Here is a 57,019-nt window from a genome sequence, read left to right on the forward strand (position 1 = left end):
TCGGGCAGCGCGCCGATCTCGGGCGTGATCTCGCCGGGCGAGAAGGTGCGCCAGAAGGGCCTGATCTACGCGGCGACGCCGGCCAGCGATTTCATCTGCGGCACGCTGCAATTGGCAGCGGGCATCAACCTGCATGTGTTCACGACCGGCCGCGGCACACCGTACGGACTGGCCGAAGTGCCGGTCATCAAGGTCGCCACGCGCAGCGACCTCGCACGCCGCTGGCACGACCTGATGGACGTCAACGCGGGCCGCATCGCCGACGGTGAGGTGACCATCGAGGACGTAGGCTGGGAACTGTTCCGACTCATGCTCGACGTGGCGAGCGGCAAGAAGAAGACCTGGGCGGAGCAGTGGAAGCTGCACAACGCACTGGTGCTCTTCAATCCCGCGCCCGTGACCTGAACTCAAGTTTGACTCATCGAAAGCCCGCAACCTCCAACAATCGGAACCGCGGCATTCCAACCCCTGGAGACAACATGCAACGCCGCACCCTCATCCAAACCGCCCTCGCCTCGCTCGGCGGGGCCCTTCCGCAACTGCCTGCCTTCGCGCAGGCCCAATGGCCAACCGGGAAGACGATCACCTACCTCGTCCCCTTCCCGGCCGGTGGCACGACCGATGTACTGGGCCGCCTGATCGCACAGAAGCTCGGCCCGGTGCTCGGCACCAACGTCATCGTCGACAACAAGGGCGGCGCCGGCGGCAGTGTCGGCTCCGAGGTCGCCTCGCGCGCCGCGCCCGACGGCTACATGCTGCTGGGCGGCACCATCAGTTCGCACGCCATCAACGTGAGCCTGTATCCGAGGATCGGCTACGACCCGTTGAAGTCCTTCGCGCCGGTGACGCTGATCGGCACCAATCCTGTTGTGCTGGTCGTCAACCAGGCCAGTCCATTCAAGACGCTCAAGGACGTGCTGGCGGCCAGCAAGGCCAAGCCCGGTGGCCTGTCCTCGGCTTCAGCCGGGACGGGCACCTCGCAGCACCTGGCGCTCGAACTCCTGGCGTACAAGTCCGGCGTCAGGTTCACGCACATCCCTTACAAGGGAAGCGGCCCGGCCATCCAGGACGTGATCGGCGGACAGGTCGACATGATGTTCGACACCACGGTGGTCGCCGGCCCACACATCCAGAGCGGCAAGCTGCGCGCGATCGCGGTCACCTCGGCCAAGCGCCTGCCTTCGATGCCGGACGTGCCCACGATCGCCGAATCGGGCATACCCGGGCTCACGGATTTCGAAGTGGTGTCGTGGCAGGCGATCTTCGTGCCGGCCGGCACGCCCGCGCCGATCATCGATCGCCTGCACACCGAGATCCGCAAGATCCTCGCGCAGCCCGACATGCAGGAGAAGCTCAAGAGCTTCGGCATGGAGCCAGCCGACATGACGACTGCGCAGATCGCGGCCTTCCAGAAGGCCGAGGTCGAGAAGTGGGCGCAGGTGATCAAGGCGGCGAATATCAAGGCGGAGTGAACTGCCCCCGAGGGGGCCGCAGGCCGCGTTGGGGGGGCCGGCGCCCGCCTGAGCGCTCGTTAGAATCGCCCACCCATTCGCCAAAAAAGCAGCCTTGTCCGATCGCCTTGCCGTCCTGTCGCAGTATCTGCTCCCCAAGCAAGCGCTGACCACTTTCGCCGGCTGGGTCGCGGGCAACGAACGCGGCGCCGTCACGACCTGGATCATCCGCCGCTTCGTCGCGAAGTACGGCGTCGACATGGGCGAGGCACTCGACAGCGACATCGCGAGCTACCCGAGCTTCAACGACTTCTTCACGCGCGCGCTGAAACCCGGCGCGCGTCCTATCGCGCGGGCCGACCTGGTGTCGCCCGTCGACGGCGCCATCAGCCAGTTCGGCCCGATCGAAGGCGACCAGATCTTCCAGGCCAAAGGCCACAGCTACTCGACCACCGCGCTGGTCGGCGGCGACAAGGCGCTCGCCGCGCAGTTCACGCAGGGCAGTTTCTCCACGCTGTACTTGAGCCCCAAGGACTACCACCGGATCCACATGCCCTGCGACGGCCGCCTGCTGCGGATGATCCATGTGCCTGGCGACCTCTTCTCGGTCAATCCGACCACGGCGCGCGGCGTGCCGGGCCTCTTCGCGCGCAACGAGCGCGTGGTGTGCGTCTTCGAGACGGCACGCGGCCCCTTCGTGCTGGTGCTGGTGGGCGCGACCATCGTCGGCAGCATGGCGACCGCGTGGCACGGCGTGGTGAATCCGCCGCGCAGCGGCGAGGTGCGCGAATGGCACTACGCCGACCAGCAAATCACGCTCCGGCAAGGCGAAGAGATGGGCCGCTTCCTCCTGGGCTCGACCGTCGTGATGCTGTTTCCCGCACCGCCGGTGGTCTTCAATCCGGCATGGGCGCCCGCGCGCCCGATCCGCCTGGGCGAGGCGATGGCCACCTATTCAGATCACGTCGCCTGATGTAGCGAACGGGCCACAGCCCGCATCCGGCTTGCATTCACAGCTATAAAACTTGTAGCAATCGACCTTTCGGGATATAGTCGCCGGCCATTTTGAGTGGTCACGCACCTGTCATAAGAAAAACAGGCGGACATCAGGCCGTCGCGCCCCGAGGAGATGAAGTCGATGAGCAGCAAGGAAAACGCAGCCGTCAGCCAATTGCTCGCGCTGCTGGAAGCTCGCTATGCGCTGCGCGTCCTCTGGGCCCTCCGGGACGGCCATGCGCAGACCTTCCGCCTCTTGCAGGACAGCGTCGGCAGCATCACGCCCAACACGCTCAACACCCGCATCAAGGAATTGCGTGAAGCAGGCCTCGTCAACCACGGCCGCGAGGGCTACAGCCTGACGCTCAGTGGGCAGGATCTGCTCAAGCGGCTTTCCGACCTGCAGGCCTTCGCCGGGAAATGGCAGCAGGGCCAGGTCAAGAAAGTGCCCCCGCCCACCCCCTGAAGGCCCGACCTGCCATCGAGCCCCGGCGGGGGCGGTCCCGGCCTCGTTAAACTGCGCGGTTTCCTTCCACATTCCAAGGAGCGAACCATGCCCACCACCCCCTCCGGCCTCCAGTACGAAGACACCACGGTCGGCGACGGCGCCGAAGCCAAGGCTGGCCATCACGTGCACGTGCACTACACCGGCTGGCTCTACAACGACGGCGTGCAAGGCGCCAAATTCGACTCCAGCCGCGACCGCAACGACCCCTTTGCCTTCTCGCTCGGCGCCGGCCAGGTCATCAAGGGCTGGGACGAAGGCGTCGCCGGTATGAAAATCGGCGGCAAGCGCACGCTGATCATCCCGGCCTCCCTGGGCTACGGTGCGCGCGGCGCAGGCGGCGTCATCCCACCGAACGCCACCCTGAAGTTCGACGTCGAGCTGCTCGACGCGCATTGAGCTGTTTCAGCTCCCCGAAATGCGCCCTCACCGGCGCATTTTTTTGCCTTGAAAACCTTGGCGCCTGGCCCCAGATGCCTGCCTATTGTTTGTTTTCGTTGATTTCCGGCCTGGCCGCCGGCTTTTTTGAGCATGTCAGACCCGCAAAACCCCCAACTGAACCCTGATTCCTTGCAAGGCGAGCCCAGCCCAGAAGAACTGGAAGCCGCGCAAGCTGCGAACGAGGCCGACGCGCTCGCCTCCGCCCAGGCCGAGATCGCCGAGCTCAAGGCAAAGAACGCCGAACTGGCCGACCAGTTCCTGCGCGCCCAAGCCGACGTGCAGAACGCGCGCCGCCGTGCGGACGAAGAAGTCAGCAAGGGCCGCAAGTTCGCGATCGAAGGATTCGCCGAAAGCCTCCTGCCCGTGCTGGACAGCCTTGAAGCCGGACTGACAGTGCAGGACGCGACGATCGAGCATCTGCGCGAAGGCACCGAAGCCACGCTGCGGCAACTCAAGAGCGCGCTGGAGCGCAACAAGGTCATCGAAATCGCCCCCGCGTCCGGCAGCAAGTTCGATCCGCACCTGCACCAGGCGATCTCCGTGGTGCCGGCGCCGGAACAAGCGCCCAACACCATCGTCGGCGTTCTCCAAAAGGGCTACACGATCGCGGACCGCATCCTGCGCCCCGCCCTCGTGACCGTCAGCAGCCCGAGCTGAAAACCCACAAGAAACCCACAGGAAACCCCCGCTTCATCCCTTGAATCGCACCCGGTTATCCACAAGTTCACAACAACCTCATTTCAGATTCCCAGGAGCAACAACATGGCCAAAATCATCGGCATCGACCTCGGCACCACGAACTCGTGCGTGTCGATCATGGAAGGCAACGCCACGCGCGTGATCGAGAACTCTGAAGGCGCCCGTACGACGCCTTCGATCGTGGCCTACCAGGAGGACGGCGAAGTGCTGGTCGGCGCCTCGGCCAAGCGTCAGGCGGTCACCAACCCCAAGAACACCATCTACGCGGTCAAGCGCCTCATCGGCCGCAAGTTCGAAGAAAAAGAAGTCCAGAAGGACATCGACTTGATGCCTTACAGCATCACCAAGGCCGACAACGGCGACGCCTGGGTCGAAGTGCGCGGCAAGAAGCTCGCTCCCCAGCAGATCAGCGCCGAAATCCTGCGCAAGATGAAGAAGACGGCCGAAGACTATCTCGGCGAGACGGTGACCGAAGCGGTCATCACCGTGCCGGCCTACTTCAACGACAGCCAGCGCCAGGCCACCAAGGACGCCGGCCGCATCGCGGGCCTGGACGTCAAGCGCATCATCAACGAGCCAACCGCTGCAGCGCTGGCCTTCGGCCTCGACAAGCACGACAAGGCCGACCGCAAGATTGCCGTGTATGACCTCGGCGGCGGTACCTTCGACATCTCGATCATCGAGATCGCGGACGTTGACGGCGAAAAGCAGTTCGAAGTGCTGTCGACCAACGGCGACACCTTCCTCGGCGGCGAGGACTTCGATCAGCGCATCATCGACTACATCATTTCCGAGTTCAAGAAGGAACAAGGCGTCGACCTGAGCAAGGACGTGCTCGCGCTGCAACGCCTGAAGGAAGCGGCCGAAAAGGCCAAGATCGAACTGTCGAACAGCGCCGCGACGGACATCAACCTGCCCTACATCACGGCCGATGCCTCGGGTCCGAAGCACCTGAACATCAAGCTGACGCGCGCCAAGCTCGAAAGCCTGGTCGACGAACTGATCGAACGCACCATCGCCCCCTGCCGCACCGCCATCAAGGATGCCGGCGTCAGCGTCTCCGACATCAGCGACGTGATCCTGGTCGGCGGCATGACCCGCATGCCCAAGGTGCAGGACAAGGTCAAGGAGTTCTTCGGCAAGGACCCGCGCAAGGACGTGAACCCCGATGAAGCCGTGGCCGTCGGCGCCGCCATCCAGGGCCAGGTGCTCTCGGGCGACCGCAAGGACGTGCTGCTGCTGGACGTGACCCCGCTGTCGCTCGGCATCGAGACCATGGGCGGCGTGATGACCAAGATGATCACGAAGAACACCACGATCCCGACGAAATTCGCGCAGACCTTCTCGACCGCCGAGGACAACCAGCCGGCCGTGACGATCAAGGTGTTCCAGGGCGAGCGTGAGATCGCCTCGGGCAACAAGCTGCTCGGCGAATTCAACCTCGAAGGCATTCCGCCGGCCTCGCGCGGCACGCCGCAGATCGAGGTGAGCTTTGACATCGACGCCAACGGCATCCTGCACGTCGGCGCCAAGGACAAGGGCACCGGCAAGGAAAACAAGATCACCATCAAGGCGAACTCGGGCCTGTCGGAAGACGAGATCCAGAAGATGGTGAAGGACGCCGAACTCAACGCGGCCGAGGACAAGAAGAAGGTCGAACTGGCCCAGGCTCGCAACCAGGGCGAAGCCATGGTTCACAGCGTGAAGAAGTCGCTCGGCGAACACGGCGCAAGCCTGGATGCCGGCGAAAAGGAAAAGATCGAAGCTGCGATCAAGGACGTCGAGGAAGCCCTGAAGGGTGAAGACAAGTCCGCCATCGAGGACAAGACCAACACGCTGATGACCGCCAGCCAGAAACTCGGCGAGAAGATGTACGCTGACGCGCAGGCAGCGGCCGGTGCGGCCGGCGGCGCGGCCGGCGCTGGCCCGGAAGCTGCAAGTGCCCCGGCGGACGACAACGTGGTCGACGCCGAAGTCAAGGAAGTCAAGAAGGGCTGATCTTCATGCCCTGAACCAAGGCTGGACCCGCTGCAAGGTGGGCCAGCCTTTTCCGCTTCCTGACCCTGCTTCCTGACGACGACTCCGCCCGACCCCGATCATGGCCAACAAACGCGACTACTACGAAACCCTCGGCGTTCCCAAGAACGCAAGCGAGGAAGAAATCAAGAAGGCTTATCGCAAGCTTGCGATGAAGCACCACCCTGACCGCAACCACGGGGACTCCAAGGACGCCGAGAACAAGTTCAAGGAGGTCAAGGAAGCCTACGAAATGCTGTCGGACTCGCAGAAGCGCGCCGCCTACGACCAGTACGGCCATGCGGGCGTCGACCCCAACATGCGCGGCGGTCCGGGCGCGGAAGGCTTCGGCGGCTTCGCGGAAGCCTTCGGCGACATCTTCGGGGACGTCTTCGGCCAGCGCGGTGGCCGCCAGGGTGGGCGACAGGTGTACCGTGGGAGCGACCTGAGCTACGCGATGGAAGTCACGCTCGAGGAGGCGGCCGACGGCAAGGACGCCCAGATCCGCATACCCAGCTGGGACGACTGCGGCACCTGCAAGGGCACGGGCGCGAAACCCGGTACCAAGCCGATCACCTGCACGACCTGTCACGGCCAAGGCGCCGTCCAGATGCGCCAGGGCTTCTTCAGCGTGCAGCAGACCTGCCCGACCTGCCATGGCTCGGGCAAGATCATCCCGGAACCGTGCATCACCTGTCACGGCCAGGGAAAGATCAAGAACAACAAGACGCTGGAAGTGAAGATCCCGGCCGGCATCGACGACGGCATGCGCATCCGCAGCACCGGCAACGGCGAACCCGGCACCAACGGCGGCCCGCCCGGCGACCTCTATATAGAGATACGTCTCAAGAAGCACGACCTGTTCGAGCGCGACGGCGACGACCTGCACTGCGTGGTGCCGGTCAGCATCACCACGGCCGCGCTCGGCGGCGAGATCAGCGTGCCGACGCTCAAGGGCCCGGCGGCGATCGATATTCCTGACGGCACGCAAAGCGGCAAGCAGTTCCGCCTGCGCGGCAAGGGCATCAAGGGCGTGCGGTCGAGCTACCCCGGCGACCTGTATTGCCACGTCCGCGTCGAAACCCCAGTCAAGCTCACCGAGCACCAGCGCAAATTGCTGAAGGAACTGGACGAGTCGCTCAAGAAGGGCGGCGAAAAGCACAGCCCGACCGACAAGGGTTGGTTCGACAAGGCCAAGGAATTCTTTAGCTGAATGTGGCTCGCCCCCAGGTTGGCTCACTTCGTGTAGCCGCCCACCCCCTACCGGGGGCAACACCAGCGGCCCGGCGGAGCCGGTTCCGCGGTGTTTCACGAAAGGGGCCGGGCTTCGCTGGGCGGCAACTACGGCGGAGGTGGGGTGAATTCGAAGCCTCCTTGCGCACGGAGACAGCGTGATCTTGGGCCTGCGATCAGTTCGACGAAGCGGCGTGCAAGGTCTGGCTGGCGCGTGTTCGTGCTGACGGCGGCGGTGTAGATCGTGGTCAGCTCGAAAGCCGCGGGCAGTGGGCCCACGAGCGCGATACCGGGCGTGTAGTTGATCTCCGTGATCTGCGTGCAGCCGATGGCGCCGGGCGTCGGGTCGGCCGCCATTTCCCTCATGGCGGTGGCGCCGTTCGGGAAGGTGCGCAGGCGCGACGCCACCGCCGCAGCAATCTCGAGCTTTTCCAGGATGGCTGCGAAATGGATGCCGGCGGTCGAACGCAGCGCATCCGGAAAATAGATCGCCCTTGCGGCAAGCAAGCTGGCCCTGAGCGCTTCGGGCGTCGCGATATCCGGCCGCGGCTCACCCTCACGGACTGCGATCCCGGTGCGAACGCGGCCCAGCGAAGACTCCGAACTCCGCACGAGGCGCCCTTCGGCCTGCAAATCGGCAATCATGGCGGCGGTGACGACCATGACGTCGCAAGGCTCGCCCGCGAGGAGCGCTTCCTTCATCGCGCCGACAGCGCCGAAACGGCCCTCGATCTTGGCGCCGGTCAGTTCCAGGAACACCCCTTGCAAAGCCTTCACCAGACCTTGCGCGGCGCCCGCGCACAGAATGTTCATTGGTCCGCCTTGGCGCCCGAGATCTTGACGATCCGCGCCCATTTGTCGATGTCCTGGCTCACGTAACGCGTGAAGTCGGCGACGTTCATCGGCATGGGTGTAGCGCCTTGCGCTTTCCAGGCGCGAATCACTTCGGGATTCGACGCGATCTTCTGCACTTCGGCGTTCAATCGGTCGACGATGGCCGTAGGCGTGCCCTTCGGCGCCATCAGGCCGAGCCAGATCGTGGCTTCATATTTGGGCACGCCGGCTTCGTCCACCGTCGGAACATCGGGCATGACCGCCGAACGCGCCAAGCCGGTGGTCGCCATTGCCTTGACCCGGCCGCCCCGCACGTGCTCCGTCATGGTCGGCACGGCGTCGAACATCATGTCGACCTGACCACCCAGGATGTCGGTGCGCGCGCCGGCGCTGCCCCGGTAGGGGATGTGGAGGATCGACACGCCCGCCATCGCCTTGAAGAGTTCGCCCGCCAGGTGATAGGGCGTGCCCGGGCCGGAGGACGCATAGGTCAGCGCACCGGGCTTCGCCTTGGCGAGCTTGATCAACTCACCCAGGTTGTTCACCGGCAAGCCGCTGCGCGTCACAAGCACGAGGTCGGAGGAATTGATGGCGGCGATCGGCACGAAGTCGCGCATCAATTGGTAAGGCTTGTTCGGAATGAGCGACTCGTTGACCGTATGCGCATTCGACATCAGGAGCAGCGTGTAGCCGTCCGGCGCGCTCTTGGCAACCACGTCGGTGCCGATGACGGATCCGGCACCGGGCCGGTCATCCACCACGAAACCCTGACCCAGCGCCTCCCCCAGCCGCACTGCGACGAAGCGCGCATAGACATCGGCCGGGCCGCCGGCGGCGAACGGCACGATGATCCGCACCGGCCGCGACGGGTAGTCCTGGGCATGGGCCGCCACACACGGCACCGCCGCAATCAGCGCCGCAGCCCACCAACGCGCCTTCAGACGCAGACATCGGGTCCACAGTGTCTTCACGGTTGTCTCCAGGTGGAGGGCGATCCGCCGTTTCGGTCACTCTCGGATTTGGTATTGATTGGTATGCTGCCACGCCAATGCAAACCAATATACCGATGGGGCCGCGTCGGGTCAATGCGAGGGCGGGTTTTCCGCAACGCCCGCCGGCGCGCGCTCAGTAGCCGAGCAGGTTGCGCCGCACGTGGACCAGGTGGCCGAGGCACAGTTCGCTGGCACGCGTGGCGTCACGGTCCTTCAAGGCCGCGACCAGATCGCGGTGCTCACGCTGATAGGCCAGCCGGCGTTCGGGCGTGGCGCTGCGGCGCTTTAACATGCCCCATTCGCTTTGCGCGCGGACTTCGTTCATGCGCTGGAAGACGGTGGAGATGAAGGCGTTGTGCGCGGCGTCGGCGATCGCCTCGTGCAGCTTGCCGTCCCACAATTCGAACTCCTCGATGGTCGCTGCCGCCTCGCCTCTTTCGCAGCAGTTGTCCATTCTGTCGAAGTCGGCCACGGTCGCGTTGCCGATCACCATCGCGATGATGGCGGGTTCGAGCACCAGGCGGGCGCTCATCAGTTCGGCCGGACTGGTTGCCAGCGGTGACTCGCCACTGGTGATCTCGGCCAAGGCGCGTCCCACTTCGTCGCTGACATAGGTCCCGCTGCCCACCGTCTGCGTGATCAGGCCCCTGCCTTTCAGGTCCGCCAGAACCCGGCGCACGGTCGAACGACTGAGCCCGTACTGGCCGCTGAACTCCCGCTCGGTCGGCAGGCGATGGCCGGCCCGCCACGTCCGTGACTTCAGGTTCTCGAGAATCGCTTCCCGGAGGGTCAGGGCACTGTGCACGATCGCGAATTCGTTGGGTTGATGGGGGCGCTCCGATCGTAACAACCTCGGCGCGGGCCGGGCTCTATTGTGAACTTGGTATTCGATTGGTAGCATTTGGTCGCCATCGAGGAGTTCATTTTGCGCATTGCCACCTACCAATATCAAGGCCAACGGCACGTCGGCCTCGTTTCGGACGATCAAATGACGATCGCACCGCTTCAACTCGACGCCTCCCAGGTCCATCGCGGCGCGCTGTCGCTTATCGAAGCGCAGGCGTCAGGCGGTTCCGGATTGCCACCGACCGGCAAAGCAATACCGCTGCGCGAGGTCAAGCTGGAAGCGCCGCTGCCGATGCCGCGCCGCAACATCTTTTGCGTGGGCCGCAACTACCACGCGCATGCCAAGGAGTTGTCGGGCTCGGTTTTCAAGAACAGCGCGGCCAGCGTCGACGCCTGGCCCATCGTCTTCACCAAGGTGCCCGAGTGCGTGATCGGACCCAATGACGAGGTGCAGTTGCCCGGCGAGGCCATTTCCGCGCAGATCGACTACGAAGCCGAACTTGCCGTGGTGATCGGCAAGAGCGGCCGCAACATCTCACGGGACGCGGCGATGTCGCACGTGTTCGGCTACACCATCGTCAACGACGTCACGGCGCGCGATGTGCAGATGCGGCACCAGCAGTGGGACCTGGGCAAGTCGTTCGACACCTTCTGCCCGATGGGGCCCTGGATTGTGACTACCGACGAACTCGACGGCACTCGCACCCGCGTGCGTTGCTGGGTCAACGGCGAAATGCGGCAGGACGGACAGACCACCGACCTGATCTTCGACATCCCCACGCTGATCGAAACCTGCTCGCGCGGCATCACGTTGCACGCGGGCGACGTGATCGCGACCGGGACCCCGGCCGGCGTCGGCATGGGTTTGACGCCGCCGAAGTACCTCAAGTCCGGCGACGTCGTCCGCATCGAAATCGACGGCCTGGGCGTGCTGGAGAACCGGTTCGCCTGAAATCGCACAGATCGCACACCAAGAACACGATGGAGACAACAACCATGTACCCCTCACGACGCGCGCTGCTGGGCGCCGCGCTGATCACCGTCGCCACGGGCGCGCTCGCGCAAGGCGCGTGGCCCGAAAAGCCGATCACGATGATCGTGCCCTTTCCGCCGGGCGGCGTTGCCGACACTGTGGCGCGGCCGGTGGCCGAAGCCATGTCCCGCGAACTCAAGCAACCGGTCATCGTCGAGAACAGGGCGGGCGCCGGAGGCGCCGTCGGCATCGGCTTCGTGGCGCGCGCGCCGGCCGACGGTTACACCGTGCTGATGAGCCTTTCGTCGATCTCCATCCTTCCGGAGGCCGACGCGATTCTGGACCGCAAGCCCGCGTATCAGATGAACCAGTTCAAGCCGATCGCCCGCTTCACGGCCGATCCGACGGTGCTGGTCGTGCGCGCGGATGCGCCGTGGAAGACGCTGGCCGACTTCGTTGCCGACGCGCGCGCCAAGCCCGGCACTTACAACTACGGGAGTTCAGGCAACTACGGCACCATGCATGTGCCCATGGAGATGCTGAAGAACGCAGCGGGCTTTCGCATGACGCACATTCCTTACACCGGTGCGGGCCCGGCGGTCGTTGCGCTTCTCGGAGGTCAGGTTGATGCGGTTGCGAGCGGGCCGTCGACCGTGGTGCAGCAGATCAAGGGCGGCAGGCTGCGCGCCCTGGCGCACTGGGGCGATCGGCCGCTGGCCGCGCTTCCCGAGGTGCCGAGCCTCGAACAGGCCGGATACAAGGTGAAGTTCGCGCAGTGGTCGGGGCTCTTCGTTCCTGCGGGAACGCCCGACGACATCGTCCGCAGGCTCCGTGCCGTGTCGGCCAAAGTCGCGGCAGACCCTGCCGTGGCGCAGGTGATCGAGAAGGCAGGCAGCCCCCTGGCCTATCTTGATGCACCGGAGTTCCAGGCCTACTGGAACGCGGACGCAAGCGCCATGACCGAAGCCGTCCGAAAAATCGGCAAGGTCGAATGACCCGCGCGAAATCGATGCAAAAAGGCGGCCCGACGGCCGCCTTTTTGTTGTGCGCCGGCCGTCTTTCGAATATTGATGAGCGATTGTCGCCACTTCGGCGTTTATTCGTACGCCAGCAGCACGGCCCGAACGTTGCTAATGAAAATAGATCTTCAAGAAATATGGAAAGCACCGACAGACGCACGCGACGAAACCGGACAGGTTACGCTGCTGATCGTGCGTCAACATGTTGTGCGACACGACCATCACGTGCACTCGGATTTGTGATTGATCGAGCGTCGCGCAACTTTTCCGCTGAACTTTCGAACTTCGTTGTGGTTCTTATCCGAAAAGCAATTTGCTGGACGCGTTCTTTGTTCTATGCTTTGAGCAAGTTCCTGCTTGAGGAGTTAATCCAAAGCGTGCACACATCACCTGGCACCATTCCTGCGAACGATGCAACGTGTGCAGCACGGAGACTCCGGGCAGCGCCCCGCTGACTCGATGGAGGTGTCTATGGATGTCATCAGTAACTTCGCCGCTCGTTACGAGCGTACGCGCGAAGAGGTCCTGTCCCTGCAGGAATATCTTGAGATCTGCAAGCGGGAGCCCATGGCGTATGCCACTGCGGCCGAGCGCATGCTCGAAGCCATCGGCGAGCCCGAACTGGTGGACACGCGAAACGACCCTCGCCTGTCGCGAATCTTCGCGAACAAGGTCATCAAGATATACCCGGCGTTCCGCGAGTTCTACGGCATGGAAGACTCTATCGAACAGGTGGTGTCGTACTTCCGGCACGGCGCGCAGGGCCTCGAGGAAAAGAAGCAGATCCTCTATCTGCTCGGCCCGGTCGGTGGCGGCAAGAGCTCCATCGCCGAGCGCCTCAAGCAGCTCATGGAGCACGTGCCCTTCTATTCGATCAAGGGTTCGCCGGTGAACGAATCGCCGCTCGGTCTCTTCGACGCGACGGAAGACGGCGAGATCCTCGAGAAGGAATACGGCATCCCTCGCCGCTACCTGCAGCGCATCCTCTCGCCCTGGGCTGTGAAACGCCTCGAAGAGTACGGCGGCGATATCCGCAAGTTCCAGGTGGTCAAGCGCTACCCGTCGGTGCTGCGGCAGATCGCGGTTGCCAAGACCGAGCCCGGCGACGAGAACAACCAGGACATCTCGTCACTGGTCGGCAAGATCGACATCCGCAAACTCGAGGACTACGCGCAGGACGATCCTGACGCCTACGCCTACTCCGGCGGCCTGTGCCTCGCCAACCAGGGCCTGCTCGAGTTCGTCGAAATGTTCAAGGCGCCCATCAAGGTGCTGCATCCGCTGCTGACGGCCACCCAGGAAGGCAACTTCAAGGGCACCGAAGGCTTCGGCGCGATTCCTTTCGACGGCATCGTGCTCGCGCACAGCAACGAGAGCGAGTGGAAGGCGTTCCGAAACAACAAGAACAACGAGGCTTTCCTCGACCGCATCTACATCGTCAAGGTGCCGTACTGCCTGCGCGTGTCCGAGGAAATCAAGATCTACGAGAAGCTGGTGCGCAACTCGTCGCTGGCACATGCGCCATGCGCCCCCGGAACGCTGCGCATGATGGCCCAGTTCTCGGTGCTGACGCGTCTCAAGGAGCCCGAGAACTCCAGCATCTTCAGCAAGATGCAGGTCTACGACGGCGACAATCTGAAGGACACCGACCCCAAGGCCAAGTCCATCCAGGAGTACCGCGACTACGCCGGTGTCGACGAAGGCATGAGCGGCACCTCGACGCGCTTCGCGTTCAAGATCATCTCCAAGGTCTTCAACTTCGACAGCAGCGAGGTGGCCGCCAATCCGGTGCATCTGATGTATGTGCTGGAGCAGCAGATCGAACGCGAGCAGTTCGCGCCCGAGACCGAGCAGAAGTACCTGTCCTACATCAAGGAGCTGATGGCCCCGCGCTACGCGGAATTCATCGGCAAGGAGATCCAGACGGCGTACCTCGAAAGCTACTCGGAGTACGGCCAGAACATCTTCGATCGCTACGTCACTTACGCCGACTACTGGATCCAGGACCAGGAGTACCGCGACCAGGACACCGGCGAAGTCTTCGACCGAGGTTCGCTCAACGCCGAGCTGGAAAAGATCGAGAAGCCCGCGGGCATCAGCAACCCGAAGGACTTCCGAAACGAAATCGTCAACTTCGTGCTGCGCGCGCGCGCCGGCAATGCAGGCAAGAACCCGCTGTGGACCAGCTACGAGAAGCTTCGCACCGTGATCGAGAAGAAGATGTTCTCGAACACCGAAGAGCTTCTGCCGGTCATCAGCTTCAATGCCAAGAGCAGCGCCGACGAGCTCAAGAAGCACGAGGATTTCGTCAATCGCATGGTGCAGAAGGGCTACACCGCCAAGCAGGTGCGTCTGCTGTGCGAATGGTATTTGCGCGTACGCAAGAGTTCATGATGAGTTGAAGAAGGAGGTCAGGCCGTGGCCATGCTGCAGCAGATCATCGACCGCCGGTTGTCGGGCAAGAACAAGTCCATTGGCAACCGCGAGCGTTTCCTGCGGCGCTATCGCGAGCAGATCGGCGAAGCCGTGCGTCGCGCGGTCAGCGGCCGTGGCATCCGGGACCTCGAACAGGGCGAGGACATCACGCTGCCCAAGCGCGACGTGTCGGAGCCCGTGTTCGGACACGGCCAGGGCGGCGACCGCGAGTACGTGCATCCAGGCAATCGCGAGTACGTGAAGGGTGACCGCATCGAACGCCCGCAGGGCGGCGGTGGCTCGGGCAGCGGCTCGCAAGCCGGCGACGGCGAGGGTGGCGAGGACGATTTCGTCTTCCGCCTGACGAAGGAAGAGTTCATGCGGGTCTTCTTCGAGGACCTCGCCCTGCCCCACCTGATCCGCACGCAACTGGCCGAAGTGCCCGAGTGGAAGAGCCACCGCGCCGGCTTCGTCAGTGACGGCAACCCGAGCAACCTGCACGTCGTGCGTTCGATGCGCGGCGCCCTTGCGCGGCGCATCGCGCTCGGCGGCGACTCGCGGCGCGAGATTCGCGAACTCGAGGCCCACCTGCTGCATCTGCAACGCAGCCCGCGCGTTTCGGACGCGCTGATACAGCGTGAGATCCGCGAAACCGAGGCCAAGCTCGAAGAGTTGCGCAGCAAGGCCAAGCACGTGCCCTTCCTCGATCCGATCGACCTGCGCTACCGCAATCGAGTGCGTGTGCCGGTTCCTTCCGCCAAGGCGGTGATGTTCTGCCTGATGGACGTCTCGGGTTCGATGGACGAGGCGCGCAAGGACATGTCCAAGCGCTTCTTCATGCTGCTCTACATGTTCCTGACGCGGCACTACGAGAAGATCGACCTCGTCTTCATCCGCCACCACACGCAGGCCGCCGAAGTCACGGAGGAAGAGTTCTTCCATGCCACCGAAACCGGCGGCACGGTGGTCTCGAGCGCGCTGACCCTGATGCTCGATATCGTGCGCGCGCGCTATCCCAGCACCGAATGGAACATCTATGGCGCACAGGCAAGCGACGGCGACAACTGGCACCAGGACAGCGGCCGTTGCCGCGAACTGCTGAGCGAGCACCTGCTGCCGCTCGTGCGCTACTACGCTTATGTTCAGGTGGCCGAGGCCGAGCAGAACATGTGGGAGGAATACACCCAGCTGCTCGAATCCCACAAGAACTTCGCGATGCGCAAGGTGGCCGACGCGCAAGACATCTATCCGGTGTTCCGCGAACTGTTCAAGAAAGAGAGAGGAACGGCGTGAACGACAAGACACGAACGCCCTTGCCCAGCCCGTCGGACTGGACTTTCGAGCTGATCGAGCAATACCACGGCGAGATCGCCCGGATCGCTCGCGGCTACAAGCTGGACACCTACCCCAACCAGCTCGAGATCATCACGGCCGAGCAGATGATGGACGCCTACGCCTCGGTCGGCATGCCGGTCATCTACCGCCACTGGTCGTACGGCAAGCAGTTCATCGCGACCGAAAAGAACTACCGCCGCGGCCACATGGGCCTGGCCTACGAGATCGTCATCAATTCGGACCCCTGCATCGCCTACCTGATGGAAGAAAACACCATGGCGATGCAGGCCCTGGTGATCGCCCACGCCGCCTACGGCCACAACAGCTTCTTCAAGGGCAACTACCTCTTCAAGATGTGGACGGATGCCTCGTCCATCATCGACTACCTCGTCTACGCCCGCAAGTTCATCAGCGAGTGCGAGGAGCGCCACGGCGTGTCGTCCGTCGAAGACCTGCTCGACTCCTGCCACGCCCTGATGAATCACGGCGTCGACCGCTACCGCCGCCCGCAAAGACTGTCGCTCAGCCAGGAACAGGTGCGCCGCGAGGAGCGCGAGCATCACCTCCAGCAACAAGTCAACGACCTGTGGCGCACGCTGCCCAAGCGCGCCGGCCGCAGCGCCGAGGAAGATGAAGCGGCCAAGCGCTTTCCCGCCGAGCCGCAGGAGAATCTGCTCTATTTCATCGAGAAAAATGCACCATTGTTGGAACCCTGGCAACGCGAAGTGGTGCGTATCGTGCGCAAAATCGGGCAGTACTTCTATCCGCAGCGCCAGACACAGGTGATGAACGAGGGCTGGGCGACCTTCTGGCACTACACCCTGCTCAACACCCTCTACGACGAAGGCCTGCTGGCCGACGGCTTCATGATCGAATGGCTGCAGTCGCACACCAACGTCGTGTTCCAGCCGCCGATCGGCCATCGCGCCTACAGCGGCATCAATCCTTACGCGCTTGGATTCGCGATGTATACGGATTTGCGGCGCATCTGCGAAAAGCCGACCGAGGAGGACAAGCGCTGGTTCCCCGACCTCGCGGGTTCCGACTGGMAGACCTCGCTCGACTACGCGATGCGCAATTTCAAGGACGAGAGTTTCATCGGCCAATTCCTGTCGCCCAAGCTGATGCGGGATTTCCGCTTTTTCGCGGTGAGCGACAAGGAAAGCGAATCCGAACTCGAAGTCTCGGCCATCCACGACGACAGCGGCTACCGGCAACTGCGCGAATCGCTGTCACGGCAGTACGACCTGAATCACCGCGAGCCCAACATCCAGGTGTGGAGCGTCAACCTGCGCGGTGACCGTTCCCTCACGCTTCGCCACACGCAGCACAACAACCGCCCGCTCCACGATGACTCGCAAGAGGTGCTCAAGCATGTCGCGCGGCTGTGGGGCTTCGATGTGCACCTCGAAAGCGTGGACACCCAGGGGCGCATCAGCCACCGGAAGGTGTCGGGACCGCAGGCGTCCTAGCTGGCGGCGGCATTATTCGGGAGACACCGCGGAACCGGCTCTGCCGGGCCGCTGGTGTTGCCCCCGGCAGGGGGTGGGTGGCTACACGAAGTGAGCAAGCCTGGGGGGGAGCCCCATTTCTGCGCGGGCTTTCAGGGCCAGTTCGCGCGCGTGGCAACCCTCGATGTGGTCGTTCACCAGCCCCATCGCCTGCATGAAGGCATAGACGGTCGTCGGGCCGACAAAGCTCCAGCCTCGCTTCTTCAGATCCTTGGACATGGCCACCGATTCGGGCGAAGTCGTCATCGCTCGCAGCGCCTCGTGCGTGATGCGCTTCGGCCGCGTCGCGACTTCGGGTTCGAAACGCCACGCATAGGCCGCGAGCGAGCCGAATTCCTCCCGCAGTTCGATCACGCGCTTGGCATTGTTGATGGCAGATTCGATCTTGCCCCGATGCCGCACGATGCCCGCGTCGGCGAGCAGGCGTTCAATGTCCTTCGCGCCGAAGCGCGCCACGCGCTCGGCATCGAACTGCGCGAAGCCGCGCCTGAAGGCCTCGCGCTTGTTGAGGATCGTCAGCCAGCTCAGCCCCGCCTGGAAGCCTTCGAGACACAGCTTCTCGAAAAGCCGCCGGTCGTCCGTGACCGGAAAACCCCATTCGCTGTCGTGGTAGTCCTGGTAGGCCTGCGTCGATTCGCACCAACGGCAGCGCAAGGTGCCGTCGGAGGCTTCGAAAAGCCCTGCGTGCCCCGTCATCAGGCGGCCGGGCTCACACGCAGCAACGCCTCGATCGCGAGCGGGTAGCCCTTCACGCCGAACCCGACGATGATCCCGCGCGCCGCCGGCGAGATGTAGGAGTGATGCCGGAATTCCTCGCGCGCATGCACGTTCGAGATGTGCAGTTCGACGAGCGGCACGCTCGCGCCCTTGATCGCATCGTGCAACGCGACCGAAGTGTGCGTGTAGGCGCCCGGGTTCATCACGACGCCGAGCATGCGACCGGCCGCGACCTCGCGTCCGGCCTCGTGGATCCAGTCGATCAGCATGCCTTCGTGGTTGGACTGGCGGCACTCGATTTCCACACCGAGCTTCGCGCCTGCCTCCTGGCACATCCGCTCGACGTCGGCGAGCGTCTCGTACCCGTACTGGGCGGGCTCACGTGTTCCGAGCAGGTTGAGATTGGGACCGTTGAGGACAAGGATCTTTTTCATGGTCCGTTTTTATCAGGTGTCGCACCGCACTACCACTGGCTCCGGCCCTTGGATCCGCGGTAAAACACGCCATGCTGAAAACAATGGATCCGCTGCTCGGCCCCGATTTGCTGCATGCGCTGGCCGCGATGGGCCACGGCGACGAGATCGCCATTGTCGACGCCAACTTTCCCGCGGCGGCTTGCGCGCGAAGGTTGGTGCGCATGGACGGCTGCGCCGCGGTGCCGGTGGTGGAGGCGGTGCTGAGCGTGTTGCCGGTGGACGACTTCGTCGACGCGCCGATCGCCACCATGGCGGTGGTCGGATCGCCGGAGGAAGTGCCGGAGATCGTGTGGGAGTTTCAGGCGTCGGCGGAGCGGGCCGAAGGCCGCACCCTTCGCGCCGAAGCGTTGCCGCGCGAAACTTTCTACGCCCGCGCCCGCGAAGCCTTCGTGATCGTGCAGACGGGTGAAACACGCTTATACGGCAACGTGCTGTTACGCAAGGGCGTCGTGCGCCCGGAGCTGTCCACATGACAAGCAATCCCGTTCTGGACCGGTTGCAGGGCCCGCTGCGGCTCGGCCTCGGCGGCGCACCGCTGGGCAATCTGTATGCGCCGCTCGCCGACGACGAGGCCCAACGCACGATCGAGCAGGCCTGGCAACTCGGCGTACGCTACTTCGATACCGCGCCGCTCTACGGTCACGGATTGAGCGAAGTGCGACTCGGCTGTTTCCTGCAACACCAGCCGCGCGAGAGCTTCGTGCTGTCGACCAAGGTGGGACGGCTGCTCCAGGCCGATCCCGACTCGCCCGCGGAGCGCGACGGCTATGTGCGCGGCCTGCCCTTCGCGCCGCGCTTCGACTACGGATTCGACGGCGCCATGCGGTCGATCGAAGACAGCCTGCAACGGCTGCATCTCGACCGGATCGACATCGCTTTCATCCACGATATCGACCGGCACACGCATGGCGACGCACAGCCCGCGCGATTCCGGGAAGCCATGGACGGCGCGTACCGCGCGTTGCACCGACTGCGCAGCGAAGGCGTGCTCGGCGCGATCGGCATCGGCGTCAACGAATGGGAAGCCTGCCGCGACGCGCTGGCCGAAGGCGATTTCGACTGCCTGATGCTCGCAGGCCGCTACACGCTGCTCGACACCTCCGCCGCCCGCGAACTGATCCCGCTGTGCACCGCGAAGGGCGTCAAGCTGATCCTCGCGGGCGTCTTCAATTCGGGCATTCTCGCCAGTGGTGCGACACCGCAAGCCCACTACGACTACCGGCCCGCGGCGTCCGAGATTCGCGAACGGGTCGTGCGCATGTCGCAGATCTGCGACGGCTTCGGCGTGCCCCTGGCTGCTGCAGCCTTGCAATTCGCGCTTGCCTGCCCCTGCGCGGCAGCGGTCGTCGTGGGCGCGCGCAGCCCGGGCGAGATCACGCAAAGTGTTCAATACCGCGACATACCGATCCCCACCCCGCTGTGGGAAGCCCTTGTGCGCGAGGGCCTGCTGGACGCGGCACGGCCTTGAGCGCCATGCGCATCGACGCACACCAGCATTACTGGTCACCGGCCTACAGCGACTACGGGTGGCTGGAAGACACGCCTGCGCTGCACGCGATCCATCGCGACTTCGCACCGGCCGACCTGTTGCCGCTCCTCGATCGCGCGGGCATCGACGGCACGGTGCTGGTGCAGGCAGCGCCGACCGAGGCCGAAACGTGGCGCCTCCTCACGCTGGCAGCGGACCCGGCCAGCCGTGTGCGCGCGGTCGTGGGCTGGACCGATCTTGCGGCACCCGACGCGCCCCTGCGCATCCGCCGGCTTGCGCAAGCCCCCTTGCTCAAGGGACTGCGCCCGATGCTCCAGGACCTGCCGGACACGCAATGGATTCTCGACACGCGACTCGAACCCGCGATCGGGACGATGACCGAGCTTGGCTTGCGTCTCGATCTGCTGATCAAGGCGCAGCAGATCGAAACCGCGCTGACGTTCGCGCAACGGCATCCCGAGTTGCCCATGGTGATCGACCACGCCGCCAAGCCCGATATCGCGCACGGACAGTTCGAGCCGTGGGCCAGCAGGATGGCGGAATTCGCGCGTTCCACCAACGTGCACTGCAAGCTCTCGGGCCTCGCCACCGAGGCTGCGCCTGGCTGGGACGCGGCCGCCTTGCGACCGTACGTCGATCACCTGTTTCAGCATTTCGGCCCCTCACGTCTGATGTGGGGCAGCGACTGGCCCGTGTTGAATCTCGCCGGCACCTACGAACAATGGGTGAGCGCCGGCCGAGAGTTGGTGAACGCGCTTTCGCCTTCCGAGCAGGATGCGATCATGGGCGCGAATGCGGCCAGGTTCTATGGCATAAAGTGACGCATCGGGGCGTTCCCCGCATCCTTCACTTTCCTCTCTTGCCATGAAAACCAAAGCCGCTGTCGCGTGGAAATCCGCCGCGCCCCTGACCATCGAAACCGTCGACCTCGAAGGCCCGCGCTTCGGCGAAGTGCTCGTGGAAATCAAGGCCACCGGCATCTGCCACACCGACTACTACACGCTCTCGGGCGCCGACCCCGAAGGCATCTTCCCGGCAATCCTCGGCCATGAAGGCGCAGGCATCGTGGTCGACGTCGGCCCCGGCGTCACGACCCTCAAGAAGGGCGACCACGTCATTCCGCTCTACACGCCCGAGTGCCGTCAGTGCAAGTTCTGCCTCTCGCGCAAGACCAACCTGTGCCAGCTCATCCGCGGCGCGCAAGGCAAGGGCCTGATGCCCGACGGTAGCAGCCGCTTCAGCCTCGACGGCAAGCAGATCTTTCATTACATGGGCACCAGCACCTTCAGCAACTACACGGTGGCGCCGGAGATTTCGCTGGCAAAGATCCGCGAGGACGCGCCCTTCGACAAGGTCTGCTACATCGGCTGCGGCGTGACCACCGGCATTGGCGCCGTGATCTTCACGGCCAAGGTGGAAGCCGGCGCGAACGTGGTCGTCTTCGGTCTCGGCGGCATCGGCCTGAACGTGATCCAGGGCGCCAGGATGGTCGGCGCCGACAAGATCATCGGCGTGGACCTGAACCCGGCGCGCGAGGCGATGGCGCGCAAGTTCGGCATGACGCACTTCATCAACCTCAAGGACACGCCGAACGTGGTCGATGCCATCGTGCAGCTCACCGACGGCGGCGCCGACTACAGCTTCGAGTGCATCGGCAACACGCAGGTCATGCGCCAGGCGCTCGAGTGCACGCACAAGGGCTGGGGCCGCAGCATCATCATCGGCGTGGCCGAGGCGGGTGCGGAGATCAGCACGCGGCCGTTCCAGCTGGTCACCGGCCGCAAGTGGGAAGGCTCGGCCTTCGGTGGCGCGCGCGGACGCACCGACGTCCCGAAGATCGTCGACTGGTACATGGAAAACAAGATCAACATCGACGACCTCATCACCCACACGATGCCGCTGGAGGACATCAACAAGGGCTTCGACCTGATGAAGAGCGGCGAATCGATCCGTGGAGTTGTTCTCTACTGATCGCCAATAGGAGAAGGGCCATGACGCGCATGGAGGCACTGCGCACGATCCGAGCCGGGGTGCTGGAGATCGGCTACTTCGAAGCAGGGCCCGCCGAGGGCCCACCGGTGCTGCTCATGCATGGCTTTCCGTACGACATCCACAGCTACGTGGATGTCGCGCCCATGCTGGCCGACGCGGGTTGCAGGGTGATCGTTCCGTACCTGCGCGGTTATGGCGCGACGCGATTCCTGAGCGATGCGACGCCGCGCTCGGGCGAGCAGGCGGCGCTGGGGGCCGACTTGATGGCACTGCTCGATGCGCTGCAGATCCCGCGCGCGGTGCTGGCCGGCTACGACTGGGGCGGCCGCGCCGCTTGCGTGGTGGCCGCGCTGTGGCCGGATCGCTGCGCGGGACTGGTCTCCTTCAACAGCTACAACATCCAGAACATTGCCAAGGCGATGGAGCCGGATGCCGCGGAGAACGAATACCGGCTCTGGTATCAGTATTACTTCCACAGCGAGCGCGGACGCGCCGGGCTCACGGCCGACCGCCGCGCCGTCACCCGACTTCTATGGCAGCTCTGGTCGCCGACCTGGAAGTTCGACGATGCGACTTTCGAGCGCAGCGCCGCGGCCTTCGATCATCCCGACTTTGTCGACGTCGTGATTCATTCGTATCGCCACCGTTTCGGGCTCGTTGCGGGCGATCCGGCGTATGCCGACATCGAGGCGCAACTTGCGGCTCAGCCGCCGATCGGCGTGCCGACCATCACCTTCGATGGCGCCGACGATGGCGTTCGCCCGGCGGCCGATGCGTCGGCGCACGCCCGCAACTTCACCGGGCCTCGCTCGCACCGGATCGTGCCTGGCCTCGGTCACAACATGCCGCAGGAGGCGCCGCGCATCTTTGCCGACGCAGTGCTCGAACTCGTACCCCATCTCGAAAAATGACAGACAGCCTGAAGACTCTCTCGGAACATCGCTGCTTCGGCGGCGTGCAACGCTTTCATGAACACGGCTCGCGCGAGATCGGCCTGCCGATGCGCTTTTCGGTGTTTCTTCCACCGCAGGCGGAACGGGGACCGGTGCCCGCGGTGATGTATCTCGCGGGGCTGACCTGCAACGAGGAGACCTTCATGGTCAAGGCCGGCGCGCAGCGCATGGCGGCCGAACTGGGCCTCGCATTGATCGGCCCGGATACCAGCCCGCGGGGGCCGGAGGCCGAAGGCATCGAAGGCGCGACTGCAAGCTGGGACTTCGGCATCGGCGCGGGCTTCTATCTCGACGCGACGGCCGAACCTTGGGCCGAGCACTGGCGCACGGAAAGCTGGCTCATCAACGAACTGCTGCCGCTCGTCACGCATGCCTTGCCGATCGATGCGAAACGCGTCGGCATCTTCGGCCACTCGATGGGCGGACATGGTGCGCTCACGCTGGCGCTGCGGCATCCGGGCCGATTCAAATCGCTGTCGGCATTCGCGCCGATCTGCGCGCCGACCCAATGCCCGTGGGGTGAGAAAGCGTTCAGCGGCTATTTGGGCAACGACCGCGAATCCTGGCTCGCACACGACGCCTCTGCGTTGATGCAGTCGCAGACGGCGCCGCCCTTCCCGGCCGGTATCCTGATCGACCAGGGCCTAGCCGACAAATTCCTCGCCGAGCAATTGCATTCGCATCGCTTCGAAGCCGCTTGCCGAGCAGCCGGCCAGCCGCTGACGCTGCGGCGCCATGAAGGCTACGACCACGGCTATTACTTCATCCAGAGCTTCGTTGCCGACCATCTGATGCATCACGACAAGATGCTGCGGGCCTGAGCGAACCATGCCCGCAGCGCCGGCCTTTCTTCCCTTGCTGAGCTACGAGGTCAACAGCACCTCGGATGCACTGCGCCGCAGCGCGGCCCTGCGTTTTCGGCGCGAACATGACGTCAGCCTCATGGAATGGCGCACGCTCGCGCTGATCGAGCATCTGCAGCCGGTCACGTTGCGCGCGCTGACCGACTATTCGAGCACCGACAAGGCGCAGATCAGCCGCATCGTGAGCGCGCTGGTCGAGCGCGGCATGGTCGCCCGTCGCGCGCACAGCACCGATGCCCGGTCGGCCGAACTCGCGTTGACCGACACGGGCCGAACGAAGGTGAAAGCCCTCGCGCGCTCGGCGCGGCAGCGCGACCGCATCTTTCGGGGCGAGTTGAGCGAAGACGAAGCGACCGCGTTGGCCGCCATGCTCCGCAAGCTCAGGGCCAAGGCGCTCGCGCTGATCGAGGAAGAGGAAAAGGCAGAGAAAGCGGCAAGGCCGCCGCCCTGACCCTCAGGCCCCGGTGGTTGCCGGCAGCGGGTCGTGGAAGTTGCCGGCTTCGAAACTCATCAGGTCGTTGGCCGGATCGAAGCTCACTCCTGCGGGATGACCACCCTCGGCCACCGCCTTGACCTGCTCCAGCACCATGCGGCGCAGCAGCGCGATGCCCCGGTCGCTGGTCGCGAGGTTCTCGTGCGAGTGCCAGGTGATGTCGCCCTGGCTCTTCTGCGCCTCGTAGTCGCCGGGGAAACGGCGATGCTCGTCCGGCGTGAGTTCGCTCCACAGCTTGCCGCCTTGGCGCGAGCGAAAGCCCTTCAGTTCGCCTGCTGTGCGCACGCGCGCCACCGTGTAGATGCGGAAGTGCGTGTCGTCGATCGGAAGCACGAAGCCGATCGACTCGACCCGTGCGTACTGTCCCACGCGCGGATTCGGCACCACGCGCCAGGTCGGCACGCAGGCTTCGGTCACGCGACGGAACACCGAACCGTCGTCGAGCGTGCGCAGCGAAGTCACCTTCACGCCGCGCGGCGTGGTCTCGAAAGTGATCGTCGGCGCGCGCAGCATCATGTCGGTGAACTGCGTGCCGGAGAAGGTGCCGTGCAGCACCATCACGTGCCAAGGATCGACGACGTTTTCGTAGTGCTGGAACCAGTTGCAGTCGACGATCACCGGGCCGCCGCCGCCGATGCTCTGGTCGTCGGCTTCGAGGAATTCACCTTCTTCAAGGCTTTCGAAGGGCTCGAAACGCGGCAGCACCGGCTGCTTGTCAGGCGGCCCCATGTAGGCCCAGATCAATCCATAGCGCTCCGCCACCGGATACGCAGGCTGCAGCATGCGGCCGACGCGGCTGCCACCGTCCGGTTCGCAGGGCTGTTCCAGGCATTGGCCGCCAGGGCCGAACTTCCAGCCGTGGTAGCAGCAGCGGATGCCGTCCTCCTCGACCTTGCCGTACAACAGCGATGAACCACGGTGTGCACAGCGCGGATGCAGCAGGCCGGCCTCGCCGTTGCCGGCGCGGAACAGGATCAGGTCTTCGCCCAATACGCGGACTTGGCGCGGCGTGTCGCCCGCATCGCTCGACAGGCCGACGGGGTGCCAGTAGCGGCGCAACAGTTCGCCCATCGCCGTGCCGCGTCCGGTGCGGACGAGTTCGTCGCGCACCACCGGCTCGGGCAACGTATAGGCGCTGCGGATCGGAATGATGTTCTTGTGGTCTTGGCGTGCGTTCATGCGTGGGATTCCCTCATTCCGGCTCGACGCCGGCGGCTTTCATCAGTGCGAGCCATTGCGGTGCGTCGCGCTTGTAGACCTCGGCCAGTTCTTCCGGCGTGCTCGCGATCGGGTCCTGGCCCTGGTCGACGAGGCGCTGGGTGACTTCGGGCGTTCGGATGGCAGCGACGAAGGCCTTGTTCAAGCGATCGATCACCGGCTTCGGCGTGCCTGCCGGGACGTAGACGGCAACGTAGCCCGCGAGCTCGAAACCTGCGAAGCCCTGTTCCGTGAAGGTCGGCAGGTCCGGCAGACCGCCCGAGCGGCGCGGGCCCGTCATGCCCAGCGCCTTGATGGCATTCGCCCGCACCAGCGGCCTCGCGCTGACGGGGCTGGAGAAGGTGGTGTCCAGCACGCCGCCGCGCACGTCGGTGAGTGCCGAGACGTCCCCCTTGTACGGAATGTGCTGCATGTTCAGGCCATAACGCGTGCGCAGCAGTTCACCGAAAAGATGGGCCGAAGATCCCTTGCCCCAGGTGCCGTAGGAGATCGGACGATTCTGCGCCTTGGCCCACTGCGCAAATTCCTTCAGGTTGTTGTAGGGTGCATCGGCCGGCCCGGCGAACATCACGCTGCCCAGCGACACCAGCGTGACCGGAGCGAAGCTCGTGACGGGGTCATAGGGCAGCTTCTTGTAGGCGCCTGCGTTGTTGATCGTCGTGCTGCTCGTGGTGATGAGCAAGGTGTAGCCGTCCGGTGCGGCCTTGGCCGCCGCATCCGCGCCAACGATGGTCCCGGCGCCGGGCTTCGCGTCGACGATGACCGGCTGGCCGATGTCCACGGCCACCTTCTCGGTCATGGCACGGACGGCCACGTCGATCGCGCCGCCGGGCGCGAAGGGCACGATCACGCGGATCGGCTTGCTGGGGAATGGATCCTGCGCCCATGCCGCCGGCCATGCGCCGGCAGCCACGGTTGTTGCGATCAGGCGAAGCGCATCCCTGCGTCCGCCGAGCGAAGTCTTCTGCATCGGGGTCTGTCTCCGTGGGGTTCTCTTATTTTGTTGATGCTATCAACGATATTTGGCGACGTCAACGAAGAGACAATCGGCGTCCACTGACGGCTTCTTGAATGAACGACAACCTCCACCCGCTGCCCGACCGCGAGCAGATCGCGCTCCTCGAACCCTTCGAAGGCCTCGGTCTGCAGGACATCCGCGTGGTCACCACGCAGCAGGATGCAGAAGCCGCGGCCATCGCGCTGTTGGCCAGCGGCGTCGTGGGTTTCGATACCGAATCGAAGCCGACCTTCGCCAAGTTCCAAGTCTCGGACGGGCCGCACGTCGTCCAGTTCGCGACGCTGTCCGAAGCGTGGCTGTTTCAGCTGCACCGCACCGAGTTGCACGGCGTGCTGGGCGAACTGCTGACCTCGACGGATCTCCTGAAAGCGGGCTTCGGCCTGTCGAGCGACCTGACCCTGATCCGCCAGCGTCTCGACATCGAACCCCGCGCCGTCTTCGACATCGACTCGGAATTCCGCCGCCGCGGCTACCGCAAGTCGATCGGGGTAAAGACGGCCGTGGCGCTGGTCTTCGACCGGCGTTTCGTCAAGTCGCGCAAGGCGACCACGTCGAACTGGGCCAACCGGCAGCTCACGGACGCGCAGTTGCGCTACGCGGCCAACGACGCCTACGCGGCGATCCGCGTGTTCGATGCGCTCGGCTTGCGCCGGGACGCCACGGGCGCCTAAAGCCAGGCGCGTGTCTGTTCGACCAGTTGGTCGAGCGGCAGCGTCGCATCGACCTCCAGCACGCCCGGCTCACCCACGGGCGACTCCAGCGTCGCGAACTGATTGGCGACCAGGCTCGGCGGAAACATGTGCGAGCCGGCTCGCGCGGCCACCCGGCGTTCGGCCTCCTCGCGTGACAGGGCCATGAAGACGAAGCGCAATCCCGGCACCGCGGCCCGCAACCGGTCGCGATAGTCGCGCTTGAGCGCCGAACAGGCGAGCACCGCGCCTTCCTTGTGACGCGCCAACTCCTCGCCCAGTCTCGTGAGCCAGCCGGCCCGGTCGGCGTCCGTGAGCGGGATGCCGGCGCGCATCTTGCGAACGCTTTCCCGCGCATGAAAATCGTCCCCTTCGATCAGTGGCAGCGCAAGATCCCCGGCAAGCGCCGAGCCCAGGCTCGACTTGCCGCAGCCCGATACCCCCATGACCACCAGCCAGTGAAAGGGGTTATCGCGGCCGGGAACGTAAAGCTGTTGCATCGTCTCAATTGTCCAGCCATCTCTCCTTATGATGGCGGCCTCTTCGCCCAGAAGTAACAAGTCGTGTCCATGGTTCAATTGGCTCTGCGTCGTCCGTACACCTTCATCGTGATGGCGATGCTGATCGTATTGGCCACTCCCTTCGTGCTGCTGCGGATGGCGACCGACATCTTTCCGGAAATCAACATTCCGGTCATCAGCATCATCTGGAACTACGGCGGCCTGCCGGCCCAGGAGATGGGCCAGCGCATTTCCGGCCAGACCGAGCGCGGCCTGACAACGACAGTGAGCGACATCGAGCACATCGAATCGCAGTCGCTGGCCGGCGTGTCCGTCATCAAGGTCTTTTTCCAGCCGACGGCGAGCATCGAGACGGCCATCGCGCAGGTGGTCGCCTCGATGCAGACGCAAGTGCGCCAGTTGCCTCCGGGCATCACGCCGCCGCTGGTGATCAAGTATTCGGCGTCGAGTATTCCGGTCGTCCAGTTGGCGTTGTCGAGCCCCACCAGGCCGGAGAACGCGCTGTTCGACGCCGCGATCAACCAGCTTCGGCCGCAGCTCATCACCGTCCCGGGCGCGGCCGTGCCTTTTCCCTATGGCGGCAAGAACCGCCTCATTTCGGTCGACCTCGACACGCAGGCCTTGCAGGCGCGCGGCCTGTCGCCGGCCGACGTGGTCAATGCGGTCAACGCGCAAAACCTCATCCTGCCGTCGGGCACCGTCAAGTTCGGCGCCACCGAATACAGCGTGCGCATGAACGGCTCGCCCGAGGCCATCGCTGGCCTCAACGACCTGCCGGTGCGCACCCAAGGCGGGGCGACCACCTACCTGCGCGACGTCGCCTATGTGCGCGACGGCTTCTCGCCGCAGACCAATGTGGTGCGCCAGGACGGCGTGCGCGGCGTGCTGCTGTCGGTGCTGAAGAACGGCGGCGCCTCGACGCTGGACATCGTCGCCAACATTCGCGATCTGCTGCCGGTCGCCGCGCAAGGGATGCCGCAGGACATCAAGGTCACGCCGCTGTTCGACCAGTCGATCTTCGTGAAGGCAGCGGTGAAAGGCGTGGTGTTCGAGGCGCTCATCGCGGCGGCGTTGACGGCTGCGATGGTGCTGCTCTTCCTCGGCAACTGGCGCAGCACGCTGATCATCGGGTTGACCATTCCGCTGTCGATCCTGGCGTCGATCCTCATGCTCTACGCAATGGGACAGACGCTCAATCTCATGACGCTGGGCGGGCTGGCGCTGTCCGTCGGCATCCTGGTCGACCAGGCGATCGTGACGATCGAGAACATCGAGCGCCACCTGCACATGGGCACCGAACTGAACGAGGCCATCCTGGTCGGCGCGGGCGAAATCGGCCCGGCGGCATTCGTCTCGACGCTCTGTATCTGCATCGTGTTCGTGCCGATGTTCTTCCTTTCGGGCGTGGCGCGATTCCTGTTCGTGCCGCTGGCCGAAGCGGTGGTGTTCGCGATGCTGGCGTCCTACCTGCTGTCGCGGACGCTGGTGCCGACGCTGGTCATGATGCTGATGGGCGGCGTCCACGCCAAAGCCGCCGCAGATACCAACCCGAGCCTGCTGCAACGCGTCTACCACAGCTTCGACGCCCGATTCGAGCGTGTGCGACGCGCCTACACGCTGGTGCTGTCGGCACTTTTGTCTCGACGGGGGCGGTTCATTGCCGTCTTCCTCGGGTTCTGTCTGCTGTCGTGCCTTTTGTATCCGGTGCTGGGCCGCGATTTCTTCCCGAGCGTGGACGCAGGCCAGATCCGCCTGCACATGCGCGCGCCCACCGGCACCCGCATCGAGGAAACGGCGCGATTGGCCGACCAGGTGGAGGCCGTCGTTCGCCAACTGGTGCCCGATGACCAGCTCGAAACCATCCTGGACAACCTCGGCGTACCCAACAGCGGCATCAACCTGTCGTACAGCAACGCAGGGACGATCGGCACGCTCGACGGCGAGATCCTGCTGTCGTTGCGCGACGGGCACCGGCCGACGGAAGAATTCGTCTCGCTCTTGCGGGCTGAGCTGCCCAAGCGCTTCCCGGGCACGGAGTTCTTCTTCCAGCCTGCAGACATCGTCACGCAGATCCTCAACTTCGGCCTGCCCGCCGCCATCGATGTGCAGTTCAGCGGCAATGACCTGGACGGCAATGCGGCACGCGCGGCGGAGTTGGTCAAGGCGATCCGGCAGATTCCCGGTGCGGTCGATGCCCACGTCCATCAGCGGCAGGACGGTCCCGGCCTCAACCTGCAGATGGATCGGACGCGCTTGCAGCAGTTCGGCCTGACGGCGTCGAACGTCGGCCAGAACGTGCTGATCGCGCTGTCGGGCAGTTCGCAGACGGCGCCGGCCTTCTGGCTCAACCCTCAGAACGGCGTGGTCTACAGCGTTGCGGTGCAATCGCCGCAATACACGGTGGACTCGCTCGACTCCCTGCTCAACATTCCGGTCGCCTCCGGCTCGGGAGGCGCGGGGAGCGGCGCGCCGCAATTGCTCGGCAACCTCGTCGATGCGCAGGCGGGCAGGCAGCCGGCGGTGGCGTCGCGCTACAACATCGCGCCAGTGATCGATGTCTACGTCAGCGTCCAGGGCACCGACCTCGCGAGCGTGGCCTCGAAGGTCAAGGTGCTGGTCGACGAGATGCGGCCCAAGCTCACGCGCGGCAGCCAGGTCACGATTCGCGGGCAGGTGCAAACGATGCAGTCGTCCTTCGTCGGACTCGGGGTCGGGCTGGCCATGGCGATCGTCCTCGTCTATCTGCTGATCGTGGTCACCTTCCAGTCATGGATCGACGCCGCCATCATCATCACCGCGCTGCCGGCTGCGCTGGCGGGCATTGCGTGGATGTTGTTCATCACGGGCACCACGCTCAGCGTGCCGGCCTTGACGGGCGCGATCATGACCATGGGCGTGGCCACTGCCAACAGCATCCTGCTGATCGCGTTCGCGCGTGAGCGGCTGGCCGCAGGCGTACCACCGCTCTCCGCCGCGCTCGAAGCGGGTGCGACGCGCATCCGGCCGGTGCTGATGACCGCGCTGGCCATGATCATCGGCATGATCCCGATGGCGCTCGGCCTCGGCGAAGGCGCCGAACAGAACGCGCCGCTGGGCCGCGCCGTGATCGGCGGCCTGCTCTTCGCAACGGTGTCGACGCTTTTCTTCGTGCCGGCCGTGTTCGCCGAAATCCACAGCCGCCGCGCGCACCGCCAGGCGGCGCGCCAAGCCACACCACCCTCGCTCGGGGCCGAGCCCCAGGAGACTTGATCAAATGACGGAGCAACGCCACGCGGCACTGGGCATCCACCCGATCGCCGCCGATGAAAACGGCGATCACCACGAATTGCCCAGGCGGCGGCAAATCGTCCGCCGCACCCGGATCGCGGTGCTGATCGTGCTGGCGGTTCTCGCCGTCGGCGCCGCGCGCACCGTGTTCGTTCGCATGACCAATGCGCGTGCGTTGGAAGTCGGCACTGCCGAACGTGCGGCGCAGTACGTCAAGACTGCCCTTCCCCAGACACCCGCCGCCGGGCAGACATTGGCGCTGCCGGGCACGCTGCAAGGCTATGTGCAGTCGCCGATCTCGGCGCGCGCCAGTGGCTATCTGCGGCGCTGGACCAAGGACATCGGCAGCCGTGTCGAGAAGGGTGAACTGCTCGCGGAGATCGAGACGCCCGAAATCGACCAGCAGCTCTCGCAGGCGATCGCCGCGCGCCAGCAGGCCGCCTCCAGTCTCGAACTGGCGAAGAGCACCGTCGCGCGCTGGGAGAACCTGCGCAAGAAGGACGTGGTTTCGCAGCAGGACCTGGACGAACGACGCAGCGCCGTTGCGCAAGCCACCGCCAACCTCGCCGCGGCCGACGCCAATGTCCAGCGCCTGAAGCAGACCGAAGGCTTCAAGCGCGTGCTGGCGCCCTTCTCGGGCGTGGTCACGCGGCGCAACGTCGATGTGGGCGACCTGATCGACGCCGGCAGCGGGCGACCCTTGTTCCTGCTCGCGCAGACCGATCCGCTGCGGGTGTACATCAACGTGCCGCAGGCCTATGCGCAACTCATCAAGGCGGGCCAGCCGGTGGTCGTGACACAGGCCGAACTGCGCGACCAGCGCTTTCAGGGCGAGGTGGCGCGCACCTCGGGCGCCATCGACGCCGGCACGCGCATGATGCAGGTCGAAGTTTCGCTGCCCAACAAGGACGGCGCCCTGCTGCCGGGCGCCTATGTGCAAGTGTCGTTGCCGCTTGCAGCAAGCAAATCGCTGACCATTCCGGGCAACGCGCTGCTCTTCAGGGCTGAAGGCACGCGCGTCGCCGTGGTCGATGCACAAGGCAAGGTTCACCTGCGTCCCGTCTCGATCGGCCGCAACTACGGCGAAACCGTGGAAGTGCTCGACGGAATCTCAGGCACCGACCGGCTCGTGCTGAACCCCTCCGATTCGCTGGCCGAGGGCGATGTCGTCGTGGTCGCGAAGGAATCGGCGTGATGTGGGTGCCCTCGCTGATGGCCCTGGCGGTCGCCGCGCTCGCGGGTTGCGCCGTCGGACCGGACTACAAGAAGCCGTCCGTCGACGTGCCGGTGAGCTGGCAGCTCGAAGAACCGTGGCGGCAAGGCACCCCGAGCGATGCATCCGACAAGGGCCCGTGGTGGGAGCGCTTCGGCGATGCGCAACTCAACGCGCTCCAACAAAAGGCACTGGCCGACAGTCCGACACTGGATGTGGCCAGCGCGAAACTGGCGCAGGCGCGCGCCACGCTGGCGGGGAACGAGGCCGGCCGTTATCCGCAACTGGGTGTCGGCACGCGAGCCCAACGACTCAAGATTTCCGCCAACCGCCCGCTGACCAACTACGCCGTGCCGAATTTCTCGACGGTGCAGAACGACTTCGGCGTGATTTTCGCGGCCAGCTACGAGGCCGACCTGGCAGGCCGCGTGCAGCGCTCGATCGAGGGGGCCACGGCGTCGGCCGCGCAATCGGCCGCCGATCTGGAGAACACCCGGCTGCTGCTCACGACGGATCTTGCATCGGCCTACTACAACTTGCGATCGACCGACATCGACCTCGACGTGCTGGCGCGCTCGATTGCGTTGCAGCGGCGTGCGCTCGAATTCGTCACCGACCGGCACGACCTCGGCGCCGTGTCCGGCCTGGACGTCGCGCAGCAGCACGCGCTGCTCGACAACACGCTTGCGCAGGTCGACGTCGTGAAAAAGCAGCGCTCGCAGTTCGAACACGCCATCGCCACGCTGACCGGAACGCCGGCGCCTTCGTTCTCAATTGCGCCGGACGTGAAGCCGCTCGTGCCACCGGCGATCCCGATCGGCGTCCCTTCGGATGCGTTGGAGCGCCGACCCGACGTTGCAGCGGCTGAACGCGCCATGGCCGCCGCCAACGCGCAGATCGGCGTTGCCACGGCGGCGTTCTATCCGAGTGTCATGCTGTTGCCCACGGGCGGCGTGGACAGCAACACGCTCTCCAGCCTGTTCAATGCGCAAAGCCTGCTGTGGTCGCTCGGCGTGTCGGCCACGCAGACGATCTTCGACGGCGGGCGCATCCGGTCGAACGTTGATTTCGCACGCGCCGGCTATGACGTCACGGTGGCCAACTACCGCCGTGTCGTCCTCAACGCGATGCAGGAAGCCGAAGACGGCATCACCGGCCTTGCTTCGCTCGACCGTGCATCGACGCAGTCCTTCACCGCCGTTGAAAGCGCGCGCCGGGTGCTGGACATGGCCGCCACCCGCTACCAGGGCGGCGCCACGACCTTCCTCGACGTGATCACCGCGCAGCAGGCCGTGCTCTCGACGGAACGCCAGGCGGCGCAGATCGCGGGCCAGCGGATGCAGACCTCGGTGTTTCTCGTCAAGGCGCTCGGCGGCGATTGGTGCGGCGTCGAGCCACGTGGCTCGGCCGGCCCTAGAACAGACTGCCCTGCCCCGCTGCGCCAGGTGGTCGGAACGCGCTGAGGTCGAGCACGATGCGATCGCGGTTGAACCCGATGCGGTTCGTCGCCTTCTCGAAGCGCTGACGGATCAGATCCGCCCACAATCCGCTGCCCTTCATGCGGGTCGCGAAATCTGCGTCGTAGTCCTTGCCGCCGCGCATCTCGCGAATGCGCGCCATGATGCGGCCGGCACGCTGCGGATAGTGCAACTCCAGCCATTGCTTGAATAACGGCGCGACTTCCCACGGCAGCCGGATCACCGTGTAGAAAGCGCAACGCGCACCGGCATCCCAGGCCGCTTCGAGCACCTGTTCCATGTCTTCGGTGACGAAGGGAATCTGCGGCCCAACGCTCACGCCCACCGGAACACCCGCTTCGGCGAGCGTGCGCAAGGTGCGCAGCCGGCGATGCGGCGCGGCGGCGCGCGGTTCGAGCTTGCGCGCCAGTTCGCCGTCGAGCGTGGTGATGGTGACGTACACCGCGGCCAGATGCTCGGCAGCCATCGGCGCGATCAGGTCGAGATCGTGCTCGACGGCGCTGGACTTGGTGACCAGGCCGAACGGATGGTGCGTCTCCTTCAGCAATTCGATCACCGAGCGCGTGAGCCGGAACTGGCGCTCGATGGGCTGGTAGCAATCGGTCGCGGTGCCGATCGCGATATGACTCGGCTTGTAGCGCTTGCGACCCAATTCGGAGCGAAGCACCTCGACGATGTTGCGCTTGGCGATCAGCTTCGTCTCGAAATCGAGGCCCGGCGAGAGATTGAGATAACTGTGCGTGGGCCGAGCGAAACAATAGATGCAGCCGTGTTCGCAACCCCTGTATGGGTTGAGCGAACGGTCGAAAGGAACATCGGGCGAATCGTTGTGACTGAGCACCGACTTGACGTCCTCGAACCGGACCTCGGTCGCGAGCGGCGGCAATGTGTCGGCCTCGGCCACGCCCTCTTCGAGCGTGCCCCAGCCGTCGTCGAAGGCGTTGCGGGCATCGCGCTCGAAGCGATGCGCAAGACGCGTGGCCGAGCCTCGGCCCTTGATGGCATGAAGGGGGATGATGATGTCAGCCATGGCGGCGCCTGAAATACTGTATGAACAACCAGTATTCCACCATTTCGCCGGCCTTGCATCAACCGCATGTTTTGGCCGCAAGCGGGGTACACGGCGTAAGCTCTCGGGACCCTCCAGCCCGCGTGAACACCGATGCCTCGCCGCCCCGAAAACCTCTACCCGCAATACCACGCTCACATCTATTTCGGCCCGGAAACCGTTGCGCAAGCGAAGCAACTGGCCGTGGATGCCGGGCACAGCCTGTTGGTCGTGGTCGGCCGGGTGCACGAGCGACTCGTGGGCCCGCATCCGCACTGGAGCTGCCAGATTGCTTTCGACGCCGCGGAGTTCGATGAAGTCATCGAATGGCTCGAGGCGCACCGCAACGGTCTCGACGTGTTCGTGCATGGCGTCACCGGCGACGACTACATGGATCACACCGCGCACGCAATGTGGCTCGGCAACGAGTCGACGCTCGACCTGAGCATGTTCCGCAAACGGGCAGCCTGACCGATCCGATCGGTTCATCGATGCTTTTGCGACCCTCGTCCGTCGTGCGCATCTTTGCCGGTTTACAAAAATCACTAGTACTTAATATTTAACAAAAGATACACTCAGACGCTTCTGTTTACGGAATGTCTCAGCTTTCCAGAACCAAGAGTCGTCTCGAATGAACCGTATCTATCGTCTTGTCTTCAATCGCTCGACGGGAAGCCGTCAAGCCGTCTCCGAACTCGCAAGGACATCCGGCCCCGGTGCCTCCACAACCGGGAGCGCTGCCGGCGCGGCCTTTGGTGCCGCCGGATCCGCCGTCCTCCTGGCAATCGCCGCCCTCACTCCCTCGGCCCACGCGGATGCAAATCTGCTTGTCGGGACGGGAGGCGCAGCCGGCGTTTCGAGCACCAACGCGGGCGACGGCGGCGCGGGTGGCATCGGAGGCGGCGGTGGTGGAGGCTCAGGGGGCGGCAGCGCCGGCGGTGCGGGCGGCGGCGCAGGTTCGGGCGGCGGGGGCAGTGGTTTTGTCGTCGGCGGAGACTCAGGCGCACTCGGCAACGGCGGTGCCAATGGCTCCGGCGTGACCGGCGGCAACGCACTGACCGGTGACTCGCTCCAGCCGAACCCATTGACACTGACCGGCACGACTGACGTCACCGGCTCCGTCGGCATCGGCGGTGGTGGTGGCGGCGGGGGTGGAGGCGGAGGCACGACACCGGGCACCAATGGCACGAACGGCACGGGCGGCGCCCTCAATGTGAGCGGCGGTGCCACCCTGAATGTCGCGGGCGCGATTGCGGTCGGCGGGTCCGGCGGCGGCGGAGGCGGCAGCACGGCCAATGGGGGAACCGGCGGTACGGGCGGTGCGGGCGGCAACGGCACGCTATCGATCAGCGGTACGGTCAATGCCTCCGGTGACGTGACCGTTGGCGGCGTCCAGGGCGGCAACGGTACAGGCGGCATCGGCGGTGTCGGCGGTGCGGGCGGCACAGGCAGCCTGACCATCAACGCAGGCGGCACGCTGCAGATCGGTACCGGCGGCGCCACAGGTTCGCTGACCGGCAACGTGACGGACGACGGCCAGCTGGTCTTCAACCGAACCACCGCATCCGCCTACGCGGGGGTCGTCTCCGGCAGCGGCCGTCTCGTCCAGCAGGGCACGGGCATCCTCACGCTGAGTGGCAACAACACCTATGGCGGCGGAACCGTGCTGAATGCCGGAACGCTGCAGGTGTCCGCCGACAGCAACCTGGGCTCGACCGGCGCCAACGCCGGCCTGACCTTCAATGGCGGCACCTTGCGTCTGGCGCCGCCCAATGCGAGCACCCCTTTCAGTTCGGCGCGAGGCATTGCCGTGGGCGGCAACGGCGGCACCATCGACGTGAACGACAGCCAAGGCAACAGCTTGAGCGGGACCTTCAGCGGCGCCGGGACGTTGACGCTGATGAACAGCGGCTTTGCCCTTGGCTCTTCGACACGCCTGACGTTGAGCAGCAGCAACAACACCGCATTCACAGGCTCCACCCAACTTGGACTGCCCAACCAGATTGGCCGCATCAACGTCGAGGTGACAGGCTCGGGCACCCTGGGCACGAGCAACAACCTGGTCGACATCTACAACAACAGCGAACTCGACTTCAACGGTGCCGGCGCCAGCGCGGGCAACCTGAGAATCACGACCCACGTCAGCGCCAATGTGGTGGGTATCAACTCCGGCGTCACCTTCGCGCACGGCGCGAGCGCGGGAACGGCCACGATCACCAACGCAGCGAGTGGCGCGGTGATCGTCTTCCAGGACGACGCCAAGGCAGCTGCCTCGACCCTGGTCAACGGGACCGACTCGCGTATCTATTTCCTGGGCACCAGCACAGGCGACAGCGCGACAATCACCAACAACGGCGGGCACGTTTACCTGCAGGGCTCCGCCGATCTCAGCGGAGCAAACATCGCCAACGGCGTTGGCGGCACTCTCGACATCAGCGAAGCGGGGACCGGCATGTCCGTCGGCGAGCTTTCGGGCAACGGAAACGTCGTGCTCGGCGGCAAGGTCTTGACGGTCGGTGCGCTGGGCACCAGCAGCACGATCGGCGGAGTGATCTCCGATACCGGCGCCGCCTTCGCCGACGGCGCGGGCAATCCATACAACAGCGCCATCACGGCCACCGGCGGCTCGCTCGTCAAGACCGGCGCCGGGACCCTGACGCTGACGGGCGCCAACACTTACAGCGGCGGAACGACCGTCAATGGCGGCGTGCTTCAGGTCAGTGCCGACAACAACCTCGGCGTTGCGACCGGCGGCCTCGCGCTCGACAACGCCACGTTGCGCTACGGTGCCGGATTCGCCAGTGCACGCGCAGTGACGATCGGCGCGGACGGCGGCACCTTCGACACCAACGGCAACGACGCTGCGCTCAGTGGCGTCATCAGCGGCGGCGCCCTCACGAAGGCAGGTGCCGGCACCCTGACCCTGGCGGGCGCCAACACTTACAGCGGCGGCACGACCGTGAACGGCGGAGTGCTTCAGGTCAACGCCGACAACAACCTCGGCGCGGCAGCCGGCGGCCTCGCGTTCGACGGCGGCGCACTGCGCTACGGCAGCGGCTTCGCCACCGCGCGCGCGATGACGATGGGTGCGGGCGGCGGCACCTTCGACACCAGCGGCAACGACGCTGCGCTCAGTGGCGTCATCAGCGGCGGCGCCCTCACGAAGACGGGTGCCGGCACCCTGACCCTGGCAGGCACCAATACCTACAGCGGCGGCACGACGGTCAACGGCGGCGTACTTCAGGTCAGTGCCGACAACAACCTCGGCGCGGCGACCGGCGGCCTCGCGTTCGACAACGGCACATTGCGCTACAGCACCGGCTTCGCCAGCGCGCGCGCAGTGACGATCGGTGCGGGCGGCGGTACCTTCGACACCAACGGTAACGATGCTGCACTCAGCGGCGTCATCAGCGGCGGCGCCCTCACGAAGACGGGTGCCGGCACCCTGACTTTGGCGGGCGCCAATACTTACAGCGGGGGCACGGCGCTCCAATCCGGTCGGATCGACGTCGGCAACAGCACCGCCCTCGGCGCCGGTGCACTCGCGATGGATGAAGGCACCACACTGGGCTTCACCGCAGACGCTCTCACCGTCGCCAACGCGGTGGTGCTCACCGGTATCACCGACCCCATCATCGACACAGGCAGCTTCACTGAAACGCTGACCGGCGCGATTTCCGGTGCCGGTGCGCTCACGAAGAACGGCAACGGCACGCTGGTGCTCTCTGGCGCCAACAGCTACAGCGGCGCCACCACGGTAGCTGCAGGGACGCTGCGCGCCGGCACGGCCAATGCTTTCAGCGCGACCTCGGCGCACGCGGTTGCCGCCGGAGCGACGCTGGACACCGCAGGCTTCAACCAGACCGTTGCCTCACTGAATAACAGCGGCACCGTCTCGCTGCTGGGCAGCGCACCCGGCTCGACCCTGACCGTCAACGGCGCCTATGTCGGCAATGCCGGTGTCTTGCGCCTGGGGACCGCGTTGGCTGACAGCGGCAGCGTGAGCGACCGGCTGATACTCAACGGCCCCGGCGCCAGCGCGAGCGGCAAGACCACCCTGCAGATCACCAACCTCGGCGGCCTCGGCGCACTGACTACGGGCAGCGGCATCAATGTCGTCACCGCCCAGAACGGCGCGACCACGACGGCCCAGACGACCAAGGACGCGTTCACACTGGCCAACGGCCACATCGACGCGGGCGCCTTCGAGTACCGCCTCTACGCCGCCGATGCCAGTGGTGCCAGCGAGAACTGGTACCTGCGCTCCGACGGTGGACCGGTGGCGCCGACGACAGTCTCGAATGCCGCCGTTCCGACGGTTGCGTCGACGGCAGCATCGCCACTGCCGACCTACCGCGCCGAAGTACCCCTCTATGCCGCGCTGCCCAACGTGCTGCGCCAAAGCGATCTCGCGATGCTGTCGAATCTGCATCGCCGGATGGGCGACGAAACGACCACCGCGGATCCCTCCGCCAGCACCGCCAATCGCCGCGGCTGGGGCCGTGTCATCGACGGGACCACCACCATCGAACAGAACGGCATCAGCGCACCCGAGAGCGACGCCAGCATGCAAGGCGTCCAGGCCGGCGTCGACCTGTTCGCCAACACCACCTGGAATGCCGGGCTGTATGCGGGCTACCTGCGCGCCGACACCCATGTGGACGGCTTCTACGGTCTGAATTTCCTCGCCCGCGGCTACGCCGGCAATCTGCGCGCAGACACCACCTACCTGGGCGGGTACGCCACCTACGCCAATCCGCAGGGACAGTACGCCGACTTCGTACTGCAGTACGGCCATCAGGACATCACGGGCACGCCCCCGCTCGGCTTCGCGAACGACAGCAGCGGCAACAGCGTGACGGCGTCGGCCGAAGCGGGTCAGCGCTTTGCACTAGGCAGCGGCTGGGGGATCGAGCCGCAAGTCCAGCTGATCGTCAACCACCAGAGCCTGGGGAATGCACAGATCAGCGGCGCGGTCGTGAGCCAGGACACGGCGACTGCAGTGATCGGACGCATCGGTTTGCGCGTCGCCGGTGACTACGCCACCGGCATGGGAAGGCTGCAGCCCTATGGGCGCCTCAACGTCTGGCATGGATTCAGCGGCACGGACACGACGAGCTTCATCGGCCCGGCCGCCACGACCCCGATCTCGAGCGGATTCGGCTACACGTCCACCGAAGCGGCCATCGGCTTCACATTGGGCTTGACCCCGGCAACCAGCGTCTATGGCGAACTCGGCAAGCTCTTCCATTCCGGCGGAGACACGCAGGTGAGTTCCTCGGTCCAAGGGTCGATCGGCCTCAAGGTGAAGTTCTAGGTTCCGAAGCCGGCGGCCTGGACCGGTCGACCGGCTTCAGAACTCCGCGTCGAGCTCGTCGATTTCCTCGGGCTCCTGCTTCGCCGCCTTGATCCACTCCTGCATCGCTGGCAGTTCGACGATGCGCTTGCAATACGCGGCGCACGTCCGGTCGAGCGACACGTCATAAGTCATGAACCGCGTCACCACCGGTGCATACATCGCATCCGCCATGCAGGGCGTCTCGCCGAACAGGAAAGGACCGCCGTAGTCGGAAAGGCACTCGCGCCAGATCGCAACGATGCGGTCGATGTCGGTCTGCGCACGCGACCAGATCTTGAAGCCGGGAAACCTGGCCTTGACGTTCATCGGCAGCGAGCCGCGCATCGAGCTGAAGCCCGAATGCATCTCGCCGCAGATCGCCCGGCAGTGCGCGCGCGCCTTGGAATCATCGGGCAGCAGGCCGGCCTTCGGCTTGATCTCGTTGAGGTATTCGCCGATCGCGAGCGTGTCCCAGACCTTGACGTTGCCGTGCTGCAATGAGGGCACCAGCATCGAGGCCGACAGCAACAGCATCTCGGCCTTCATCGCCGGATCGTCGGGCGGGATCACCTTCTCCGAGAAATCCAGCCCCGCGAGACGGCACATCAGCCAGCCCCGCAGCGACCACGCGCCGTAGTTCTTGCTGCTGATGGTGAGAACGGGTTTGGCCATGCTGACGCTCCTGGACTGCCGGATCGGCTGTGCTGCCGTGCAAGGCTTGTGCCAGAACGGTGCACCTCGAAGCCGAACCGCTCGACTTGGCCCGCAACTTGCCTGCAGCCTGTGCATGCTGTATCGGGTCTACCAAACCAACGCCGACCTGTTTTCGCCGTCACGGCTCGCGGCGCAATACCTCGGCAGCGCGTTGTGGCGTCCGAATTCGGACCGCAGCCTGACCCGCCGCGTGTCGGCCGCCATGGACGTTTATTCGCGCATGCGGCTCACGCACACGCGTCCGGCCTATGGCATCGACAGCGTCATGGTCGACGGCCAGGAAGTCGCGGTCCACGAAGAAGCCGCGTTGACGGCGCCCTTCGGAACGCTGCTTCACTTTCGCAAGGACACCACGGCGGTGCATCCGTCCGTGCTGCTGGCCGCACCACTGTCGGGCCATTTCGCCACGCTCCTGCGCGAAACCGTGCGCACGCTGCTGCGCGATCACGACGTCTACGTGACCGACTGGCACAACGCGCGCGACGTGCCGCTCTGGCACGGCGGATTTGGCCTGGACGACTACACACTGCAGATCATTGCCTTTCTCGAGGCGATCGGCCCCGGCGTGCACATGGTGGCCGTTTGCCAGCCCTGCGTGGCGGCGCTCGCAGCCACCGCACTCATGTCGGAAGACGACAACCCGTCAACACCGCGCAGCCTCACGCTGATGGCCGGGCCGGTCGATTGCCGGATCAACCCGACCATGGTGAACAAGCTCGCGACCGACCGCTCCATCGGCTGGTTCGAGCGCAACCTGATCAGCCGCGTGCCGTGGCCCCACGCCGGCGTGATGCGCCGCGTCTATCCGGGATTCCTGCAGCTCAGCGCCTTTATGAGCATGAACCCGGACCGGCACAAGCAGCAGTTCATCAAGCTGTACCAGCATCTCGTGGACGGCGATGTCGAACAGGCCACGACGATCCGGAACTTCTACGACGAATACCTGGCAGTGAACGATCTACCGGCCGAGTTCTACCTGGAAACGGTGGAGCGCGTGTTCCAGACCTACGACCTGCCGCGCGGCGAACTCACCGTGGGTGACCGCAAGGTCAACCCCGCCGCCATCCGCCGCACCGCGCTACTGACGGTGGAAGGCGAACGCGACGACATCTGTTCGGTCGGCCAGACAGTGGCAGCGCAGGACCTGTGCACCAGCGTTCGCCCCTATCTCAAGATCCATCATCTGCAGGCAGGCGTCGGGCACTACGGGGTCTTCAGCGGCAGCAAGTGGAACACGCAGATCTATCCACGCGTGCGGGAGACGATTCATACGGCTGCGGAATTGCACGCCTAGGACTCACTCGCCGCGTGGCAATCCTGCCGAGCCGGCAGTGTGGTCGGCCGCTTCACAGCCATATGGTCGACTTCCAGAAACCAGTGCAAAGCCCGCAAAAAAACGGGGCTCGACGAGCATGGGGTTCTCCCGTGCCCATTCAGTTGCCTTGAGCCAGAGATGGACCATCGGCAGTCTCCAGCAAGCCACCCGGGGATATAGATGGTGCTCCAGGTGATAGTTGGTTCCAGCCATCAGCAGCGTAGCCCATGGGGACGAATGTGTGCGTGAATTGTTTGACAGCCGGTCACCGGTGTCGCCATGCTGCACGAATACGATGGCAGCACTAACGAGCGCGGTCGCCAGGTGCGGCAGCAGCACGACGCACAGTCCCAAGATCGGATCCGCGAGAAAGAGCAGCGCGTAGATGGCAATCCAAATCAATTGAGCGGCCACATTGAAAATCGCCAAGAACTTCAGCTCCGAAAGTGTGAACACCGTGTGGATGCCCTGGGGCAATTCGCTCCTGACCAACAGTCTGAGGACCAGTTTCAAGTAGCCACGGTTGTTGGCAAGACGCAATATCAGCAAACGCCGCCAAGTACTCTTGAACTTTGAGAAGAGTTTGAGATCCGGATCGTCGGCCTTATTCGTATGCCGGTGGTGTTGACTGTGGATCAAATAGAACCCCACACCGAAGAATGCGATCACGGCCGCGCTAAACCAAGTCCCGATCAGGGCACTCACGAGCTTGTTCCGGGCGAGGGTGAAGTGGAATCCCTCATGCGCGGTGGTGCCGAGCACGTAGAAACCGAATCCGGCAATCAGTGTGAGCAACGCCGCAGGGATCGTCACAACAGCCGAACTCCAGTCGGCAATAGCGACCATCCAATAGATAAGCAGCCCCGGCCCGAATGCTAGCCCCAAGGCATAGGTCATGAAGAGTGCGGTGACCCACGGCCGGCTCGGTTCGACGAATTTGGAAGGCAGTGCGGGTGGTAGTCGTCGGACGGGAATGTTCATGATGTAGCCGAAGAAAAAGTTGCCTTTCGAGGTTGCTCCAGCGCCTCGGTGATGGCTCTGATCACGTGCCTGCGTTCTGCGATGCTGCTCACATGTCCACCACGCAGCCAGCGCACTGTTGCGCAGTTAGCCCAGTGACGTTGCATCCGTTCATAGGACCCGGCTGGCACATAGTGATCGCGGCGTGCACCGACCAGCGTCAAACGCCTCTGCAAATCAGGCAACGGTAGACGTTCAAGGCTTGTCTGCTCGAAGAGGTCTGCCATCTGTTCACGAACCGGCCTGCTGGAGCCGCTCGTAGCCTGCAGCAGGCTCCAGTCGCACAGACTTCCAAGAAGGCCCTCGAGCAGCACAGGTGCACCGCTATGAGGCGCGAGGAGCGATACCGCGTGCACCGGTACTGGTGAACGCAGCGCAGCCACTGCAGCAAGGTAGCCACCCTTGCTGATGCCCGCGATGCAAATGTTGTGAAATGACTGGCCACTGAGCCAAGCGAGCACACTGCGTGCCTCTTCGATGCACGCGGCGCTCAAGACCAGGAAGTCCGAAAAGTACGACAGCGTTGCGCCGTACTGAGCCTGCGGCTTTCGGCGGCCCATAAAAGGGCTTTCCAGCAGTACGGTTGCGACTCCCTGCCTTGCCAGCGCCCGCGCGATGGGGAGGCGCCCGTCAACACCCTCCTCGCGTGAGGTAGGGGTGAGCACCACGACAGAACCGCTCTTACCCAGGACCGGGCGCACGAAGCGAAAGTATGCGGTCCTCGACTCCGCCGGCAGGTGCTCCCGATGAGAAGGGGAAGCGAAACTTCCGTTGCGAAACCACAAGTCGTGGGCATCGGCCTTCCAGTCGGCCTCCCACTCGATCATGAGTTCTGCGGGCTTGCCTGGGGACTGCCAATGACTGTTCACAGCTGCCAGTGCCTCGTGACTGCCCCAACCCTTATGAAACATTGGAGGCGACTTTCGATTGAGAAAGCAGTGATACGCGAAGTACCACTGGTCGAGCTTTCCAAGCCATCCGTCAGCGGCGGAGAGAATTTCCATATCGCTCAGACGCCTTCCTTGCAAGACGCCAAATTGCGCGCCCGCTTGGATCGACGAGCAAACTCGGCCATTCGACGGTTGTACCGATGTACTTCTGTAAAGGCCTGGCTCAGGGTGCACTCTCGATAGGGCACACCGAATACGTGGCAAAGGTGGCGCGTGATGACGCGGGCCTCTGGCAGCCGAGTCGCGGACAAGTGACCGAATAGGTGATGCTCGATATGAGTGTTCAGTCCAATGCACAAATGAGTCAAAAGCCTGCCGGAAGGCAGATTCCGCGCGGTCACGATCTGCCGCAAGGCTGGCGGCCAGGCGCTGGCCTCTTCGCCCGTGGGGCCTCCCAGATGATTTGGTAGAAAGACGAAAGCCAAATAGGCTCCTTCAACCCAGGTAAGAAGTCCGTAGTTGATTGCGGCGTTGCCAACGCCAATCCAGAATGCGGGCAAACCAATCCAAATCGCGGCGTGGAGGGCCAACAGCAGGAGGTCGATCCACATCGCCGCAGGCGTGCGCATGACTCGCTTCCACCCCGCCACCTTCAGCGAGAAACCCATCAGCGTCGAGAGAGGAATCAACAAGAGGTGCTGGTGTTGTGTGCACCATCCGGCCAGCCCCCGCGCAGCGACAGCATCGGCCTCGCTGAAACTGAAGAGCCAGGGGCGAACGTCGGGATCCTTTCGCGAATTGGGATGGAGGTGGTGGGCGCCGTGACGCTCGATCCACGCGCTGTAAGAGGCACCGACCAAGAATGTCATGAAGAATCGACCGACGAACCAAGTCGACTTTCTGTGGCGCGTGACGGCCCCATGTCCAGCCTCATGTGCGATCGCCGAAGCCTGCACGCCGATGTAGCCAGCCATGATGCCGATGACCAGCCGTGCGGGCCAACCCTCCACGAAGAGGAGAGCACTCCATGTGAAAGCGGCAATGGCCATCACCCACAGAGCGCGCATCACATGCGCGGCACCGTCGCTCCTGAACACCCCCGCCTCTCCCAACTCACTTCGCAATCGAGTCATGAATTCGGCAGTCTCTGCTGGCGACCACGCTCGCACTGGCGACGACAGAGTGCGATCTTCAGGTCGGGCGTTGGTCACACCGCTCATACGACGCCTCGCTCGGCCCGCAGTCGTTCAAGCACTCTTTCCGGGGGTATGACTCCATCCTGCCCGCGAATGACGCCAGATGACCTTCCCTCCGCCACTACTTTTTCCCCGACCAGAAACTGGTGGCTCATGTAGAAGCAACGCTCATCCCAGTGAGTTAACTGCATCACCGCCTCGAACTTCTGAAAGAGCTTGAGCGATCGCTTGTAGCTCATCGTGTGCTCGGCAATCAGCGGAACCCACTTCTCCTTTCTCATGACGGAAACAAGGCCGGTTCGCAGAAACAGATCGACCCGAGACAAATCGGCGATCGTCAAGTAACGGCCGTTGTTCATGTGCAGATTGAGGTCGAGATCGTTGGGCAGGGTGATCAGGCGCAATCGGCTCTCAGCCACACCGACTGGCAGGCGCTGGCGGCGCAGCGACAGAAGCCATACCCAGATCATTCGAAGAATCAAGTTCATTGCGGCTTTCGTTGTTTGTGTCCGAGTTCAGTCGATCCGCAGGCCCAGACGCTGCATCTCGCAGAGATCGCTTGCGGTGGGTGCCCGATATCGCCGACGCAACACGTCTCCACCAAGAACCAAGTTGAAATTCGACGCAACGTAGCGGTGGTGCATATAGTGGTTGCGTGCCATCGAACGGAAATACCAGCGTCGCAGCAGCCAGGCGGTCGTGCGGGGGGCTTCGCGCACCGCACGCTCGTGCGACATATGCAGGTATGGATGAATGAAATGACTGAACAGCGGCGGAAGCGCCAGGGCGACGCAACAGCCCACCGTTCCCCACATACCTAGCATGAACGCCGTAAGGGGAATGGCCGGCAGCAGCGGTGCGATGAAGACCAGCGCGCCGCTGCCATGAAGGCGAACCGCATAGAGCGAGCGCTGGATGATTTGCCCGTGGTACCCAAGGCCCGCCAACTCTTGGTCCAGCGTCTCGCGTTCCGACTCAGAACGAAATTGTGTGACGTGGTCCTGCTTGAACGTTTTGCGGTGATGAACCACGTGATGCGAGTACCTCGTACGAATCAGGTAACGACAAAGACGGGGAATACGCTCCCAGCGTTTGACACTCTTGTTGGGTGCGTCCGAAACATGCTGATGCACGATGGACTCAATGAGGCTGGCGACGACGTACCCGCCCGCGAAGCCACATGGCAGGCTGGCCAAGTCGGAGAGGTTCATCGGATCAAGTTGCTGCCGTTGCTTGACAGTGGAACCATGCGGCCTGCCCCCGCATCCCAGACGCGAACTTGCAGGCAGGCGAAACTCTGCCGAAGTGTGATGCGTGGCGGATCACCAAATTCTGAGTGATTTTTGAAGCACTCGTAGAGTCTGTAGTTCGGGATGCGTGCGTCCAGGTGATGAATGTGATGGAGCCCAATATTCGCGGTTAGCCAACGGAGCCATGCAGGCAATTCGTAGTACGTCGCGCCCTGCATGCTGGCACGCCAGGATTCCCAATCGTCTTCACGCCTCCAGTAAGCATCCGGAAATTGATGCTGGACATAAAAGAGCCAAACGCCTGCGATCGATGCAATCGACATCATGGCAAGGTGGAACTGGATCACGAGGATGGGGTCGCAAAATGCGCATGGCAGCGCGAGCAGGACCACCCAGCAGAGATTGGTGAGATGAACGCTGCGGCGCTCAGCTTTCCACTTAAGGGGCACCTTGTATGTAGTGCGCTGGCGCAGGATGAAGAGAAATGGCGGGCCGATCAGCAAGAGGATCAGCGGATGTCGATAGATGCGATATCGGCGTTGCTGCGCCGAAGTGAGACATTTGTACTCATCAGCTGTCAGCGTGTGGATGTCACCGAAACCCCTCTTGTCAAGGTTACCGGAGTTGCTGTGATGTAGTGCATGAAAGCGGCGCCAGCATCGGTAAGGCGTCATCGTCAGCACGCCCAGCCAGAAGCCGATCACGTCGTTAGTGCGGTGGGAGCGAAAGAACGAACGGTGGCCGCAGTCGTGCTGAATCATGAAAAGCCGCACGACAAAAGCGGCCGCAACTGCCGCCGCGACAGCCGTCCCGAACAACGACTGTTTGGTGAGCGCCAGACCCGCAGCATAGGTGGTCAACCAAAGGCAAAAGGTGATGCTCAATTGGCGGACACTTCTGACCGGCTGGGATTTGCTGTATTGCGACGAGATCGACAGTAGGCGCGCGCGTGTTCCGCGGCCTCCGCCGCTTGATTTCTGACTCATTGACTCAACTCCCTGTGACTTACCGCTGCGGCGCCTGAGGCGCTCTGGGCAACGAACAATGAAAACGTAACTTCAGCCGAGCATTTAGCGCGCGTCACCTCCGATCGAACACATCGCTGTCATATTCAATGTCCTTCTGTAGTCTTCGGCTTCATTTGGACGGTGTGACGCACCGTTGGGATTGGCCGTGGCTGTCTCACTCGCTGCGCTTCATACGCGTGCACGAGCGATGCAATAGCTTGATGGCTCGCACCGGGACCCGGGGCCCAATCGAGGTCTTTGACAGCCAGCGCATGACCATCCGCGTCAAGAATTCGCAACGGGAGCACTTCTTTGCCGCTGCTGCGTTTGATCACCTTGATGGGCACCGTTTCGGAGGTGTGCAACCACTGGTCTCCCCATTGCATCAAGGCGACCAAGGCAGGCACCAATCCTTCGCCCATCGGCGTCAGGTTGTAGCCCATGCGGCGCCCGTCTGTCCTCAGCGGTGTCTGAATGAAAATTCCGGCTTCAACCAGCTTCGCAAGGCGATGAGTCAACACGTTGCGGGCAATTCCCAAATGCGCCGCGAAGTCATCAAAGCGGTGAGTTCCGAACAACACCTCTCTGATAAGCAAGAACGCCCAGCGATCGCCCAGCAGATCCAGCGAGCGGGCGACGGAGCATATGGAGGCGTTGGGTTTCAGACGCGGCACGAGTACTTCTCGGTGAGCAAGGAAGCCTTGAATCCTAAACGATAAGTCCTTAAAAGCAACTCAATAAGTTGCTTTTCGAAATTTTTCGATCGCCTTCAGCCCCACTGCCTCAATCAAGGCGTGCGCCGCACAAGCGAGTCGCAGTCGCTGAGAAAAAATTCTCGTTGTTGTTGCATCGTCCCTAGACTTCGGGCCATGACTCAACCTGCGCTCACTCAGGCATCACCCCTCGAATCGTTCCTTCACGCCATTCCGAAGGTCGAACTGCACTGTCACCTGTTCGGCACCGTGCGGCACGACACCTTCGCCGCGCTCAACCGCGCCGCTGGCGCGCCGCTGGCCGACGACGAAATCGAGGGCTTCTACACGCGCGGCGAAAAACCGGTCGGCGTTCTGCGGGTGCTGCGTGCGCTCGACGCGCACCTGGTGCGCAGCGCCGACGACCTGCATCGACTCGCCCTCGAATACCTGCAGGACGCCGCCAGCCACAACGTTCGCTACAGCGAATTCTTCTGGAACCCGACCGGCACCGTGCACGAATCGGGCATCGGCTACCGGCAGGCGCAGGACGCCATCGTGCGCGCCATCCACGACGCCGAACAGCAATTCGGCATCATCGGCCGCCTGATCGCCGCGATCGACCGCGAGGCCAGTCCCGAAGCTGCGGTCGAGATGGTGCAATGGGTCGTCGACAACCGCTGCGACGAAGTCATCGGCATCGGCATCGACTACCGCGAGACCGACCGTCCGCCCGAACTGTTCATGCAGGCCTACAGCGACGCGCGGCGCGCCGGCCTCAAGACCACCGCGCACGCCGGCGAGTTCGGCATGCCGTGGACCAACGTGCGTACCGCACTCGATGTGCTGAAGGTCGACCGCATCGACCATGGCTACACGGTGGTCGACCGCCCCGAATTCGCACGCGAATGCGCCGACCGAGGCGTGATCTTCACCGTCGTGCCCACCAACTCCTACTACCTGCGAACCCTCCCGCCCGAGCGCTGGGCGCTCGACCATCCGATTCGCCGCATGCCCGGACTGGGCCTGCGCATCCACCCCAACACCGACGACCCGACGCTGCACAAGGTCACGCCCACGCAAGCGTGGCTGATGATGGTTCGAGATTTCGGATTCACCCGCGACGACCTTCGAGACTTCATGCTCAACGGCCTGGACGGCGCCTGGATCGACGACACGCTACGCCGCCAATGGCGCACGGCGTGGAGCGCCGAATTCGACACCCTCCGCACCCGCCTTCCCTAGTCCCACCAGTCCAATAGATAGATTCGCGAAACACCGCGGAACCGGCTTAGCCGGGCCGCTGGTGTTGCCCCCGGCAGGGGGCGGGCGTCTACACGAAGTGAGAAAGCCTGGGGGCGAGCAACATGAACACCGCGGAACCGGCTTAGCCGGGCCGCCGGTGTTGCCCCCGGCAGGGGGTGGGCGGCTACACGAAGTGAGCCAACCTGGGGGCGAGCTCTTCACGACGATTCGTCGTCACCTGGCCAATCGCGGATGTAGGCCTTCAACATCTTGTTCTCGAAGTTCTGGCTGTCCACCACTGCTTTCGCGACGTCGTAGAAGCTGATCACGCCCATCAGCATGCGCTTGTCCATCACCGGCATGTAGCGTGCATGGCGCTCGAGCATGATGCGGCGGATTTCGTCGAGATCGGTTTCGAGGGTGCAGGTGACGGGATGATCGTCCATCGCCTTGCGCACCAGCGTGCCGCCAACCTGGCCGCCGTTGGCGACGATGGCGACGATCACTTCGCGGAAGGTGAGCATGCCGACCAAGTCGCCATGCTCCATGACGACCAGCGAACCGATGTCCTTGTCGGCCATGGTGTTGACTGCGTCAGCCAGGGGTTGATCGGGCGTGGCCGTAAAGAGCGTGTTGCCCTTGACGCGCAGGATGTCGCTGACTTTCATCGTGTTGCTCCTCACTTGCTCGGCGGCGTGCCGATTTGAATATAGCCCACAATCACCGCCCATCCACAGGCCCACGATGGCGTCGCAGGGATTGCGCGCGTAACGGGGCATTGCAGAAACGTCAATGAAAGGCCCTCATGTCCGGCTACTCCGACCCCGGCTTCGACACGCTGGCATTGCATGCCGGCGCCGCGCCCGACCCCGCTACCGGCGCCCGCGCAGTACCGATCCACCTGACCACATCCTTCGTCTTCGAGTCGAGCGACCACGCGGCGTCGCTCTTCAATCTCGAACGCGCGGGCCATGTGTATTCGCGCATCAGCAATCCGACGAATGCGGTGCTGGAGCAGCGCGTGGCGGCGCTCGAAGGCGGCATCGGTGCGATCGCGACCGCGAGCGGCCAGGCAGCGCTGCACTTGTCGATCGCGACGCTGATGGGCGCCGGCTCGCACATCGTCGCGAGTACCGCGCTCTACGGCGGCTCGCAGAACCTTTTGCACTACACGATGCGTCGCTTCGGCATCGACACGACCTTCGTGAAGCCGGGCGACCTCGACGGCTGGCGTGCGGCGATCCGGCCGGAGACCAAGCTGCTCTTCGGCGAGACCGTGGGCAATCCGGGCCTCGACGTGCTGGACATCCCGGCCGTCAGCGAGATTGCACATGCGGCCAAAGTGCCACTGCTGGTGGATTCGACGCTGACCTCGCCTTACCTCATCAAGCCCTTCGACTGGGGTGCGGACCTGGTCTATCACTCGGCCACCAAGTTCCTGTCGGGCCATGGCACGGTCATCGGCGGGGTCGTGGTCGATTCGGGCAATTTCGACTGGGAGCGCTCGGGCAAGTTTGCCGAGCTGACCCAGGCGTATGACGGCTTCCACAACATGGTCTTCAGCGAGGAGAGCACGGTCGGCGCCTTCCTGCTGCGCGCTCGGCGCGAGGGGCTGCGCGACTTCGGCGCGTCGATGAGCCCGCACACCGCATGGCTGATCTTGCAAGGCATCGAGACGCTGCCATTGCGCATGGAGCGCCACATCGACAACACGCAGAAGGTGGTGGAGTTCCTCGCCGCGCATCCGTTCGTGGCGCACGTCGGGCATCCGCTGCTCGAATCGCACCCGAGCCATGCGCTGGCGGGCAAGCTGCTGCGCCATGGCGCGAAGGGCGCGGGCTCGGTCTTCAGCTTCGACCTCAAGGGCAACCGCGAGCAAGGCAAGAAGTTCATCGAGGTGCTCAAGCTGTTCAGCCATCTCGCGAACGTGGGCGACTGCCGCAGCCTCGTGATTCATCCGGCCAGCACGACGCATTTCCGGATGACTGACGAGGCCTTGGCCGGCGCAGGCATTTCGCAAGGGACGATTCGCCTGTCGATCGGCCTGGAAGACCCCGCCGATCTCATCGATGACCTCAAGCGAGCGCTCAAGGCTGCAGAAAAGGCTGGTGCCTGATGGAACTGCTCGTCAACGGCCACGCGACCTATTGTTACACCGGCGGCAAGGCGCTCGACAGCGAAAAGCCCACAGTAGTGTTCATCCACGGCGTGCTCAACGACCACAGCGTCTGGATCCTCCAGAGCCGCTGGTTTGCCAACCACGGCTGGAACGTGCTGGCGGTCGACCTGCCGGGACACTGCAAGAGCGAAGGGCCGCCGCCGGCGACAGTTGAAGATGCGTCCGCGTTCATCATCGCCCTGCTCGATACGGCCGGCGTCGCGAAGGCTGCCCTGGTCGGGCACAGTTTCGGATCGCTGATCGCGCTCGAAACGGCTGCGCGCGCACCGGAGCGCGTCACGCACCTCGCGCTGGTCGGGACCGCCTATCCGATGACGGTGTCGCCTGCCCTGCTCGATGGGGCGCTCAACGATCCGCAGCGGGCGATCGCGATGGTCAACACCTTCTCGCATTCGCTGCTCGCGCCACCGCCCTCTTCGCTAGGCCCAGGCACCTGGCTCTATGGCGGCTCGCGCGCGCTCATGCGCCGCGTGCTGGCGAGCAATCCGAACGCGAATGTCTTTCACATCGGCTTCAAGGCCTGCAATGACTACGCGAACGGCGAAGATGCCATCGCGAAGGTGCAATGCCCGACGCTGTTCCTGCTGGGTGCCGCTGATCAGATGACACCGCCACGCGCTGCAAAGACGCTGGCGGGCAAGGCGCGTGGCGCGAAGGTCGTGACGGTCAAGGCGGGCCATGCGCTGATGAGCGAAGCGCCGGACGAGGTGCTGTTCGCCCTGAGCGCGTTTCTCAAGAATTGAAACCCCGCCCAGGTCTCACCGGCTTCAGCGCAATGCGTTGATGTCGGGGACTTCGACCAACGGGTTGGGCGCGCCACGCTTCGCGACAGCCAGCATGGCACGCCCCACCTGCACGCTGGTGGTGACCCGGTCGGGCGCCCATCGGCGCAGCAGACCAAAGACAGGCCTGGCGATCACGTAGGCCGTCTGGTAGAGCGCAGTCTTGGAGCGCACGCCGTGCATCGGCTCGATGAAACCCGGCCGGAACATGTACGCGGCCTTGAAGGGAAGGCGCATCAGCGCGTTCTCTGTGGCGCCCTTGACGCGCGCCCACATGACCCGGCCGCGCTCGGTGCTGTCGGTCCCGGCGCCGGACACATAGACGAAAGTCATCTGGGGATTGAGACGGGCCAGCGCTTGCGCCGCCGCGAGCGTGAGGTCATAGGTGACACGGCGATAGTCTTCCTCGCTCATGCCGACGGAAGAAACGCCCAGGCAGAAAAAGCAGGCGTCGAAATCGGTCAGTTGGTCTTCGACGGCCGTGTAGTCGTTCAGGTCCGGAAGGATGAGTTCGCGCAGCTTGGGATGCTGCTCGCCGATCGGCCTGCGGCCGACGCTGAGCACCTGCGTCACGTCGCCGTCGACAAGGCATTCGCGCAGCACGCCCTGCCCGACCATTCCCGTGGCGCCGAAGAGCATGATTCTCATCGGGCGCTTTCGACGGAACGCATCAGGCGACCGAGAAGGTTTCGGGTTCGCGGCCCAGCGCACCCAGCAGCGTCCGCACCTCGGGACTGGAGGCCTGTGCCGGCTGCAAAGCGGTCAGCAGACGCGAAAGCGTCTCGGCATGCGGCAACAAGGGACCGAGGAAACGCGTGCCATCGCCGTTCGCGATCAGCATCGTCGGGAAGGTCTCGACGTCGAAGTCGTCCGCGAGATCGGCATGGTCCTCGACGTCGACCCAGGCGAAGCGGAATTGCGGATGCGCGCGCGCCACCTGTTCGAACAGCGGCCGGTATTCGCGGCAAGCACCGCACCATTCGGCGCACAGGCAAACGACCCACAGCGGATCGCCGGCCGTCTCGGGGGCTGCGGAAGTGGAAAAGTCGGTCAAGGCCAGTTCGGTCGTTGAGGGGTGGATGAAGCGTCCGCCGCCATTATCGATAGACCAGCAGATCCTGCAGGCGGAGCCCGACCAAAGGGCCTTTGCGCCAGAGGCTGTCGAGCGGCGGGGCCTGTGGCATGAGCAGTTCCTTCAGCAAAGGCTCGACCGGCGTGATGGCCGGTTCGGCCAGCAGCACATAGCGAGGGTCCTCGTCGTTCTTCTCCTCGGCGATGGGGGCGATCCAGTCGATGGCGACCAGCGTTTCCAGCACCGGGGCGAGTTGGAGTGCGTCCACCCGCATCCGAGCCACCAGTTCGGCGGCGCCCAGTCCCTTCGCCGCCGTGGTCCTGGCGTCGGCCAGGTGTTGCAACGCCTCGACCGCCAGTTGGAGCGGCCATCCCGCCGCACCGCCACGGCGCGCCACGCCGGTCAGGAGGCTCGGCAGATACGCCGCGATCACCGCGCCGAAAAGCACGATGAGCCAGGCCATGTAGATCCAGACCAGCAGGATCGGCAACGTTGCGAAGGCACCGTACACCACGGAATAGGTGGGCACCAGGCTGAGGTAGTAGCCCAGCGCGTGCTTGGAAATCTCGATCGCGGCTGCGACGAACAGGCCGCCGGCCCATGCGTGCGCCCACTTGACGTGGGTGTTCGGCACGTAGCGATAGAGCGACGCCATGCCGCCGGCCAACAGGAAGAACTCGAAGGTGTCGAACAACAGCTTGACGAAGCTCCCGCCGAACACCTCGCGAGAGGCCGAAAAGAAGGAAGCGGTCGTGCTCAGGCTCAGCGCCAGCACCAGCGGTCCCAGCGTGATGGCGGCCCAGTAGATCAGCACCCGCTGGGCCAAGGGCCGGGACTTGCGCACACGCCAGATGTTGTTGAGCGTCTTGTCGATCGTGAGGATCAGCGCAACCGCCGTGACCAGCAGCACGACGAGGCCTGCCGCCCCCAGCCCGCTGGCCTTGTTCGCGAACTGGTTGAGGTAACCGAGCACCTGTCGGGCGATGTTGTCGGGGATCAGACTCTCGATCAGCCACCGTTGCAAGCGGCCCTGCATCTTGGCGAACATCGGGAACACGGTGAACAGCGCCAACGCCACGGTGAAGAACGGCACCATCGCGATGGTGGTGGTGAACGTCAGGCTGCTCGCAGTGAGGCCCAGCCGGTCTTCCCGGAAGCGCTCACGGAGCACCATTGCTGTGTTGCCCCAGGGGAAATGCGAAAGGTCCCTCCACAATTGCCGACGATTCATGGCCGGTATCATGCCACTGGGTTTTTTGCCGCTTCGGCGGCGCCCGGCCAGATTTCCTCCTTCGTGACCGCTTCCACCATCCCTCCCGCATCTGTTTCCGCCACACGCTGGCTGGCCGTCGGCAGCCTCGTCGGCCTGATCGTGCTCGGGCTCGCCTGGGAGTTGTGGCTCGCTCCCCTGCGGCCCGGCGGCTCCTGGCTGGCGCTCAAGGTGCTGCCGCTCGCGGTGCCGCTGGCAGGCCTCCTGAAGAACCGGATGTACACGTATCGCTGGGTCAGCCTGATGATCTGGCTCTATTTCACCGAAGGCGTGGTGCGCGCCTGGAGCGACACGAATCACGTCAGCCAGGTGCTGGCGCTGGTGCAGGTGGTGTTGTGCCTTGTGCTCTTCATGGCCTGCGCATGGCATGTCCGGCTGCGTCTGCGGCACGCCGCCCTGGCGAGAAGTCTTGAAGGAGCGACGCAATGAGCGTCCTGATCGAAAAATTGCGCGCCATCGTCGGCGCACCGAACGTCCTGACCGACGGCGACCTCACTGCCTGGGAGCAGGACTGGCGCAAGCGCTCGCGCGGCAAGTCCCTGGCGGTCGTGCGGCCGGCCGACGCGCAGCAGGTTGCAGACGTCGTCAAGGCGTGCGCCGCCGCCGGAACATCCATCGTGCCGCAGGGCGGCAACACCGGCCTCGCGGTCGGCTCGATCCCGGACGAGACCGGCACCCAGGTCCTGCTGAGCCTGCAACGCATGAACGCGATCCGCAGCGTCGATGCCGCGAACCTCACCATGACCGTCGAGGCCGGCTGCGTGCTGCAGACCTTGCAGGAAGCGGCCCGAAACGCCGGATTTCTCTTCCCGCTGAGCCTGGCGGCCGAAGGCAGCTGCACCATCGGCGGCAATCTCGCGACCAACGCGGGCGGCACGCAGGTCGTGCGCTACGGCAACACGCGCGACTTGTGCCTCGGACTCGAAGTCGTCACGCCGCAAGGCGAGATCTGGGAAGGCACCAGTGGCCTTCGCAAGGACAACACCGGCTACGACCTGCGCGACCTGATCATCGGCAGCGAAGGCACGCTCGGCATCATCACCGCCGCGACCATGAAGCTCTACCCGCTGCCGGCCGCGCAACTCACGGCCTGGGCGGCAGTGCCGTCGCTCGAACACGCGGTGACGCTGCTGGGCCTCGCACACAAACGCCTCGGCCCCGGCCTGACGGGCTTCGAGGTCATGGGCAAGTTCGCGTTGAGCCTCGTGGCCAAGCACTTTCCAGCGATGCGCGTGCCTTTCATCGACGAGGCGGCCGTGCCTTATTGCGTGCTGCTTGAAAACTCCGACAGCGAATCCGAAGATCACGCCCGCGCCCGCTTCGAGGCGCTCCTCGAAACCGCCTTCGAGACCGGCTGCGTGACGGACGCCGTGGTGGCCGAGAACCTCACCCAGGCGCATCAGCTCTGGCACGTGCGCGAAAGCATTCCGCTCGCGCAGGCCGAGGAGGGGCTCAACATCAAGCACGACATCTCGATCGCGGTGTCGCGCATTCCTGCCTTCGTCGCCGAGACCGATGCGCTGCTCGCGCGCGAGATTCCCGGCGTGCGGCTCGTGAATTTCGGCCACCTTGGTGATGGCAACCTGCACTACAACGTGCAGGCGCCGGTCGGCGGCGACAACGGTGCCTTCCTGCGCGAGCACGAAGACCGGATCAACACGCTGGTCTACGACGCGGTGGAAAAATTCGAGGGCTCGTTTTCGGCCGAGCACGGCGTTGGCTCGCTCAAGGTCGACAAGCTCGAAAAACACAAGTCCCCCGTGGCGCTTGGCATGATGCGTACCATCAAGCGCGGGCTCGACCCGCAGAACATCCTGAATCCGGGTCGGGTGATCCGGACGGAGACCCTTCAATGAATCGCCCCATCCGCTCCCAATACGAAGATTTCATGCGCCACGTCGACACGACGGGCGTCCAGAAAGGCGACCGCACCGGCACCGGCACCAAGAGTGTGTTCGGCTACCAGATGCGCTTCGATCTCAACGAAGGTTTCCCGCTGGTCACCACGAAGAAGGTGCACCTCAAGTCCATCATCCAGGAATTGCTGTGGTTCCTGACCGGATCGGGCAACAACAACTGGCTCAAGGAGCGAGGCGTCACGATCTGGGACGAATGGGCGCGCGAAGATGGCGATCTCGGCCCGGTGTACGGTGTGCAATGGCGCAGCTGGCCGACGCCGGACGGTGGCCACATCGACCAGATCCAGCAGGTGATGGATACGCTGCGCAGCAATCCCGATTCGCGGCGCATCATCGTGAGCGCGTGGAACGTCGCCGAGTTGTCGAAGATGGCGCTGATGCCTTGTCATGCGTTCTTCCAGTTCTACGTGGCGCCGCCGCAGGCGCCCG

The 57,019-nt window shown here is 64.4% G+C and carries 53 protein-coding genes and 1 pseudogene (1 of these 54 cut by a window edge); 33 read left to right on the forward strand and 21 right to left on the reverse strand.

Features of this window, described 5'->3' with window-relative positions:
• From garD to dnaJ, 8 genes and pseudogenes are all read left to right on the forward strand, one after another.
• Positions 1-405, forward strand: a pseudogene (gene garD, locus AC1DN9_RS08745) (galactarate dehydratase); the annotation flags it as partial.
• Positions 406-479: 74 nt separating this feature from the next.
• Positions 480-1,472 carry a Bug family tripartite tricarboxylate transporter substrate binding protein gene (locus tag AC1DN9_RS08750; protein ID WP_478099178.1) on the forward strand — a complete coding sequence of 331 codons (993 nt, stop codon included), beginning with the start codon at positions 480-482 and terminating at the stop codon, positions 1,470-1,472.
• Between the two features lie 94 nt (positions 1,473-1,566).
• On the forward strand, positions 1,567-2,424 hold the full coding sequence (asd, locus tag AC1DN9_RS08755) for an archaetidylserine decarboxylase (protein ID WP_478099180.1): 858 nt from the start codon (positions 1,567-1,569) through the stop codon (positions 2,422-2,424).
• Between the two features lie 165 nt (positions 2,425-2,589).
• Complete coding sequence (locus AC1DN9_RS08760) at positions 2,590-2,913, forward strand: winged helix-turn-helix transcriptional regulator (RefSeq protein WP_478099182.1); 324 nt, start codon at positions 2,590-2,592, stop codon at positions 2,911-2,913.
• A gap of 87 nt (positions 2,914-3,000) precedes the next feature.
• Positions 3,001-3,351, forward strand: a complete 351-nt coding sequence (locus AC1DN9_RS08765) for an FKBP-type peptidyl-prolyl cis-trans isomerase (protein WP_286666068.1) — start codon at positions 3,001-3,003, stop codon at positions 3,349-3,351.
• Positions 3,352-3,483: 132 nt separating this feature from the next.
• A complete protein-coding gene (grpE, locus tag AC1DN9_RS08770) occupies positions 3,484-4,050 on the forward strand; it encodes a nucleotide exchange factor GrpE (protein ID WP_478099183.1) in 567 nt (188 codons plus the stop codon).
• Between the two features lie 105 nt (positions 4,051-4,155).
• Positions 4,156-6,090 carry a molecular chaperone DnaK gene (gene dnaK, locus AC1DN9_RS08775; protein ID WP_478099185.1) on the forward strand — a complete coding sequence of 645 codons (1,935 nt, stop codon included), beginning with the start codon at positions 4,156-4,158 and terminating at the stop codon, positions 6,088-6,090.
• 100 nt (positions 6,091-6,190) lie between these two features.
• A complete protein-coding gene (gene dnaJ, locus AC1DN9_RS08780) occupies positions 6,191-7,321 on the forward strand; it encodes a molecular chaperone DnaJ (RefSeq protein ID WP_478099186.1) in 1,131 nt (376 codons plus the stop codon).
• Between the two features lie 128 nt (positions 7,322-7,449).
• Here dnaJ and AC1DN9_RS08785 read toward each other — a convergent pair whose 3' ends face one another.
• From AC1DN9_RS08785 to AC1DN9_RS08795, 3 genes are all read right to left on the reverse strand, one after another.
• Positions 7,450-8,154 (reverse strand): molybdate ABC transporter substrate-binding protein, encoded by a 705-nt coding sequence (locus tag AC1DN9_RS08785; protein WP_478099188.1) that lies wholly within the window; start codon positions 8,152-8,154, stop codon positions 7,450-7,452.
• Complete coding sequence (locus tag AC1DN9_RS08790; RefSeq protein WP_478099190.1) at positions 8,151-9,146, reverse strand: tripartite tricarboxylate transporter substrate binding protein; 996 nt, start codon at positions 9,144-9,146, stop codon at positions 8,151-8,153. The genes AC1DN9_RS08785 and AC1DN9_RS08790 overlap by 4 nt, the downstream gene beginning before the upstream one ends.
• Before the next feature lie 154 nt (positions 9,147-9,300).
• Complete coding sequence (locus AC1DN9_RS08795; RefSeq protein WP_478099192.1) at positions 9,301-10,155, reverse strand: FadR/GntR family transcriptional regulator; 855 nt, start codon at positions 10,153-10,155, stop codon at positions 9,301-9,303.
• Here AC1DN9_RS08795 and AC1DN9_RS08800 point away from each other — a divergent pair.
• The 5 genes from AC1DN9_RS08800 (at position 10,093) to AC1DN9_RS08820 (ending at position 17,227) form a co-directional block, all read left to right on the forward strand.
• Entirely contained in the window at positions 10,093-10,965 is an 873-nt protein-coding gene (locus AC1DN9_RS08800) for a fumarylacetoacetate hydrolase family protein (protein ID WP_478099194.1), read from the forward strand. The genes AC1DN9_RS08795 and AC1DN9_RS08800 overlap by 63 nt on opposite strands.
• A gap of 44 nt (positions 10,966-11,009) precedes the next feature.
• Positions 11,010-11,981 carry a Bug family tripartite tricarboxylate transporter substrate binding protein gene (locus tag AC1DN9_RS08805; protein ID WP_478099196.1) on the forward strand — a complete coding sequence of 324 codons (972 nt, stop codon included), beginning with the start codon at positions 11,010-11,012 and terminating at the stop codon, positions 11,979-11,981.
• 495 nt (positions 11,982-12,476) lie between these two features.
• Positions 12,477-14,399: a PrkA family serine protein kinase gene (locus AC1DN9_RS08810; protein WP_478099198.1), complete on the forward strand. Its 1,923-nt coding sequence runs from the start codon at positions 12,477-12,479 to the stop codon at positions 14,397-14,399.
• Between the two features lie 30 nt (positions 14,400-14,429).
• On the forward strand, positions 14,430-15,713 hold the full coding sequence (locus tag AC1DN9_RS08815; RefSeq protein WP_478099579.1) for a YeaH/YhbH family protein: 1,284 nt from the start codon (positions 14,430-14,432) through the stop codon (positions 15,711-15,713).
• Positions 15,710-17,227 (forward strand): SpoVR family protein, encoded by a 1,518-nt coding sequence (locus AC1DN9_RS08820; protein ID WP_478099200.1) that lies wholly within the window; start codon positions 15,710-15,712, stop codon positions 17,225-17,227. Before AC1DN9_RS08815 ends, AC1DN9_RS08820 begins: the two co-directional genes overlap by 4 nt.
• Before the next feature lie 81 nt (positions 17,228-17,308).
• Here the strand turns inward: AC1DN9_RS08820 and AC1DN9_RS08825 are convergent, their stop codons facing one another.
• Positions 17,309-17,962, reverse strand: a complete 654-nt coding sequence (locus tag AC1DN9_RS08825) for a DNA-3-methyladenine glycosylase I (protein ID WP_478099201.1) — start codon at positions 17,960-17,962, stop codon at positions 17,309-17,311.
• Complete coding sequence (aroQ, locus tag AC1DN9_RS08830) at positions 17,962-18,417, reverse strand: type II 3-dehydroquinate dehydratase (protein WP_478099203.1); 456 nt, start codon at positions 18,415-18,417, stop codon at positions 17,962-17,964. Before aroQ ends, AC1DN9_RS08825 begins: the two co-directional genes overlap by 1 nt.
• Positions 18,418-18,500: 83 nt before the next feature.
• Here aroQ and AC1DN9_RS08835 point away from each other — a divergent pair, with 83 nt between their 5' ends.
• Genes AC1DN9_RS08835 through AC1DN9_RS08865 form a run of 7 tightly spaced genes read left to right on the forward strand, consistent with a single transcriptional unit; the run spans position 18,501 to position 24,207 of the window.
• Positions 18,501-18,932 (forward strand): RbsD/FucU family protein, encoded by a 432-nt coding sequence (locus AC1DN9_RS08835; RefSeq protein ID WP_478099205.1) that lies wholly within the window; start codon positions 18,501-18,503, stop codon positions 18,930-18,932.
• Positions 18,929-19,927, forward strand: coding sequence for an aldo/keto reductase (locus tag AC1DN9_RS08840; protein WP_478099207.1), 999 nt, complete (start codon positions 18,929-18,931; stop codon positions 19,925-19,927). Before AC1DN9_RS08835 ends, AC1DN9_RS08840 begins: the two co-directional genes overlap by 4 nt.
• A 5-nt stretch (positions 19,928-19,932) precedes the next feature.
• Positions 19,933-20,769 (forward strand): amidohydrolase family protein, encoded by an 837-nt coding sequence (locus AC1DN9_RS08845; RefSeq protein WP_478099209.1) that lies wholly within the window; start codon positions 19,933-19,935, stop codon positions 20,767-20,769.
• Positions 20,770-20,812: 43 nt separating this feature from the next.
• Positions 20,813-21,919 carry an S-(hydroxymethyl)glutathione dehydrogenase/class III alcohol dehydrogenase gene (locus AC1DN9_RS08850; RefSeq protein ID WP_478099211.1) on the forward strand — a complete coding sequence of 369 codons (1,107 nt, stop codon included), beginning with the start codon at positions 20,813-20,815 and terminating at the stop codon, positions 21,917-21,919.
• Positions 21,920-21,939: 20 nt separating this feature from the next.
• Positions 21,940-22,851 carry an alpha/beta fold hydrolase gene (locus AC1DN9_RS08855; RefSeq protein WP_478099213.1) on the forward strand — a complete coding sequence of 304 codons (912 nt, stop codon included), beginning with the start codon at positions 21,940-21,942 and terminating at the stop codon, positions 22,849-22,851.
• Positions 22,848-23,714, forward strand: coding sequence for an S-formylglutathione hydrolase (fghA, locus tag AC1DN9_RS08860; protein ID WP_478099215.1), 867 nt, complete (start codon positions 22,848-22,850; stop codon positions 23,712-23,714). Before AC1DN9_RS08855 ends, fghA begins: the two co-directional genes overlap by 4 nt.
• A 7-nt stretch (positions 23,715-23,721) precedes the next feature.
• Positions 23,722-24,207 (forward strand): MarR family winged helix-turn-helix transcriptional regulator, encoded by a 486-nt coding sequence (locus AC1DN9_RS08865; RefSeq protein WP_478099216.1) that lies wholly within the window; start codon positions 23,722-23,724, stop codon positions 24,205-24,207.
• 3 nt (positions 24,208-24,210) lie between these two features.
• On the opposite strand, the gene AC1DN9_RS08870 is transcribed toward AC1DN9_RS08865, so the two are convergent.
• Both AC1DN9_RS08870 and AC1DN9_RS08875 read right to left on the reverse strand, forming a co-directional pair.
• Positions 24,211-25,428: a Rieske 2Fe-2S domain-containing protein gene (locus tag AC1DN9_RS08870; RefSeq protein WP_478099217.1), complete on the reverse strand. Its 1,218-nt coding sequence runs from the start codon at positions 25,426-25,428 to the stop codon at positions 24,211-24,213.
• A gap of 13 nt (positions 25,429-25,441) precedes the next feature.
• Positions 25,442-26,437 (reverse strand): Bug family tripartite tricarboxylate transporter substrate binding protein, encoded by a 996-nt coding sequence (locus tag AC1DN9_RS08875; protein ID WP_478099219.1) that lies wholly within the window; start codon positions 26,435-26,437, stop codon positions 25,442-25,444.
• A gap of 101 nt (positions 26,438-26,538) precedes the next feature.
• Between AC1DN9_RS08875 and AC1DN9_RS08880 the strand changes: the two genes are divergently transcribed.
• Positions 26,539-27,156, forward strand: a complete 618-nt coding sequence (locus AC1DN9_RS08880; RefSeq protein ID WP_478099220.1) for a 3'-5' exonuclease — start codon at positions 26,539-26,541, stop codon at positions 27,154-27,156.
• Here AC1DN9_RS08880 and AC1DN9_RS08885 read toward each other — a convergent pair.
• Positions 27,153-27,674, reverse strand: coding sequence for a gluconokinase (locus tag AC1DN9_RS08885; protein ID WP_478099221.1), 522 nt, complete (start codon positions 27,672-27,674; stop codon positions 27,153-27,155). The two genes, AC1DN9_RS08880 and AC1DN9_RS08885, sit on opposite strands and share 4 nt — an antisense overlap.
• Positions 27,675-27,737: 63 nt before the next feature.
• Here AC1DN9_RS08885 and AC1DN9_RS08890 point away from each other — a divergent pair, with 63 nt between their 5' ends.
• From AC1DN9_RS08890 to AC1DN9_RS08900, 3 genes are read left to right on the forward strand one after another with little or no spacing between them, the layout of a single operon-like run.
• The gene (locus tag AC1DN9_RS08890; RefSeq protein WP_478099223.1) at positions 27,738-30,944 is read left to right on the forward strand and encodes an efflux RND transporter permease subunit; all 3,207 of its coding nucleotides are present in this window, start codon (positions 27,738-27,740) and stop codon (positions 30,942-30,944) included.
• Positions 30,945-30,948: 4 nt separating this feature from the next.
• Entirely contained in the window at positions 30,949-32,157 is a 1,209-nt protein-coding gene (locus AC1DN9_RS08895) for an efflux RND transporter periplasmic adaptor subunit (protein ID WP_478099224.1), read from the forward strand.
• Complete coding sequence (locus tag AC1DN9_RS08900; protein WP_478099580.1) at positions 32,157-33,638, forward strand: efflux transporter outer membrane subunit; 1,482 nt, start codon at positions 32,157-32,159, stop codon at positions 33,636-33,638. The genes AC1DN9_RS08895 and AC1DN9_RS08900 overlap by 1 nt, the downstream gene beginning before the upstream one ends.
• Here the strand turns inward: AC1DN9_RS08900 and AC1DN9_RS08905 are convergent.
• Entirely contained in the window at positions 33,589-34,683 is a 1,095-nt protein-coding gene (locus AC1DN9_RS08905; RefSeq protein ID WP_478099226.1) for a PA0069 family radical SAM protein, read from the reverse strand. The genes AC1DN9_RS08900 and AC1DN9_RS08905 overlap by 50 nt on opposite strands.
• Before the next feature lie 132 nt (positions 34,684-34,815).
• Between AC1DN9_RS08905 and AC1DN9_RS08910 the strand changes: the two genes are divergently transcribed.
• Together AC1DN9_RS08910 and AC1DN9_RS08915 are read left to right on the forward strand one after the other, a co-directional pair.
• Entirely contained in the window at positions 34,816-35,172 is a 357-nt protein-coding gene (locus tag AC1DN9_RS08910; protein ID WP_478099228.1) for a DOPA 4,5-dioxygenase family protein, read from the forward strand.
• A gap of 160 nt (positions 35,173-35,332) precedes the next feature.
• Complete coding sequence (locus AC1DN9_RS08915; protein WP_478099229.1) at positions 35,333-40,018, forward strand: autotransporter-associated beta strand repeat-containing protein; 4,686 nt, start codon at positions 35,333-35,335, stop codon at positions 40,016-40,018.
• A gap of 36 nt (positions 40,019-40,054) precedes the next feature.
• Here the strand turns inward: AC1DN9_RS08915 and AC1DN9_RS08920 are convergent, their stop codons facing one another.
• Positions 40,055-40,711 (reverse strand): glutathione S-transferase, encoded by a 657-nt coding sequence (locus AC1DN9_RS08920; RefSeq protein ID WP_478099231.1) that lies wholly within the window; start codon positions 40,709-40,711, stop codon positions 40,055-40,057.
• Positions 40,712-40,826: 115 nt separating this feature from the next.
• Between AC1DN9_RS08920 and AC1DN9_RS08925 the strand changes: the two genes are divergently transcribed.
• A complete protein-coding gene (locus AC1DN9_RS08925) occupies positions 40,827-42,047 on the forward strand; it encodes a polyhydroxyalkanoate depolymerase (RefSeq protein WP_478099233.1) in 1,221 nt (406 codons plus the stop codon).
• Between the two features lie 3 nt (positions 42,048-42,050).
• Here AC1DN9_RS08925 and AC1DN9_RS08930 read toward each other — a convergent pair whose 3' ends face one another.
• From AC1DN9_RS08930 to AC1DN9_RS08960, 7 genes are all read right to left on the reverse strand, one after another.
• A complete protein-coding gene (locus AC1DN9_RS08930; RefSeq protein WP_478099234.1) occupies positions 42,051-43,049 on the reverse strand; it encodes a fatty acid desaturase family protein in 999 nt (332 codons plus the stop codon).
• Positions 43,046-44,092, reverse strand: a complete 1,047-nt coding sequence (locus tag AC1DN9_RS08935) for an alpha/beta hydrolase family protein (RefSeq protein WP_478099235.1) — start codon at positions 44,090-44,092, stop codon at positions 43,046-43,048. Before AC1DN9_RS08935 ends, AC1DN9_RS08930 begins: the two co-directional genes overlap by 4 nt.
• Positions 44,093-44,097: 5 nt before the next feature.
• Positions 44,098-45,198 (reverse strand): fatty acid desaturase family protein, encoded by a 1,101-nt coding sequence (locus AC1DN9_RS08940; RefSeq protein WP_478099237.1) that lies wholly within the window; start codon positions 45,196-45,198, stop codon positions 44,098-44,100.
• A complete protein-coding gene (locus AC1DN9_RS08945; RefSeq protein WP_478099239.1) occupies positions 45,195-45,662 on the reverse strand; it encodes a thioesterase family protein in 468 nt (155 codons plus the stop codon). Before AC1DN9_RS08945 ends, AC1DN9_RS08940 begins: the two co-directional genes overlap by 4 nt.
• A gap of 27 nt (positions 45,663-45,689) precedes the next feature.
• Entirely contained in the window at positions 45,690-46,385 is a 696-nt protein-coding gene (locus AC1DN9_RS08950) for a hypothetical protein (RefSeq protein WP_478099241.1), read from the reverse strand.
• On the reverse strand, positions 46,382-47,410 hold the full coding sequence (locus tag AC1DN9_RS08955; RefSeq protein ID WP_478099243.1) for a fatty acid desaturase: 1,029 nt from the start codon (positions 47,408-47,410) through the stop codon (positions 46,382-46,384). Before AC1DN9_RS08955 ends, AC1DN9_RS08950 begins: the two co-directional genes overlap by 4 nt.
• A gap of 125 nt (positions 47,411-47,535) precedes the next feature.
• Positions 47,536-48,105 (reverse strand): winged helix-turn-helix transcriptional regulator, encoded by a 570-nt coding sequence (locus AC1DN9_RS08960; protein ID WP_478099245.1) that lies wholly within the window; start codon positions 48,103-48,105, stop codon positions 47,536-47,538.
• A gap of 195 nt (positions 48,106-48,300) precedes the next feature.
• On the opposite strand from AC1DN9_RS08960, the gene add reads away from it, so the two are divergent.
• Positions 48,301-49,368, forward strand: a complete 1,068-nt coding sequence (gene add, locus AC1DN9_RS08965; RefSeq protein WP_478099247.1) for an adenosine deaminase — start codon at positions 48,301-48,303, stop codon at positions 49,366-49,368.
• Between the two features lie 218 nt (positions 49,369-49,586).
• Here the strand turns inward: add and AC1DN9_RS08970 are convergent, their stop codons facing one another.
• Positions 49,587-50,036 carry a CBS domain-containing protein gene (locus tag AC1DN9_RS08970; protein WP_478099249.1) on the reverse strand — a complete coding sequence of 150 codons (450 nt, stop codon included), beginning with the start codon at positions 50,034-50,036 and terminating at the stop codon, positions 49,587-49,589.
• A 137-nt stretch (positions 50,037-50,173) separates the two neighbouring features.
• Between AC1DN9_RS08970 and AC1DN9_RS08975 the strand changes: the two genes are divergently transcribed.
• Together AC1DN9_RS08975 and AC1DN9_RS08980 are read left to right on the forward strand one after the other, a co-directional pair.
• The gene (locus AC1DN9_RS08975) at positions 50,174-51,484 is read left to right on the forward strand and encodes an O-acetylhomoserine aminocarboxypropyltransferase (protein ID WP_478099251.1); all 1,311 of its coding nucleotides are present in this window, start codon (positions 50,174-50,176) and stop codon (positions 51,482-51,484) included.
• A complete protein-coding gene (locus AC1DN9_RS08980) occupies positions 51,484-52,290 on the forward strand; it encodes an alpha/beta fold hydrolase (protein WP_478099253.1) in 807 nt (268 codons plus the stop codon). Before AC1DN9_RS08975 ends, AC1DN9_RS08980 begins: the two co-directional genes overlap by 1 nt.
• 24 nt (positions 52,291-52,314) lie before the next feature.
• Here the strand turns inward: AC1DN9_RS08980 and AC1DN9_RS08985 are convergent, their stop codons facing one another.
• Genes AC1DN9_RS08985 through AC1DN9_RS08995 form a run of 3 tightly spaced genes read right to left on the reverse strand, consistent with a single transcriptional unit; the run spans position 52,315 to position 54,644 of the window.
• Positions 52,315-52,977 (reverse strand): NAD-dependent epimerase/dehydratase family protein, encoded by a 663-nt coding sequence (locus tag AC1DN9_RS08985; RefSeq protein ID WP_478099254.1) that lies wholly within the window; start codon positions 52,975-52,977, stop codon positions 52,315-52,317.
• Between the two features lie 22 nt (positions 52,978-52,999).
• Positions 53,000-53,383: a thioredoxin family protein gene (locus tag AC1DN9_RS08990; RefSeq protein WP_478099256.1), complete on the reverse strand. Its 384-nt coding sequence runs from the start codon at positions 53,381-53,383 to the stop codon at positions 53,000-53,002.
• Positions 53,384-53,426: 43 nt separating this feature from the next.
• Positions 53,427-54,644: a YihY family inner membrane protein gene (locus tag AC1DN9_RS08995; protein WP_478099258.1), complete on the reverse strand. Its 1,218-nt coding sequence runs from the start codon at positions 54,642-54,644 to the stop codon at positions 53,427-53,429.
• A gap of 51 nt (positions 54,645-54,695) precedes the next feature.
• Here AC1DN9_RS08995 and AC1DN9_RS09000 point away from each other — a divergent pair, with 51 nt between their 5' ends.
• The 3 genes in view from AC1DN9_RS09000 to AC1DN9_RS09010 are tightly spaced (each overlapping or abutting the next) and all read left to right on the forward strand, a layout consistent with a single transcriptional unit that may run on beyond the window.
• Positions 54,696-55,100, forward strand: a complete 405-nt coding sequence (locus AC1DN9_RS09000; RefSeq protein WP_478099260.1) for a DUF2069 domain-containing protein — start codon at positions 54,696-54,698, stop codon at positions 55,098-55,100.
• Positions 55,097-56,527 (forward strand): FAD-binding oxidoreductase, encoded by a 1,431-nt coding sequence (locus AC1DN9_RS09005; RefSeq protein ID WP_478099262.1) that lies wholly within the window; start codon positions 55,097-55,099, stop codon positions 56,525-56,527. The genes AC1DN9_RS09000 and AC1DN9_RS09005 overlap by 4 nt, the downstream gene beginning before the upstream one ends.
• Positions 56,524-57,019, forward strand: the 5' portion of a protein-coding gene (locus tag AC1DN9_RS09010) for a thymidylate synthase (RefSeq protein WP_478099263.1). Its footprint extends 335 nt past the window's final position; the window shows 496 of its 831 coding nt (coding positions 1-496); its start codon is at positions 56,524-56,526; the stop codon falls past the right edge of the window. The genes AC1DN9_RS09005 and AC1DN9_RS09010 overlap by 4 nt, the downstream gene beginning before the upstream one ends.

Source organism: Variovorax sp. 05L425 (assembly GCF_056397705.1).

Coding starts and splice junctions, on each gene's coding strand:
- AC1DN9_RS08750 (WP_478099178.1), top strand. CDS start 480: ATGCAACGCCGCACCCTCATCCAAACCGCCCTCGCCTCGCTCGGCGGG.
- AC1DN9_RS08760 (WP_478099182.1), top strand. CDS start 2,590: ATGAGCAGCAAGGAAAACGCAGCCGTCAGCCAATTGCTCGCGCTGCTG.
- AC1DN9_RS08765 (WP_286666068.1), top strand. CDS start 3,001: ATGCCCACCACCCCCTCCGGCCTCCAGTACGAAGACACCACGGTCGGC.
- grpE (WP_478099183.1), top strand. CDS start 3,484: ATGTCAGACCCGCAAAACCCCCAACTGAACCCTGATTCCTTGCAAGGC.
- dnaK (WP_478099185.1), top strand. CDS start 4,156: ATGGCCAAAATCATCGGCATCGACCTCGGCACCACGAACTCGTGCGTG.
- dnaJ (WP_478099186.1), top strand. CDS start 6,191: ATGGCCAACAAACGCGACTACTACGAAACCCTCGGCGTTCCCAAGAAC.
- AC1DN9_RS08785 (WP_478099188.1), bottom strand. CDS start 8,154: ATGAACATTCTGTGCGCGGGCGCCGCGCAAGGTCTGGTGAAGGCTTTG.
- AC1DN9_RS08805 (WP_478099196.1), top strand. CDS start 11,010: ATGTACCCCTCACGACGCGCGCTGCTGGGCGCCGCGCTGATCACCGTC.
- AC1DN9_RS08810 (WP_478099198.1), top strand. CDS start 12,477: ATGGATGTCATCAGTAACTTCGCCGCTCGTTACGAGCGTACGCGCGAA.
- AC1DN9_RS08815 (WP_478099579.1), top strand. CDS start 14,430: ATGCTGCAGCAGATCATCGACCGCCGGTTGTCGGGCAAGAACAAGTCC.
- AC1DN9_RS08825 (WP_478099201.1), bottom strand. CDS start 17,962: ATGACGGGGCACGCAGGGCTTTTCGAAGCCTCCGACGGCACCTTGCGC.
- aroQ (WP_478099203.1), bottom strand. CDS start 18,417: ATGAAAAAGATCCTTGTCCTCAACGGTCCCAATCTCAACCTGCTCGGA.
- AC1DN9_RS08835 (WP_478099205.1), top strand. CDS start 18,501: ATGGATCCGCTGCTCGGCCCCGATTTGCTGCATGCGCTGGCCGCGATG.
- AC1DN9_RS08840 (WP_478099207.1), top strand. CDS start 18,929: ATGACAAGCAATCCCGTTCTGGACCGGTTGCAGGGCCCGCTGCGGCTC.
- AC1DN9_RS08845 (WP_478099209.1), top strand. CDS start 19,933: ATGCGCATCGACGCACACCAGCATTACTGGTCACCGGCCTACAGCGAC.
- AC1DN9_RS08850 (WP_478099211.1), top strand. CDS start 20,813: ATGAAAACCAAAGCCGCTGTCGCGTGGAAATCCGCCGCGCCCCTGACC.
- AC1DN9_RS08855 (WP_478099213.1), top strand. CDS start 21,940: ATGACGCGCATGGAGGCACTGCGCACGATCCGAGCCGGGGTGCTGGAG.
- fghA (WP_478099215.1), top strand. CDS start 22,848: ATGACAGACAGCCTGAAGACTCTCTCGGAACATCGCTGCTTCGGCGGC.
- AC1DN9_RS08865 (WP_478099216.1), top strand. CDS start 23,722: ATGCCCGCAGCGCCGGCCTTTCTTCCCTTGCTGAGCTACGAGGTCAAC.
- AC1DN9_RS08870 (WP_478099217.1), bottom strand. CDS start 25,428: ATGAACGCACGCCAAGACCACAAGAACATCATTCCGATCCGCAGCGCC.
- AC1DN9_RS08875 (WP_478099219.1), bottom strand. CDS start 26,437: ATGCAGAAGACTTCGCTCGGCGGACGCAGGGATGCGCTTCGCCTGATC.
- AC1DN9_RS08880 (WP_478099220.1), top strand. CDS start 26,539: ATGAACGACAACCTCCACCCGCTGCCCGACCGCGAGCAGATCGCGCTC.
- AC1DN9_RS08885 (WP_478099221.1), bottom strand. CDS start 27,674: ATGCAACAGCTTTACGTTCCCGGCCGCGATAACCCCTTTCACTGGCTG.
- AC1DN9_RS08895 (WP_478099224.1), top strand. CDS start 30,949: ATGACGGAGCAACGCCACGCGGCACTGGGCATCCACCCGATCGCCGCC.
- AC1DN9_RS08900 (WP_478099580.1), top strand. CDS start 32,157: ATGTGGGTGCCCTCGCTGATGGCCCTGGCGGTCGCCGCGCTCGCGGGT.
- AC1DN9_RS08905 (WP_478099226.1), bottom strand. CDS start 34,683: ATGGCTGACATCATCATCCCCCTTCATGCCATCAAGGGCCGAGGCTCG.
- AC1DN9_RS08910 (WP_478099228.1), top strand. CDS start 34,816: ATGCCTCGCCGCCCCGAAAACCTCTACCCGCAATACCACGCTCACATC.
- AC1DN9_RS08915 (WP_478099229.1), top strand. CDS start 35,333: ATGAACCGTATCTATCGTCTTGTCTTCAATCGCTCGACGGGAAGCCGT.
- AC1DN9_RS08920 (WP_478099231.1), bottom strand. CDS start 40,711: ATGGCCAAACCCGTTCTCACCATCAGCAGCAAGAACTACGGCGCGTGG.
- AC1DN9_RS08925 (WP_478099233.1), top strand. CDS start 40,827: ATGCTGTATCGGGTCTACCAAACCAACGCCGACCTGTTTTCGCCGTCA.
- AC1DN9_RS08930 (WP_478099234.1), bottom strand. CDS start 43,049: ATGAACATTCCCGTCCGACGACTACCACCCGCACTGCCTTCCAAATTC.
- AC1DN9_RS08935 (WP_478099235.1), bottom strand. CDS start 44,092: ATGGAAATTCTCTCCGCCGCTGACGGATGGCTTGGAAAGCTCGACCAG.
- AC1DN9_RS08940 (WP_478099237.1), bottom strand. CDS start 45,198: ATGAGCGGTGTGACCAACGCCCGACCTGAAGATCGCACTCTGTCGTCG.
- AC1DN9_RS08945 (WP_478099239.1), bottom strand. CDS start 45,662: ATGAACTTGATTCTTCGAATGATCTGGGTATGGCTTCTGTCGCTGCGC.
- AC1DN9_RS08950 (WP_478099241.1), bottom strand. CDS start 46,385: ATGAACCTCTCCGACTTGGCCAGCCTGCCATGTGGCTTCGCGGGCGGG.
- AC1DN9_RS08955 (WP_478099243.1), bottom strand. CDS start 47,410: ATGAGTCAGAAATCAAGCGGCGGAGGCCGCGGAACACGCGCGCGCCTA.
- add (WP_478099247.1), top strand. CDS start 48,301: ATGACTCAACCTGCGCTCACTCAGGCATCACCCCTCGAATCGTTCCTT.
- AC1DN9_RS08970 (WP_478099249.1), bottom strand. CDS start 50,036: ATGAAAGTCAGCGACATCCTGCGCGTCAAGGGCAACACGCTCTTTACG.
- AC1DN9_RS08975 (WP_478099251.1), top strand. CDS start 50,174: ATGTCCGGCTACTCCGACCCCGGCTTCGACACGCTGGCATTGCATGCC.
- AC1DN9_RS08980 (WP_478099253.1), top strand. CDS start 51,484: ATGGAACTGCTCGTCAACGGCCACGCGACCTATTGTTACACCGGCGGC.
- AC1DN9_RS08985 (WP_478099254.1), bottom strand. CDS start 52,977: ATGAGAATCATGCTCTTCGGCGCCACGGGAATGGTCGGGCAGGGCGTG.
- AC1DN9_RS08995 (WP_478099258.1), bottom strand. CDS start 54,644: ATGATACCGGCCATGAATCGTCGGCAATTGTGGAGGGACCTTTCGCAT.
- AC1DN9_RS09005 (WP_478099262.1), top strand. CDS start 55,097: ATGAGCGTCCTGATCGAAAAATTGCGCGCCATCGTCGGCGCACCGAAC.